This window comes from Calyptranema fuscum S582, assembly GCF_055793305.1.
In genome coordinates this window covers 57,672-105,612 of the sequence record NZ_JBSLYH010000026.1, presented here as the reverse complement: position 1 = coordinate 105,612, position 47,941 = coordinate 57,672, and the positions used below count along the sequence as shown (strand labels likewise).

The 47,941-nt window shown below is 48.9% G+C and carries 31 protein-coding genes, 2 tRNA genes and 1 pseudogene (1 of these 34 running past the window's edge); 20 read left to right on the top strand and 14 right to left on the bottom strand.

All coding sequences use genetic code 11. The annotated features are described in order from the left end of the window. The first annotated feature begins 448 nt into the window (after positions 1-448). Positions 449-1,324: a carboxylating nicotinate-nucleotide diphosphorylase gene (gene nadC / locus ACR6Z4_RS18040; protein WP_479718687.1), complete on the top strand. Its 876-nt coding sequence runs from the start codon at positions 449-451 to the stop codon at positions 1,322-1,324. Between the two features lie 101 nt (positions 1,325-1,425). Here the strand turns inward: nadC and ACR6Z4_RS18035 are convergent, their stop codons facing one another. Next, on the bottom strand, positions 1,426-1,692 hold the full coding sequence (locus tag ACR6Z4_RS18035; RefSeq protein WP_479718686.1) for a YkgJ family cysteine cluster protein: 267 nt from the start codon (positions 1,690-1,692) through the stop codon (positions 1,426-1,428). Positions 1,693-1,696: 4 nt separating this feature from the next. Continuing rightward, positions 1,697-2,041 (bottom strand): DUF952 domain-containing protein, encoded by a 345-nt coding sequence (locus ACR6Z4_RS18030; protein WP_479718685.1) that lies wholly within the window; start codon positions 2,039-2,041, stop codon positions 1,697-1,699. Between the two features lie 151 nt (positions 2,042-2,192). Here ACR6Z4_RS18030 and argS point away from each other — a divergent pair, with 151 nt between their 5' ends. From argS to ACR6Z4_RS18015, 3 genes are all read left to right on the top strand, one after another. Beyond that, positions 2,193-3,953 carry an arginine--tRNA ligase gene (gene argS / locus ACR6Z4_RS18025; protein WP_479718684.1) on the top strand — a complete coding sequence of 587 codons (1,761 nt, stop codon included), beginning with the start codon at positions 2,193-2,195 and terminating at the stop codon, positions 3,951-3,953. Between the two features lie 740 nt (positions 3,954-4,693). Continuing rightward, positions 4,694-5,596: a heterocyst differentiation master regulator HetR gene (hetR, locus tag ACR6Z4_RS18020; protein WP_479718683.1), complete on the top strand. Its 903-nt coding sequence runs from the start codon at positions 4,694-4,696 to the stop codon at positions 5,594-5,596. Between the two features lie 66 nt (positions 5,597-5,662). Next, the gene (locus ACR6Z4_RS18015; RefSeq protein ID WP_479718682.1) at positions 5,663-6,862 is read left to right on the top strand and encodes a hypothetical protein; all 1,200 of its coding nucleotides are present in this window, start codon (positions 5,663-5,665) and stop codon (positions 6,860-6,862) included. Positions 6,863-6,899: 37 nt separating this feature from the next. Here ACR6Z4_RS18015 and ACR6Z4_RS18010 read toward each other — a convergent pair whose 3' ends face one another. Then, entirely contained in the window at positions 6,900-7,283 is a 384-nt protein-coding gene (locus ACR6Z4_RS18010) for a hypothetical protein (protein ID WP_479718681.1), read from the bottom strand. A 196-nt stretch (positions 7,284-7,479) separates the two neighbouring features. Between ACR6Z4_RS18010 and ACR6Z4_RS18005 the strand changes: the two genes are divergently transcribed. From ACR6Z4_RS18005 to ACR6Z4_RS17995, 3 genes are all read left to right on the top strand, one after another. Continuing rightward, on the top strand, positions 7,480-7,830 hold the full coding sequence (locus ACR6Z4_RS18005) for a DUF4870 domain-containing protein (RefSeq protein WP_479718680.1): 351 nt from the start codon (positions 7,480-7,482) through the stop codon (positions 7,828-7,830). A gap of 1,397 nt (positions 7,831-9,227) precedes the next feature. Further along, complete coding sequence (locus tag ACR6Z4_RS18000; protein ID WP_479718679.1) at positions 9,228-12,380, top strand: GAF domain-containing hybrid sensor histidine kinase/response regulator; 3,153 nt, start codon at positions 9,228-9,230, stop codon at positions 12,378-12,380. A 26-nt stretch (positions 12,381-12,406) separates the two neighbouring features. Then, the gene (locus ACR6Z4_RS17995; RefSeq protein WP_479718678.1) at positions 12,407-13,705 is read left to right on the top strand and encodes a sensor histidine kinase; all 1,299 of its coding nucleotides are present in this window, start codon (positions 12,407-12,409) and stop codon (positions 13,703-13,705) included. On the opposite strand, the gene ACR6Z4_RS17990 is transcribed toward ACR6Z4_RS17995, so the two are convergent. From ACR6Z4_RS17990 to ACR6Z4_RS17980, 3 genes are all read right to left on the bottom strand, one after another. Then, positions 13,705-13,776 (bottom strand) — tRNA-Thr (locus tag ACR6Z4_RS17990). The two genes, ACR6Z4_RS17995 and ACR6Z4_RS17990, sit on opposite strands and share 1 nt — an antisense overlap. 102 nt (positions 13,777-13,878) lie before the next feature. Next, positions 13,879-13,960 (bottom strand) — tRNA-Tyr (locus ACR6Z4_RS17985). 189 nt (positions 13,961-14,149) lie between these two features. Beyond that, complete coding sequence (locus ACR6Z4_RS17980; RefSeq protein ID WP_479718677.1) at positions 14,150-15,277, bottom strand: hemolysin family protein; 1,128 nt, start codon at positions 15,275-15,277, stop codon at positions 14,150-14,152. 405 nt (positions 15,278-15,682) lie between these two features. Between ACR6Z4_RS17980 and ACR6Z4_RS17975 the strand changes: the two genes are divergently transcribed. The 3 genes from ACR6Z4_RS17975 (at position 15,683) to ACR6Z4_RS17965 (ending at position 22,426) form a co-directional block, all read left to right on the top strand. Beyond that, entirely contained in the window at positions 15,683-17,335 is a 1,653-nt protein-coding gene (locus tag ACR6Z4_RS17975; RefSeq protein ID WP_479718676.1) for an ABC1 kinase family protein, read from the top strand. 218 nt (positions 17,336-17,553) lie between these two features. Continuing rightward, positions 17,554-21,783: a DEAD/DEAH box helicase gene (locus tag ACR6Z4_RS17970; protein ID WP_479718675.1), complete on the top strand. Its 4,230-nt coding sequence runs from the start codon at positions 17,554-17,556 to the stop codon at positions 21,781-21,783. A gap of 16 nt (positions 21,784-21,799) precedes the next feature. Continuing rightward, positions 21,800-22,426: a hypothetical protein gene (locus ACR6Z4_RS17965; protein WP_479718674.1), complete on the top strand. Its 627-nt coding sequence runs from the start codon at positions 21,800-21,802 to the stop codon at positions 22,424-22,426. A gap of 167 nt (positions 22,427-22,593) precedes the next feature. Here ACR6Z4_RS17965 and ACR6Z4_RS17960 read toward each other — a convergent pair whose 3' ends face one another. The 5 genes from ACR6Z4_RS17960 to ACR6Z4_RS17940 form a co-directional block, all read right to left on the bottom strand. Then, positions 22,594-24,915 carry a caspase, EACC1-associated type gene (locus ACR6Z4_RS17960; protein ID WP_479718673.1) on the bottom strand — a complete coding sequence of 774 codons (2,322 nt, stop codon included), beginning with the start codon at positions 24,913-24,915 and terminating at the stop codon, positions 22,594-22,596. Between the two features lie 398 nt (positions 24,916-25,313). Beyond that, positions 25,314-26,444 carry a septal ring lytic transglycosylase RlpA family protein gene (locus ACR6Z4_RS17955; RefSeq protein ID WP_479718672.1) on the bottom strand — a complete coding sequence of 377 codons (1,131 nt, stop codon included), beginning with the start codon at positions 26,442-26,444 and terminating at the stop codon, positions 25,314-25,316. A gap of 806 nt (positions 26,445-27,250) precedes the next feature. Continuing rightward, the gene (locus tag ACR6Z4_RS17950; RefSeq protein WP_479718671.1) at positions 27,251-28,384 is read right to left on the bottom strand and encodes an aldo/keto reductase; all 1,134 of its coding nucleotides are present in this window, start codon (positions 28,382-28,384) and stop codon (positions 27,251-27,253) included. 477 nt (positions 28,385-28,861) lie between these two features. After that, positions 28,862-29,434: an adenylyl-sulfate kinase gene (gene cysC / locus ACR6Z4_RS17945; protein WP_479718670.1), complete on the bottom strand. Its 573-nt coding sequence runs from the start codon at positions 29,432-29,434 to the stop codon at positions 28,862-28,864. Between the two features lie 219 nt (positions 29,435-29,653). Then, entirely contained in the window at positions 29,654-31,888 is a 2,235-nt protein-coding gene (locus tag ACR6Z4_RS17940) for an AAA family ATPase (protein ID WP_479718669.1), read from the bottom strand. Positions 31,889-32,158: 270 nt separating this feature from the next. On the opposite strand from ACR6Z4_RS17940, the gene ACR6Z4_RS17935 reads away from it, so the two are divergent. Beyond that, positions 32,159-32,872 (top strand): hypothetical protein, encoded by a 714-nt coding sequence (locus ACR6Z4_RS17935; protein WP_479718668.1) that lies wholly within the window; start codon positions 32,159-32,161, stop codon positions 32,870-32,872. A 315-nt stretch (positions 32,873-33,187) separates the two neighbouring features. Here ACR6Z4_RS17935 and ACR6Z4_RS17930 read toward each other — a convergent pair whose 3' ends face one another. Both ACR6Z4_RS17930 and ACR6Z4_RS17925 read right to left on the bottom strand, forming a co-directional pair. After that, the gene (locus ACR6Z4_RS17930) at positions 33,188-33,481 is read right to left on the bottom strand and encodes a (2Fe-2S) ferredoxin domain-containing protein (protein WP_479718667.1); all 294 of its coding nucleotides are present in this window, start codon (positions 33,479-33,481) and stop codon (positions 33,188-33,190) included. A 28-nt stretch (positions 33,482-33,509) separates the two neighbouring features. Continuing rightward, the gene (locus tag ACR6Z4_RS17925) at positions 33,510-35,207 is read right to left on the bottom strand and encodes a DUF1565 domain-containing protein (protein WP_479718666.1); all 1,698 of its coding nucleotides are present in this window, start codon (positions 35,205-35,207) and stop codon (positions 33,510-33,512) included. Positions 35,208-36,750: 1,543 nt separating this feature from the next. Here ACR6Z4_RS17925 and ACR6Z4_RS17920 point away from each other — a divergent pair. From ACR6Z4_RS17920 to ACR6Z4_RS17905, 4 genes and pseudogenes are all read left to right on the top strand, one after another. Beyond that, positions 36,751-37,920: an RpoD/SigA family RNA polymerase sigma factor gene (locus tag ACR6Z4_RS17920; protein ID WP_479718696.1), complete on the top strand. Its 1,170-nt coding sequence runs from the start codon at positions 36,751-36,753 to the stop codon at positions 37,918-37,920. Positions 37,921-37,960: 40 nt separating this feature from the next. After that, positions 37,961-38,458, top strand: a pseudogene (locus tag ACR6Z4_RS17915) (N-acetyltransferase family protein); the annotation flags it as partial. After that, positions 38,453-38,959 carry an N-acetyltransferase family protein gene (locus ACR6Z4_RS17910; RefSeq protein WP_479718695.1) on the top strand — a complete coding sequence of 169 codons (507 nt, stop codon included), beginning with the start codon at positions 38,453-38,455 and terminating at the stop codon, positions 38,957-38,959. The pseudogene ACR6Z4_RS17915 and the gene ACR6Z4_RS17910, both read left to right, overlap by 6 nt. Positions 38,960-39,007: 48 nt before the next feature. Next, positions 39,008-39,394, top strand: coding sequence for an ArsR/SmtB family transcription factor (locus ACR6Z4_RS17905; RefSeq protein WP_479718694.1), 387 nt, complete (start codon positions 39,008-39,010; stop codon positions 39,392-39,394). 207 nt (positions 39,395-39,601) lie between these two features. Here ACR6Z4_RS17905 and petM read toward each other — a convergent pair whose 3' ends face one another. Further along, the gene (petM, locus tag ACR6Z4_RS17900) at positions 39,602-39,706 is read right to left on the bottom strand and encodes a cytochrome b6-f complex subunit PetM (RefSeq protein WP_479718665.1); all 105 of its coding nucleotides are present in this window, start codon (positions 39,704-39,706) and stop codon (positions 39,602-39,604) included. 130 nt (positions 39,707-39,836) lie between these two features. On the opposite strand from petM, the gene pdxA reads away from it, so the two are divergent. The 5 genes from pdxA to argZ all read left to right on the top strand — a co-directional run. After that, positions 39,837-40,985 carry a 4-hydroxythreonine-4-phosphate dehydrogenase PdxA gene (gene pdxA / locus ACR6Z4_RS17895; protein ID WP_479718693.1) on the top strand — a complete coding sequence of 383 codons (1,149 nt, stop codon included), beginning with the start codon at positions 39,837-39,839 and terminating at the stop codon, positions 40,983-40,985. 487 nt (positions 40,986-41,472) lie between these two features. After that, positions 41,473-41,694, top strand: a complete 222-nt coding sequence (locus ACR6Z4_RS17890) for a DUF4327 family protein (protein ID WP_479718664.1) — start codon at positions 41,473-41,475, stop codon at positions 41,692-41,694. Positions 41,695-41,886: 192 nt separating this feature from the next. Beyond that, entirely contained in the window at positions 41,887-43,842 is a 1,956-nt protein-coding gene (locus ACR6Z4_RS17885) for a hypothetical protein (protein ID WP_479718663.1), read from the top strand. Between the two features lie 391 nt (positions 43,843-44,233). Continuing rightward, the gene (locus ACR6Z4_RS17880; protein WP_479718692.1) at positions 44,234-46,021 is read left to right on the top strand and encodes an ABC transporter ATP-binding protein; all 1,788 of its coding nucleotides are present in this window, start codon (positions 44,234-44,236) and stop codon (positions 46,019-46,021) included. Between the two features lie 312 nt (positions 46,022-46,333). Further along, positions 46,334-47,941, top strand: the 5' portion of a protein-coding gene (gene argZ / locus ACR6Z4_RS17875) for a bifunctional arginine dihydrolase/ornithine cyclodeaminase (RefSeq protein WP_479718662.1). 525 nt of this gene lie beyond the right edge of the window; only the first 1,608 of its 2,133 coding nucleotides appear in the window; it begins with the start codon at positions 46,334-46,336; its stop codon lies off the right edge, out of view.

Here is a 47,941-nt window from a genome sequence, read left to right as displayed (position 1 = left end):
CCTGAAAAATTCTTTGGGAATACCAGAACCAAGGATTTATAAGGCTTTTCGGGCGATCGATAGCGGTCTGGAGACAGGTTTTCTTCCTCGATATGGGAATTTTGGCAAAAATATTTTCTCGATTTTCTCTGCCGACGCATTTCATCGTCGCTGTATTAGTCTTCACCAATAAACTTTAGGCGCTGACCCGTGCTTATTCCTTAGGGCTGCGCTTGAACCAATAGGATGCGGGTCAACTATTGATTGAGCGACTGTCTACGTTGCTATTGCGCATTGGCAATTCTAAGATTAACTACGCATATAGCCGTTCTTAATGAGCTGTAAGATAAGCGGGTTGTGGGAGGTGGACTCCTTGGGGTACGCCTCCCACAGTCCATTTGGGATTGCTATATAAAGCGATCGCGTTGAGTGATCCTGGTTTCCGTAGGTCAAGTCTTTAAAAAATGCTATGCGCGTTTCAACTGCCGTACTGCCCCCCTTGCTGGTACTCGACCAACTCTTGCAGAGGTGGTTATTGGAAGATATCGGGCGGGGCGATCGCACAACTCAGTCTCTCTTTCCGTCGGGTTCACCTGTTGGGCAGGCTGCCTGGATTGTTAAAGAGTCTGGAATCATTGCTGGACTGCCGATTGCCGCCCGAGTATTTAGGCTGCTAAATGAGCAGATGACCTTTACAGCGATGGTGGCGGAGGGTCAGTGGTGTGAACGGGGAGAAGCGATCGCTCAAATTCAAGGACCGTTGGATGCGCTCTTGACCGGAGAAAGAGTTGCATTAAATTTGGCGATGCGCCTGAGTGGGATAGCAACAGCAACCAACCACTATGTGGAGAAGATTGCCGATTTGCCTGCTCAACTGGTGGACACACGCAAGACAACACCCGGTTTACGGATCTTGGAAAAGTATGCAACCCAGGTGGGCGGGGCAGTCAACCATCGCATGGGTCTGGATGATGGTGTGATGATCAAAGATAACCATATTGCTGCCGCCGGGGGGATTGGTAAAGCGATCGCCCAAATTCGAGCGCGGATTCCGTACCCTCTGACCATTGAGGTGGAAACGGAACGTCTGGATCAGGTAATGGAAGCGCTAGAACACCATGCCGACATCATCATGCTGGACAATATGCCCACTGAGCTGATGCAACAGGCGGTTAACGTGATCCGAGATCAGAATGATCGGATCAAAATTGAAGCGTCGGGCAATATTACGTTGGAAACAATTCGAACTGTTGCAGAAACGGGAGTGGACTATATCTCTAGTAGTGCGCCGATTACGCGATCGCATTGGCTTGACCTGAGTATGCGAATGCAGAGTCAACTTTAGCGATCGCCTCAGGAGCGGGAGTGCTGATTTGGGCTATGAAATTTGATGGGAGTGCCGCGCTCTGCGCGGCACTCCCATCAAATTTCATTAATTTTGTGATCCTAAGACTTAGGATGTGGCGCTGTCAGTTGTTCGAGCATCGTCAGATAGGTCAGAGCAGCAGTAGCCGTTGCACCACACATTTCGTCAGATGCTAACAATTCTGTGCAGACGGCGGGTCGTTCAGGTTTACCAAACAGCTGACAGAGGTTGTCATCTGTTAATTGCACACAGCGAACTCCTGCGGGTTTGCCATTGGGCATCCCAGGAATCGGAGAAGAAATTGATGGGGCGATGCAACATGCTCCACACCCGAGTCTGCATTGCATAACGTCAGTCTGTTCGCAAATCGGCAGGAATGATAAATGTGCCATCACTGAGCGGCGGGAACTTGACAACTTGGATGACGGCGTCGAGGTTGAGCAATCCATAAATGTGAGGAAACTTTTCTCCGGTTTCGTAACAGTCCTCATAGATCACGGGCGATCGCACTTTTTGGGAATCGATCGCTAAAAGCAGCAAATTTTGCTGCCCCCGGTACAAGGAATTAGCCGGCCCCAAAATCTGAGCCAGGGTTGAGCAATGAATAAACCCTTCTATTTCTAGACTGGGGCACTGGTAATGACCTGCCGATAAAGCCGTCTGCCAGGTTGTCAGATCTGTGATGTGGAGAAGCATTTTGGGTCAATCGCTACCGTTGGAGCAAGCGTTTATAATCACAAAGTATTTCTTTCATGTCATACCATTCTTTTGAGACAGGCAGCCATCGAAAAAGGCATGCTATCCATCGTCATCCATTTCAAGTTCACTATTCAGCGCTCACGACTTTATGAACTCTACGATCGCTCAACTCAAATCTCGTTTTAACCAGGCATTGGTTGCCGCGTTTGGAGAGGACTTAGCAGGAACCGATCCGATACTCGTTCCTGCCAGCAATCCTAAATTTGGCGATTATCAATCTAACGCCGCTCTATCACTGGCAAAACGATTGGGACAAGCACCCAGGGCGATCGCTGAGCAAATTGTGCAGCAGTTGCAAGTCAGCGATTTTTGCGAAACACCCACGGTTGCAGGCCCAGGATTTATTAACTTTGCCCTGAAAACTAGCTATTTGGAAGCCCAACTCAAAGCCATACAGACCGATCCGCGACTGGGTGTAGAACCGATTCGTCAGGGTAAACGGGCGATCGTGGATTATCCCAGCCCCAACATTGCCAAAGAAATGCACGTTGGACATCTGCGCCCCTCGGTAATTGGGGACTGTCTTGCCCGCATCTTAGAATTTCTAGGGTATGACTTACTCCGCATTAGCCATTTAGGAGACTGGGGCACCCCTTTTGGCATGTTGATTGCTTACTTACGCGAGGCATATCCAGACGCATTAAAATCTCAAGCTGATCTGGACTTGGGGGATCTGGCAAGTTTTTATCGAGCAGCTAAAAAACGGTTTGATGAAGATGAAACCTTTCAAGATAACGCTCGCCTCGCCGTCGTAGCATTGCAGGCAGGCGATGCAGAAACCCTACAAGCCTGGAAAATTGTTTGTGAACTGTCGAACCGTACCAACCAGAAAATTTTTGATGTCATGGGACTTTCGCCGCTGATTTTACGGGGCGAGTCGTTTTATAACCCATTTTTAGCCGATGTGATTCAAGAACTCGATCGGTTAGGCTTACTAGTCGAAGACCAGGGAGCAAAATGCGTCTTTCTGGAAGGGTTTATGAATAAAGAGGGTCAGCCGCTGCCCCTGATTGTGCAGAAATCGGGAGGTGGATATAACTATGCCACCACCGATCTGGCTGCGATTCGCTATCGCGTTAATGTAGACAAAGTGCAGCGGGTCGTCTATCCAGTCGGGGCAGAACAGTCGAACCATTTCGCCCAAATTTTTCAGGTGGGCAAACGGGCAGGCTGGATCACGGATGAGTTGGAATTTGTCCATGCGCCCTTGGGAAGCGTCTTAGGCGAAGATGGCAAGAAACTCAAAAGTCGATCAGGAGATGCGGCACGGTTGCAAGATCTTTTAGAAGAGGCGATCGCGTATGCTCGTCGAGACCTAGAAACTCGATTAGCAGCGGAAGGACGACAGGAAAGCGAAGACTTTATTGCTCATAGCGCTCAGGTTGTCGGCATCAGTGCCATCAAATATGCCGATCTCAGCCAAAATCGCACCAGTAACTATATTTTTAGCTACAACAAAATGCTGGCACTCCAGGGGAACACCGCACCCTATATGCTCTATGCCTATGTGCGAATTCAGGGGATCAGCCGTAAAGGAACTATTGACTTCGACGCCTTAGGAGCAAACAGCCCAATTTTATTGAAAGAAGAAACCGAATTAGCCCTGGCAAAGCATATTTTGCAACTGGATGAAGCGTTATTGGCGATCGATACGGACTTACTGCCCAATCGTCTCTGCCAATATTTATTTGAACTGAGTCAGAAATTCAACCAGTTTTACGATCGCTGTCCTGTGCTGCAAGCAGAAGAACCGATGAGAACATCCAGGTTGATCCTCTGCGATGTGACTGCCCGAACCATCAAACTGGGACTATCTCTCTTAGGAATTCCAGTGTTGGAGCGCATGTAAGCAAAAATCTTCCGGATCACGGACACTATAAAACCCAATTTTTTTGAGAGGACGGTGGCTGCGCTACCGTCCTCTCAAAAAAAATTGGGTTCAAATCCACAATTCCAATTAAACAATATGTGGCGCTGAGTGCCTTACACTGTTTGATGTTGGAAATTTTATATTGACAGAATAATGGGTATTGCTAACGCATTCTCAGCTCTAGCAACGCCGAGTTTTTCCTGATTGAGGTCTGAGAGTTCGTAATCAGTGAATAGCAGTCTGATTTATGGAACTCTCCCATGTCAATTTCAATCTCGGTTCTTTCGACCAGTCTACTTTTAGCTTTAATTGCCATTACCAGCCAAAGAAGTAGTTGCTTTTCTTACAATCCTCTCTCATCTTATCTTCTTCAAGACCGTTCTAGTGGCAGAACCACACAAAATAGCCCAGATTCTTCGTTTTTTCATAGAGGTAGCGGACGCAGCGAACCGTCGAACTGCTCTTCGTCAGCTTCCAGCTAGACATCTGTAACAAGAGCCCAAACCCTTGCTGTATTTTATACTTGGCGTGGGTAAGTTAAAGGTAGAAAGCAGAATTATGACCGAGAGAATGCATTACTGAGAGAAAGTTGCCCCCCAGTGCATCAAGATGCACTAAGCTAGTGAGTACATTACTATGGTTGAGACTACCAGACTGGCTGATAGGGCTGCATCTCATAACATCGAACATTATTTCCATCCCGCGCTATTGTTTTCAAAATGACCAAAGACGTCGATCTGATCAAAAGCCTTAGTCCCAGTTCAATGGATCAGATCATGCTCTATCTGGCTTTCAGTGCTATGCGCACGAGTGGCCATCGTCATGGCGCTTTCTTAGATGCGGCAGCCACGGCGGCGAAGTGTGCGATTTACATGACCTATTTAGAGCAGGATCAAAATCTGCGGATGACGGGTCACCTCCACCATATTGAACCGAAGCGGGTGAAGGTGATTGTCGAAGAAGTCCGGCAGGCATTGACTGAGGGAAAGCTGCTGAAAATGCTAGGCTCACAGGAGCCTCGCTATCTCATCCAACTGCCTTATGTTTGGATGGAGCAATACCCTTGGATGCCCGGGCGATCGCGGATTTCTGGCACAAGCCTGACCCTAGATGAAAAGCGCCAAATTGAAGAGAAGCTGCCCAGCAACTTGCCAGATGCCCAGCTGATTAATGCATTTCAGTTCATGGACATCATTGAATTTCTTCATAGCCGATCGCAAGAAGATTTGCCCGAAAATCGGCGTACTCCGCTGAGCGAAGCCCTAGCCGAACATATCAAACGCCGCCTGATTTATTCGGGCACTGTCACCCGCATCGAATCTCCGTGGGGAATGCCGTTTTATGCGCTGACCCGTGCTTCTTATTCGCCTGCTGATGACGAAGAACGGGGCTACATCATGATCGAAGATACGGCTCGGTACTTCGGATTGATGAAAGATTGGGCAGATCGCCATCCTAAAGTCGTTCGCATTTTAGAAGAACTTGACATTCCACCGGAACGCATTGATCGAGCGCTAGAAGAATTGGATGAAGTCATTCGAGCCTGGGCAGATCGATATCACGCGACCGGCGGGGTTGCCTTTATTTTGCAAATGGCGGTAGGACCGAAAGAAGAATTGTAGATACGTCAGGTGAGCAGCGCAATTCAGCTAGGGCTTTTGTTATCGTCCACGATCCTATGGGAGCCGATGCCTGTTCCTGCGGATCAGAATTTATCCATGGGGCGATCGCCTTTTCATGTCCAGGACGTTGCGATCGCCAGTATTTCGGCGTCTGATTTTCCGCATCCTGATCCCACTGCTTTCTTCCCTGACTACCCCAGCTTCAATAGCCAACGGCTCGATCAACAACTAGTCCTATATAGCCGATATTTAGCAACGGTGGGTCGCCCTGATGTGTTGATTGTCGGGAGTTCGCGATCGCTTCAGGGCATTGATCCCACTGCGTTACAAGCAGCACTCGCGGCTCAGGGTTATCCAGCTCTAACTATCTATAATTTTGGCGTGAATGGTGCGACCGCTCAGGTCGTCGATTTGATCCTGCGCCGCATTCTCACCGCCGATCAATTACCACGATTGATCATCTGGGCAGATGGTTCGCGTGCTTTTAATAGTGGTCGGCAGGATCTTACCTACAACGGCATTGTGGCATCCGAGGGCTATCGCAGCCTCAATCGTGGCGATCGCCCGATCCCCACCCTCAGCCAACCAACTATTCCAACAGACGAGCTTTGCCTCGACTTGCCCAGGCACCGTATCCTCAACGCCAGTGGAACACATTCCCTACAATCCAACCCTGAACTGGCAAGCATTAATATCGAATTTGCCGATCCCGCCTTGGCGCTACGACCGCCTCATCGCGATTGCGATCTAGCAGAACCAATGCCCAGCGAATCGTTTGCAAACCAGTATCGCTCCACACCCCACGTCTACATCAACCAACCATCGGGTAGTAGCGAGTTAGACGCCACTGGATTTCAGCCCGTCTCTACAGAATTTAATCCAGCAACCTATTACCGCCAATATCCCAGAGTTGCGGGACAGTACGATTCTAGCTATGTCCCTTTTCGCTTAAACGGAGAACAAAATACAGCCGCGATCGCCTTGAGTCGTTACATCAAACATCACCAGATTCCGCTTGTATTCGTCAACCTGCCGTTATCGCACGATTATTTAGACCCTGTACGTCAACAGTATGAACGGCAATTTCAAGACTATATGCAGCAGTTGGCAGCACAAGAAGGGTTTATGTTTCGCAACTTAATGGGCGAGATGGCAAGCCAAAATCATTATTTTGCCGACCCCAGCCATCTCAACCGCTATGGTGCCGAGGCGATCGCCCGAGAGATTGCCATCGATCCAGAAATTCCCTGGGAAATGTTTAGGTGATCGAGAGCTTGGATCTGTGGCGCTACGCCTGAGCATCCTAAGGCTCTTGACCATCGCGACGCCCTAATTCATAAACCCCAGCCCCAATACACGCCAAAAGTCCTGTGCTAATTGCCCAACTCTGACCCAACCCATATTCGACGCCGTAGTTACACAAACCGCCCACTAAGAAAAACGGGACGGTACTCATCAGCGACGCATAGAAAGCATTCATCGACTCTCGGGCTTGACGAGTCCGTTCAAATTCTTCAGCCGAGGTGTAGAGGCTACGTTCTGCAAAATTGAGCCAACGGTTGATTTGGAGCATCACCCAATCGCTCACGGGTGAGAACCCCAAATAGAGCGCTAATGACCAGAGGGCAACTCCTGCCAGAGTTGCCGCATTAAAGCTAATTTGAAAAGGAAAAATATCAGTCAGCATGAGTCAGCCGATGTCTCAAAAATCGAGCAGTTTAAGGGAACGGTCAATTAGTTAAATTAAGCTTAATTGATTTTAATAGTTCTCAAAATTTTCTTTACGGATATCTTTACCCACGAGGACGGACACTTCGTTTATCGTAGGGCGATATGATCAAAGGAATGTTCAGGCTTTCCAGAGTGTTGAGAAGGATATAGCGATGCAGACTCCTGAAACCTATGACTTCGACAAGCGCAAACTTCTCTCGGCGCTATGTCACGGTTCGATCTTTTTTAGTACGACGATTTTGGCGATCGGGATTCCCATTGCGATTTCAGCTATTTCCGATGATCCGGTCGTCAAGGACAACGCCAAGGAAGCTGTCAATTTTCACTTTAATGTTTGGGTTTGGGGGATCGTTATTGCGATTCTCTGCTTCTTGTTGGTGGGCTGGCTATTGGTGCCGATTGGCTATGCCCTGCACTGGGGGCTGACAATCTGGGCGATCGTCCATTGCCTGGGTAATGCCGCCCAACCCTTCCGCTATCCTTTTATCTTTCGTCTGCTATAGCTATAGCAATCCCATTAGATTCGTGAAAATGAGTCGTTGCGAAAGCGCCCGCCCTTCGGGCGGGCGCTTTCACAACGGCTTTGGGATCGCTATATACGTCATCGAGTTAGCAGAGAAATTGGTTAAAAGCCGTACTTCGTGTAGCCTTCAACCAATTTCCTACCCGGTGTCAAAGGCATAGCCCTGTATGGGGAAAAGGATTGAGTAGTGATATTGAGGTAATGATGTTTTGTGGCGCGAGCGTCGCCCGCGCCACAAAACATCATCACTTTTTTAGGACTACCTAAGGCGTGTTTTAAAACTCGCTAAATCGATGATGGATCAGATGCAAGTACTCAGGTATCGATCTTTACACCCTACGGACGTTTGTAATAAAACAGGTATAGCAACTTCCAATTATGTGACGCACACAACGTTGTGTGAGGGTCGCGCGGAGGGTAGTTCTTACACAGCAACCAGAATAATATCCAGGCGCAACGCACTATATTATGTGATCCCCAAAACAGCGGAATTGTTCAGTTGTGTTATTTTTAAGAAATATTATCTGGATGAATCTGTCGCAATTATTCGGAGCATCACAGAGGGTGCATAAATTCTGATCAAAATAAAAAATCAGACGCACAACTTCAAAGGATATTTTTTGATTTCAAACGCAGACTTGCCCCGCCAATGTCTCATTCTCCTGAGAAATGAGCTTAAGAATCACGAATTAATTAACCTGTAAGTCTTTTCAAGCGATCGCTCGAAAAGACTCAGGTTTTATTGAAACCCTATGCCTAAGAAAGACGTAGGGGGCTTCACCCCACTAAAGGCTGCACTCCCTTGCCTCCTTTTAGGTTACTCATTAGGTTACTCAACCTTAAAACGCAGCGATTTAGAAATGGGTGAGGTTCTGGATCTGTGAGTCATGGTTTGGCAAGGCTTGCGGAGCGAGCCTTGCCAAACCATGACTACCTAATTTGCAGCACTACCTGGAAATGAACCTGACGGGATGAACCTTCTGTGTGAAATAACAACCACAGCGGTTGTCTTAGTTACTTGCTATTTCCTTCGCAGGATTCCATCTCCTTATCTTCCCTAGCGTTGCAAACACGAAATTTTGCAACATGGGGGTTTGGGGGCTGCGCCCCCAAGAGGGGGTAAAACCCCCTCCACCCCCTCTAAAACTTTTCAGTTGGTGTACTGGGGTGCTTGAGTAATTTTTGTCTAAGTATTTACCAAACAGTTACAGATCATGAAGTGATAAAAATCTCTCAATAAAATTTCATTCCATCTACCATCCAGATGCTTACATTAGGTGCATCAATTAATTTGTAAGATCAAGCGCTGACGCGATCGCCATTGACCTAATTCTGACGTGCAGCCATACTCGCTATTTGAAATTTATTTAAACTCCTATGCTGGAACTAATTCATCAATTGGTTTCGCCTAAGTCTTACATTCCCCACGGACATTGCTATTTGTGGCAGACTCCCCTGGTCCTACTGCATGTAGTCAGTGATGCATTAGTGGCGATCGCTTACTTTTCGATTCCTGTGATGCTGATCTATTTCGTTCGCAAGCGCGACGACCTGCCCTTTTCCAATATCTTTATGATGTTTGGTGCCTTTATTATCCTCTGTGGTACAGGTCACCTGCTGGATATTTGGACTCTCTGGCATCCTGCGTATTGGCTATCGGGCATCGAACGAGCTATTACTGCTCTCGTTTCTTGTTACACAGCCCTGCGATTGGTGGAACTATTACCCCAGTTTTTATCATTACAAAGTCCAAAACAACTGGAAACCATCAATCAAGAACTGGAAACTCAAATTGCCGAACGCAACCGCGCAGAAGCAACCCTGCGGCATATTGTAGCGGGCACCGCCTCAGCGATCGGTGGAGAATTTTTCTCGGCGCTTGTCAGAGATCTGGCAACCGCCTTGAATATGCCCTATGTCATGGTGTCTGAAGCGTTAGATCAGCCTCCCCACACCTTTAAATCCCTCGGGTTTTGGTGTATCGATCATCTGGCAGACAGCAGCATGTTTGATGCAGAGGGCTTACCTTGCGGGGTCGTCGCAGACCGCAAACAACTTTGTCATTTTGCCGATCGCCTGCAACACCTGTTTCCCAACAATGATCTTCTCGCTCAATTGCAAGCAACGAGTTATGTTGGTGTACCGCTATTTGGGCAAGATCAAACTGTCATTGGCACCCTCTGCATTCTAGATACCAAGCCTCTGCCCGAGGATGAAAATATTACAGCCATCATGACGGTGTTTGCAGCCCGAGCCTCCGCAGAACTACAACGAAAATGGGCAGAGGAAGCAAAAAGTCGTGCCTACGATGACCTCGAATTTCGGGTACAAGAACGCACTACTGAATTAGTACAAACCAACACCACCCTGGCAACCGAAATTCAAGAACGGATCACGACGCAAGCCAAGTTACAACAAGTCGTTGAGCGCGAGCGGGCGATTACTCGCATCATTCAGCGGATACGCCAGAGCCTGAACTTAGATGTCATTTTTAGTACTGCCACCGATGAGTTAAGGCAAGCCATCCAATGCGATCGCGCTTTGATCTACCGTTTTAATGACGACTGGAGCGGCAAAGTTGTTGCAGAATCTAGTGGTGCAGACTGGAATGCCATCATCCCCATGCAAGCCAACCAACCAACGCTCTCTCAAATCACTGTTGACCAGGCCGACTGCATCGTCAAGCGCATGGATGGCTCGGAAGTCATTATTCGCGATACCTATTTACAAGAGCAAGGGGGTGGCATCTATCAAAACACAAACAGCTATTGCTGTGTTACAGATATTTATGCCGCTGGGTTCACACCCTGTTATATCGAGTTGCTTGAGTCGCTTCAAGCCCGTGCTTACGTCATCGTTCCCATTTTTTGTGGGCGGCAACTCTGGGGGTTACTGGCTACCTATCAAAACTCTGACACCCGCCAATGGCAAGATGCCGAGATTCAAATGGTCTCCCAAATTGGTAGTCAGCTAGGGGTTGCCGTCCAACAAGCCGAACTGTTTGCCCAGACTCAAAAACAAGCAGACGAACTCAAACAAGCCAAAGAATCGGCAGATGCAGCAAATCGATCGAAGAGCGAGTTTCTGGCAAACATGAGCCACGAACTGCGAACCCCGCTCAACATTATTTTGGGACTCACCCAACTACTCAACACCGATCCTAGCCTCAACCAGACCCATCAACGCGATCTAGAAACGATTGAAAACAGTGGCGAACACTTATTGATGCTCATCAACGATGTCTTGGAGATGTCCAAAATTGAAGCGGGACGACTCGCTTTTCACGAAGACACCTTTAATCTCCATGATTTTTTGAAGCGCCTGGGCGAGATGTTTCGCTTCAAAGCGAATTCTAAAGATCTGCAATTTGCGATCGAATATAGTTCTGATCTGCCCAAATTTATCCAAACTGACGAAAGCAAACTTAGCCAAATTTTGGTGAATTTGATTGGTAACGCCATCAAATTCACCCAGCACGGTAGCGTCACCTTACGCGTTTGGCATCAGGCGATGGATCGACCCGATACCACGGTGTCGATGCCAACAACCAGCTTATATTTTGAGGTCGAAGACACAGGTCCCGGCATTGTGGCGGACGAGTTAACGTATTTGTTTAAGCCATTTCAACAAACCCAAACGGGGTTGAAGTCATTTGAGGGCACGGGCTTAGGCTTAGCCATTAGCCAAAAATATGCACACCTGTTGGATGGAGAGATTACAGTAACCAGCCAACCCAATCAGGGAAGTGTGTTCACCCTTCATATCCAAGTCCAGCAAGTGTTCGATTGGAAAACTCAACCGCATCATTCGATTTACCAGCCAGGAGAGGTGTTGGGACTGGTTCCTGGACAACCCACGTATCGCATTCTGATTGTTGAAGATAACCCGATTAATCGAATGCTGCTGGTTAAGCTGCTGGATCTAGACGGCATCGAACTGGCAGAAGCAGAAAATGGGCAAGACGCGATCGCCCTTTGGCAAACCTGGCATCCCCATCTGATTTTTATGGATATGCGGATGCCTGTAATGAATGGGTATGATGCGACTCGGCAAATTCGCTTAAAAGAACAACAGGCGATCGCACAGTGCGAAGCATACCAGCCAACAAAAATTATTGCCCTGACAGCCAGTGCCTTTGCCGAACAACGTCAAGAAATTTTATCGACGGGATGTGATGACTTTATCAGCAAACCTTTTAGAAGGGATGAGCTATTCGAAAAAATTGCTAAGCATATCGATGTGCAATACACCTATAAAGACCTGCTGGAGCAACCACCCCAATCTCCATCCTCACTGACCGAAAAAAAATCATTGCAAGAACTCCACAATGCTGCCTTAAAAACGATGCCCCAACACTGGATACAGCATCTTCACCAAGCTGCCTCGCAATGCAATGACATCTGGATTCAACAATTAATTACCGAAATTCCACACGAACACACAACGTTTTCTAAACGCCTCGCCACATGGGCTGAAGAATTTCAATTCGACAAAATTACAGCCCTGACCACCAGCCTACAAAATCATTAACAAGCACTGCATTAACGCAGCTAAACATGGGAACACCACTCGTAAAAAACTCAAAATCAGACATTCTCATCGTTGATGATGTCCCTGACAATATCCGATTTCTATCCAACTTTTTAATTGACCAAGGATACTATATTCGCAAAGCCATCAGCGGCAAAATGGCGTTAGGCGCGATTCAAGCACTCATACCTGACTTGATTCTGTTAGATATCAACATGACTGATATGAGTGGGTATGAAGTTTGCAGTCAGATCAAAGCTAATCCGGCAACTCATTCTATTCCTATTATTTTTCTCAGTGCTGGCAACGAAATTATTGATAAGGTGAAAGCCTTTGAAGTCGGGGGAGTAGACTACATTACAAAACCATTTCAACTCGAAGAAGTTCTCATTAGAATTCAAACTCAACTCACCATTCGAAACTTACAAAACGAAGTAGAAGAACGCAATCTACAACTAGAAGATGCCTTAAGCAGCTTGAAAACTGCACAAGCCCATCTAGTGCAACAAGAAAAAATGGCAACCCTGAAAAAAGTGGTGGCAGGTGTTGCCCATGAAATCAACAATCCCCTGAGTTTTATCTTAGGCAACACAGAACCTGCCCGCCAATATATTACTTATCTATTCAAGCTGATCGACCATTATCAACAAGCTCTACCTCAGACACCTCCGCCTGAAATTCAAGCACTATTAAACGAAGCGGATTTAGAGTTTGTCGTTGCAGATTTAGATAACCTGATGCAATCGATGAAAAAGGGTGCTGCCCGGATTCATTCTGTTATTTCAGCTCTCAAAAATTTTACTCATCTAGACGAAGCGGGCATTAAACAAACTCATATTCAAAATAATATTGAACATACCTTAACCCTGCTGCAATATCGACTGGAATCTAAGCAGAACCCTGTCATCATTCACGTTCAAAAAGAATATGCTGATTTACCCTGTATCAATTGCTATGCCGATCAATTTAACCAGGCTATTTTTAACTTGATTTCTAATGCCATCGATGCGGTAGAAACCAAACTGCATCACAGTGATGCTCAATACACCAACCCGCAAATTTTCGTTAGCACTCAGCTAACCGCAGAGCAGACCATTTTAATTCAGATTAAAGATAACGGCATTGGCATTTCTGAAGCCAACCAAGATCGTCTGTTTGAACCCTTTTTTACGACCAAACCCGCCGGACAGGGCGTTGGCTTAGGGTTAGTCACCTGCCGCAGAATTATCGAAGAAATGCATCAGGGTAAACTTTCTTACCATTCCGTGTGGAGCGAAGGTACGGAATTTTCAATCGAGCTTCCGATGACGCTTGCAGTAGCCTAAGCCCGTGACGAGGATTGAACTCGTGACCTCACCCTTACCAAGGGTGTGCTCTACCACTGAGCTACACGGGCAATTTTTTAGATAGTTCGTAATTCACAATTCGTAGCTCGTAATTAAAACCTGCAACAGATAACTACGAACTACGAACTATAGATTACGAACTACGTCGTGGATGGGCCGGGCTAGATTCGAACTAGCGTAGGCGTAGCCAGCGGATTTACAGTCCGCCCCCATTAACCACTCGGGCACCGACCCGCTTCACCCACGGATAATGATAGTAGCATACTCTGTTGCTCACTAACGCAATTTTTAAAGAGTGAATTTTTTTGTAGTCCTAAAAAAGTAATGATTGTTCGTGGCGCGGGCGTCGCTCGTGCCGCGAACAATCATTACATGAATACCACTACCAATTTTTTTGACGTGGTTGAGCGAGAAAACCAGGGGTTAATTTCGACCGCTAGTGAAGTTCCCCCCTCGCCCCAGGGGTCGCAAACCGCTGCGGTTGCCCTGCCAGTTCGCGCCGATGCGAGACGGAAAGTCGCTCTCGTCATAGATTTCGCCGACCAGTTCTTCCAAAATGTCTTCTAGGGTAATCAGCCCTACGGTACCGCCATATTCATCAACCACGATCGCGATGTGCAACCGTTGTTGCAGCATTTCCTTCAGTAAATCTGCAACTCGCTTAAATTCGGGGACGTAGACGGGCGGATCCATCGCCTGGGTCACGCAGGGAGCGTCTGTCTGCTCATCAGGGTTAGGATTTCTGAGGACTTGCAAGGCTCGTTTGAGATGAATAATGCCGACAATCTGATCTTTGGATTCTTCTTGCACCGGAATGCGAGAATACCCCGTTTCCAGGCAGAGATTGACAAAATCTTGCAGGTTGGCGGTATGGGAAATGGTGCGCATGTCAATGCGGGGTTTGACCACATCACGGGCAGTCAGTCGGTCCAGGGTCAGTGCTTTGTTAAGTAATTGCCGTTTGTCTAAGTCAAGTTGTCCTTTGCCGCTAAGGATTTCGATCATCAATTGCAAGTCGCGGACGGATTCCCCTTGTTGCACGACATTGCCCTGAAACAGTCGAATGGCAGACTGGGCGATCGCCTCTAAGGCATAGGTAATACCTGTAAACGACAACAGTCGCGACAACCAGTAAATGGGACGAACCACCAGCTTAAAAATGGGCAATACATTGTTGATTGCCAACGATTTGGGTGTGATTTCACCAAAGATTAAAACCAGCAGCGTTACAACGGCAGTGGCAATTCCCACAGAGGCAGTACCAAACCAAACGGCAAACAGGTTACTGGTTAAAATTGCCGAAAAGTTATTGACGAGATTATTGCCAATCAGCAGCGTTGTAATAAACCGGGCACGTTTTTCTAAAACTAGTGTAAAAATTCCACTGGGATCTCCTTGGTCTTTGATCAGAGATCGGAGTTTGAGGTTGTCGAGGGCTGTAATGGCAGTTTCTGAGCCAGAGAACACAGCCGAAAGCGCCAGCATTGAGATCAACACCAAAATATCGAGCCGGATGTCTCCCAGCAAAGGGGTCAGTTGGGCGATCGCCATTGGATATAAGGAAATTAAGGATAAAAATTATGGGTTATTGCCATGAGTATGACCAACGCTAAATTGTGCAACCTGGGAATTTAACGGTTTGATCACAAGTTTAGATTTAACAACTCATTTGAGATAATACTCCCCTCTTGGGAGTGAGACCGTCATCAGAGAATCGGTACTCTGTTTTATACCGCTTTATTTTTGGAACGGAGGAGGTCTTTCAGACCTCCTCCGTTCCAAAAATAAAGCAGCATTCATGCCATGATTTTTTGTGACGCGGGCGACGCCCATGCCACAAAAAATCATGACGTTTCTGGAACTATCCCAAAATAGATAGGGTTCATACACTTCGTTAGATTAACTGCTAGCGTTGAGTAATTAGGCTGTTGCGCAACTACCCAACATACGCTGCCCATGCTTTCAAATCTCGTTCAGACCAGTTCCCGGCAAGGCGAAATCGCAGAAGTCGTACTACGTAATGGCTGGGATTATATGCGGGGGTTATTGACCGGAGGCAAAGCCAGTGAGCCTAAACTGCCGACCCCCGACGTGTTACGCAAGATTTTGGTGGAATTGGGTCCGGTTTATGTCAAATTAGGACAGCTTTTAAGCACTCGCCCTGACCTGCTGCCACCCCGATACATTGAAGCACTCAGCACCTTACAAGCCAACGTGCCGCCAGTTGATTGGGTCGAAATTGAGCGGGCAATGCAGCAGCAACTGCACCGTCCCCTGGATGAACTATTTGCCACAATCAATCCTCAACCTGTGGCAGCGGGATCGATCGCCCAAATTCACCGCGCCACATTGCAAGATGGGCAGGAAGTAGCGCTTAAGATTCAGCGTCCGGGGCTAGAGATCGTCGTCGAGCAAGATATTAAGCTGATTCAGCTCGTGGCAGGTCTGGTCGCCCAGACAGACTTCGGGCAATACTATGACACGGTAGCTCTGGCAGATGAGTTTGCCTCCTCTCTGCGGGCTGAACTCGACTTTACCAAAGAGGCAGAATATACCGAGCAACTGCGCACCAACTTAAAGACCAGTCGGTGGTTTGATCCGCATGCTCTGGTAATTCCAGAAATCAACTGGGAGTTGACCAGCAATAAGCTATTGGTGATGCAGTGGCTGGAAGGTGAACCGTTGTTGACAGCGCGGTTCAAAACCACGGATAGCAGTGGATCGGCGATCGCAGAACGAAAAGCGATCGCCCAACTGTTGCTCCAGGCTTTCTTTCAACAAATTTGCTTGGATGGCTTTTTTCATGCCGATCCCCATCCCGGCAATCTGTTTTATTTAGAGGATGGGCGGGTTGCCTTGCTGGATTGCGGCATGGTGGGACGGCTCGATCCCCGAACCCAAGAAATTTTATTAGAATTAATTTTGGGAATCGTCAGTTTAGATGCCCAACGCTGTGCCCAACTCACCCTACAACTGGCTCCTCCGCCGCACCCCATCAATCTGATTCAACTGCAAAATGACTTTGACCGATTGCTGCGGCAGTATTACAGCGTACGGCTATCGGAGTTGAACTTTAGCCAATTGTTTTATCAAGTCCTGCAAGCCGCCCGAGATAACAAAATTCGCATCCCCGGAACGTTGGGCTTGTGTGCTAAAGCGATCGCCAATTTAGAAGGCGTTGCCCGATCTTTAGATCCGGACTTTAATTTTCCCGATCAAGTGCGACCGCTAATGAGCGATCTGTTTCAGCGACAACTGACCGGAAATGCTCCATTACCAACCATTTTGAGAACATTACTGGATCTAAAAAGCCTGACGCTGCAATCGCCTCGCCATGTCGAGTTGCTCTTGGATCGGGTGACATCCGAAACGTTGCAATGGAACCTGAACCTACGCGGATTGGATGCCGTCCGCCGCACCATCGACTCGGCAGCAAATCGACTATCGTTTAGTATTGTCGTCGGGTCATTGATTATGGGAGCAGCGATCGTGTCATCCAATGCCCCGATTAATCGGGTGTTTTGGTTAAGTGAAGCACTCTTTGCCGTCGCCAGCTTTCTTGGACTTTGGTTAATTGTCAGCATCCTCCGTTCAGGACGGCTGAAGTAACTCTAAAATGGTGCGTTATATCCTTTCTCCTAAGGATTGCAACGCGTTGCTCATGACAACGCTCTATTGCCAAATCTAATCAGGTTGATATCCACCTGCGATCGCCGGAGTGAGAGTCAACATGACACAAACCCTGGAAGGTCTGTTGGAACGTGCCGCAACGCCGTACTTCTCAACAGCAATCTTCGAGGCAATCGCCCTACCCTAACAGTCTAGCCATGCCTGTCGATCTCAAAATTCTCACATCTCCCCGCAGCGCTGCGCTCCGCAAGCAGTTGATAGAGCTGTATGACGACCTGTCGCCGAGCGAGCAAGAGATTGTGCAACTGTTTGCGGTAGCGTATACACCCGTCAATCGCACTACCGCCCTCAGTTGTTTAAACCAGATTAAAGCCACGGATGCAAAAGGCAATCTATTGACGGCACAAACCTTAAAGCCCCAGATCGATCGCTTACTGGAGTTGGGGCTGTTAACCCAAGATCAGGGACAAGGACCCCAGTGTCATTTTCTCTTGGTAGAAATTGCGACTCGACATGCCGTCCAGGTCAACCGCTTTGAAGCAATAGTCGCAGCCATTGAAAAGCAACTTCCTATTCCCCGCCGTTGGAAAGATGGACCGCGATCGTTTGCGCATGTCGGTCAGCTGATTCGCGAAGTCCGGATTGGCATTTACCGGAATGACACGAAATTCGTTCATCAACAGATGAGTGATTACCACAAATACAGACAGGTAGACGAGATCTTTGTCATTGAGATCTATCAACAGGTTTGCAATAACCCATTTGATGCCGATTGGATCCGTACCCTGCCTCCAGATCTTCAGGAAACGATCTTACTTAACCTGTTGCATACATCCATGCTGGACGCCATACCGGCTGACGAGGCACTGGCAATGATCCGGGAAACCTATGCAGCATCCCAGGCAGATGCCAACGCCAAAGGGTCGATCGCGCTGTACGTTACCTTGTTTGAGCAAGAACTGTTACGCGGCAATCTACAAACCGCGCATCACGTCTTAGAACATCTGGGCCAGTTATATCCCACCAACTTCGACTCGTTGTGGGGCTGGTTGTGTTTCTTGCACGGTGAAGACGAAAAAGCGATCGCCCATTACCAAACTGCGTTGCAGTTCCTGAAAAAAAATACAGGCAAACGCAAGGTCTATTTCCAGGGCATGACTGGACTCTTTTTCATCCTGGCATTATTGAAACAGGGTTCGCCTGCTCATTTGGCAGACGCCACAGAATATAGCACTCTGGCGTATCAAGGTCAGTATTGGCTGAGCGAGAGTTATGGCGTCCTCAACACCTTCATTAAGCTTCAGCAAGGCGATCTGTCGCGTCGTGATCTGGCGATCGCCGCTCACCCCTACGCCGGACACAACAGTTTAGAAAAATTGATCCGGTCACTCTGCCTCTATTGGGTTGATGCCAAAAAAGCTGCCACCGTGCTACCCAAAGTGTTAGAACCGTTTTACGAACAAGCCGGAACTGCTGGCTATCATTGGCTGGCACTGGAAGCAGCGGAGCTATTGTCGCACTGCAAACCGCGCAGTGCCTATGGCAAACTTGCCGCAGGTTTACGCCAGAGCACTCACAGTCGTTCTCTTGCCGATTTACTTCACCCCAAAGAAACCTGGGAACTGTGTTTGAATGCTTTAATTGGCTTGCAACAAGCACCCCAGGTCGATACCCCCAGCAAACCCGAAACCAAGCAACGGCTTGCCTGGACGATTACCTTCATGGCTGATACTTGCTTGCTACAACCGCGTGAGCAAATTATTAACGCGAAGGGAGAATGGAGCAAAGGTCGCCCGATTGCCCTGAAACGCTTGAAAAGCGATACGACCGACTTTAGTTATCTCACCCCACAAGATCTGAAGGTGTGCGCCCAGATCAAATCCTATTCCTATGGCTGGAATAAAACTGAATATACCTTTGGAGAAAAGGCGATCGCCTTATTAGCAGGTCATCCTCTTGTCTTTTGGGAAAGTACGCCGACCGTTCGCGTAGAAATTGTCAAAGGCGAACCCGAACTGCTGGTCAAAAAAGCCAAAGGTGGGCAACTGACGCTACAGTTTTCGCCTGAACTCAAGCCCGATAAAAATGTTCTGGTAGTTAAGGAAAGCCCTACCCGGTTGAAGGTGATCGAAGTTACCCCAGAGCATCGCCGCATTGCGGCTGTTTTGGGTCAAAAAAATCGGTTAGAGGTACCCGAAAAAGCCAAAGAGCAAGTTCTGGCAGCCATCAATGCCGTGTCCAGGGTTGTCACGGTTCATTCGGACATTGGGGGCGATGTGGCGAGCGCCGAAGATGTCCCTGCCGACAGCAAACCCCACGTTCACCTGCTGCCTGCCGGAGACGGCTTAAAGGTAGCCATCTTGGTGCGTCCGTTTACGCAGGGCGGTCCCTACTATCGTCCCGGAAGCGGCGGCGCAACTGTGATTGCCGAAATCGAGGGCAAACGCTTTCAAACCAACCGCAACCTGTTAGACGAAAAACGTCAAGCCAATGCCGCGATCGCTGCCTGTTCGATTCTGGTGCAAAACGATGCTGTCAACCATGAATGGCTGATTGAAGACCCGGAAGACTGCCTGGAACTGTTGCTGCAACTACAAGAACTGGGCGACAGCATTGTGATCGAATGGCCCGAAGGCGAAAAACTGCGGGTCAATCACCAGGCAACCCTAAAAAATTTCTCGCTCACAATCAAACGGCAAAACGATTGGTTTGCCACCAGTGGCGAGTTGAAAGTTAACAACCAACTCGTGCTGGATATGCAGCAGTTGATGGAGTTGATGGCGAAAACCCCCAGTCGCTTCATTCCTCTCGGCGATGGTCAATTTTTGGCACTCACCCAGGAGTTTCGTAAACGGTTGGATGAGTTACGCGCCTTTTCAGAAAAGTCGGGCAAAGGCATGCGCCTGCATCCGCTTGCGGCTCTAGCGGTTGAAGATTGGATGGACGAAGTCGGTTCGCTGAAAGCCGATAAGTATTGGAAAGGACACATCGAAAAACTGCGAGAAGTCCAAAATCTCGATCCTGTTTTACCCTCAACCTTGCAAGCCGACCTGCGCGACTATCAAATCGACGGGTTTCGCTGGTTGGCGCGGTTAGCCCATTGGGGGGTAGGTGCGTGTCTAGCAGATGACATGGGCTTAGGAAAAACCTTACAAGCCCTGGCAGTCATTCTTACCCGTGCCGCCGCAGGTCCCACGTTGATTGTGGCACCGACTTCGGTAGGGATGAACTGGATGAGTGAAGCCCAACGGTTTGCCCCCACCCTCAACCCAATCCAGTTTGGCAGTAGCGAGCGGCAAAAGTTGTTAGACAATCTGCAACCGTTTGATATGTTGGTCTGCACTTACGGTCTCTTACAGCAGGAAGAAGTGGCTGAGATGCTGGCAAAGGTGCAATGGCAAACGATTGTGTTGGATGAAGCCCAGTCGATCAAAAACTTTGCTACCAAGCGATCGCAAGCTGCCATGAATTTGCAAGGTGGCTTCAAACTTCTCACCACGGGCACGCCCATCGAAAATCATTTGGGCGAACTGTGGAACCTGTTCCGATTCATCAATCCCGGTTTACTCGGTTCGTTGGAACATTTTAACCAACGTTTTGCCAACCCCATCGAACGCAATGGCGACAAGCAAGCCCGCAACCAACTCAAAAAACTGATTCAACCGTTCATTTTGCGACGCACCAAGAACCAGGTATTGCAAGAGCTACCGTCTCGTACAGAGATTTTGTTGCATGTTGATCTGAGTAAAGAAGAACTGGCATTTTATGAAGCCCTACGACGCGAGGCGATCGCCAAACTTTCTGAAAGTGATGCTGCCGCAGGTGCAAAACATCTGCAAGTGTTAGCAGAAATCATGAAACTGCGGCGGGCATGTTGCAATACCCGTCTGGTAAAACCCGACATTCCTCTGCCCAGTTCCAAACTTCAGTTATTTAGTGAAGTCCTGGCAGAACTGTTAGAAAACCGCCACAAAGCTCTCGTCTTTAGCCAGTTTGTCGATCACCTGCACATCCTGCGAGAGCATCTCGATTCACAAAATATTCGCTACCAATATCTCGATGGCAGCACCCCTGCCCCAGAACGAAAAAAACGGGTGAATGCATTTCAGGCAGGGGAAGGCGATGTCTTTTTGATCAGCCTTAAAGCTGGAGGCACAGGGCTAAATCTTACCGCTGCCGATTATGTCATTCACATGGACCCGTGGTGGAACCCTGCGGTCGAAGACCAGGCAAGCGATCGCGCCCATCGCATCGGTCAACAACGCCCTGTCACCATCTATCGGCTGGTGGCAAAAAATACGATCGAAGACAAGATTGTAGAATTGCACCAACACAAACGCGACCTGGCAGACAGTTTGCTAGAAGGCACAGACATGAGTGGCAAGATTTCTACCGACGAGCTAATACGATTGATCCAGGAAGGCTAAGCCAGGGGTTTGAGTCATGGCATACACTGACTTCACACTAGAGCAACTCAATCAAACCTTTGGCATTTCCATTCAGAGCAATCAAGATCTGTTTTCTCACCAAAAACAAACGGTTGAGCTAAACCCAACCTTCACACATTATCTCGACTACAGTACGACTCTAGCCCTCTCAATTAGCACCGAAAAAGCCCGATCTGAAATGATCATTGCGCCGATTTTAATTGAGTTAAAACGGATGATGGGCGATCGCATTAGCCTATTTTCTGGAACCCAATTTGATGTCGATGCCAGCCAAGGACTCAACGGATTTTGTGATTACATCATCAGCCTGTCTGAGCAGCAATTTTATATTCAAGCCCCCGTTGCCATTATCTTTGAAGCCAAGAATGAAAATATTAAAGGTGGCTTAGCTCAATGTATTGCAGCAATGATGGCTGCTCATCTGTTTAATCATAAAAAAGCAAATCCTATTGACATCATTTATGGCGCAGTCACCACAGGAAATCAATGGAAATTTCTTAAATTACACCAAAATATGGCATTCATTGATGTCAAAGATTACTACATCGATCGGCTAGAAGACATCATCAGCATCTTGCTAATCATGGTCGATAATCAACGGCAATTCATCGTTAGCCATTAAACCCGATCGCCCCTCTCACCCCCCAAGACTTCGGAGGTTTTTGAAAACCTCCGAAGTCTAAAACCTCTAGATTTGAGATGAGACAAAGATCCCCGGCATCTCGGAGATGCCGGGGATCTGAGAGGGTCTGCAATAAAACGTGTAGATCGAACCGGAGTGCCTATCTGCTACAGTTTACAAGTCTCGATGCGAGAGAAAAGACTAAATAACACCCACCACCCAACCCAAAAAGGGATAGTGAGAAACATCAACGCCGGGAAATTTCCTTGGGGACAGGAAAGAGAAGGATTGAGATCTGTATTAGACACCCATTTGCCATCTTTTAGCCAGCCTACGCGATCTCCAAACTTCTCCCAAATTTTGCTACCGGGATATTTGCCGTCCAGTTTAGCACCACATTCGCCATAGATCTGCTTTTGTACGCTAAAACCAAAGCGACCGTTGCTATGGGTTGCCCAGAGGCAATCGACCGTTTGCAAATCTTTGCATGGGAAATTTAGCAATTCTTTCTCACGAATCCAGTCGCCCTTTTCCCGTCCCACGGCTTCTAGCATTCGCAAGTAGGTTTCCTGATCGGCATCTTTCCATTTGCCTGCTTTCAGCAAATCGCGCAGTTTATCCTTTTTTCCAATATAGAGATTATCCTCCACTTCGACGGATGATGAAGATATTCTGAGGCTCTGTATGAGGGAGAAGAGAACAACCAACCACTGAACACCACCACCAACCACCCCCACAAAAAAACCTTCGTGACCTCCAGCAGGGAAAAATCCTTGAGGGTAAAAAATCGAAGAATTGAGGTCGGGGTCGTAACACCAATTGCCATCCTTCTTTCGCCAACCTACGCGATCGCAAAACTTTCCCCAGATTTCGTTACCGGGATATTTTCCGTCCAGTTTAGCACCACACTCGACATAGATCTGCTTTTGTACACTAAAGCCAAAGCGACCGTTGCTATGAGTCACCCAGAGGCGATCGATCGTCTGCAAATCTTTGCAGGGGAAGTTTAATAGGTCTTCGCGTTCAACCTTCCACCAAGCTTCTTTACCCATGATTTTGAGCATCTGGGTTGCAGTTTCTTGATCAGCTTCTTTCCAGTTACCTGCTTTCAGCAAATCGTGCAGTTTGCGATAATCGATCCCTTTTGCCGATACTAATGGGATGTCAGCGATCAGCGGTAGAGACGCGGCATTCGGTTTAGATTCTTGGGAATCGGGCGATAGGCTTTCTGCCGAATCCTGCGCCCGTACAGGCGATCGCGTTTGATCCGAATCCTGCCCTGATCCTAGATCATCTACCAATTCCGGGAACGGTAGGGGCGCGGCATTCGGTTTAGAGTCTTGGGTGGTAGATAAAGGACTTTCTGCCGAATGCTGCGCCCGTACAGATGCAGGATCAGTTGCCGAAGATTGCGCCCGTACAGCGTTTAGCCGTTCCATGATTGGCGCAATATCTTCGTCCCGCAATTTCAAGATCCGTTGAAAATAGTACAGATCATCCAGGCTGCTATCGCTGAGTTGGGGGTCATATTCCAAGGTTTCGTTAACGGTTTGCTCAAATTCGGCTAACTTTGCCCAAAACGCCTGATAGGGCTGCAAAATCTCCTGGGTAATCTGCTCTGCCTCTGGAGCCGACAACCCTAACTCGTGTCCACGAAACTTAAAGGCTCGCTGATCAATCGGCGAAAATTTGCCCCGTTTCAACTTGGCGCGGGCATCCAATTCTTTACGAAACACCAACTTCGGATCGCCCTGGGGCGCACGGGCAAGCAAAATTTTGTAGCCTTCCCGTACCGCATAAATTTCGGGCTTCATACTGGGGGAGGCTTCCTGCACTTTTTCTTTGGCGTATTCGTGCAACTCATCAACGCTGATGTGCCCGTCTTCGTTGCGATCTGCCGCACCTGTTTCCAACCCCTGCACCAAATAGCGAGTGTAGATGCCGCTACCTTCAGCTTCATAAGATACCTGGGTGGCGGTAGACGAGGTCAAGACAGCTCTGCCTTCGCTGCCCAGCTGGGCTTTAACATCGATCGCTTCGTCTACCGATTTTGCCGTCATATCATTGGCAAACGCGCCACTAAAGCAACAATCTAAAATCAACACTTGCCGTTTCGAGCGACTCTGGCTCATGTAGCGGTGCAGGGTGCTGGCAGAGACGGCGGTGCTGGTGCGAATACCTCCTTGCGAATTCTTGGTAGTAATGCAAGTGGCAAAGTAAAGGGTGCTATCGTCCTCCTTGACGCCATGCCCGGAGAAATACAGCAAAATTAAGTCGTCGCGACTACGGTTGTCGCTAAACAACGTTTCGATCGCCATTTGCATTTGCGTCGGGTCAGGATTAGGCAATAGGTTAACGGCATCAAACCCGCCAATCTGCGGATGGGTTAACACCCGTTGCATCGCCTGGATGTCGGTTTGCGTTCCCGGCAGTCGCGGCAATCCGTCACCATAGTCACTCACACCAATCAGCAGCGCAACTTTCGCCATTCACCGTCGCTAATCTCGCTTTTTACCACTCTAACCGTCAGACGCGAAATTTTCTGGACAGGCGCGAAACATCAACGTTCCAGATCCGCTTTTTTCAGCAGATCTTTTCTGTAGGTTGGGTTGAACAACGTGAAACCCAACAATAGTAAGCTTTTGTTGGGTTACGCTGACGCTAACCCAACCTACGCCAGAATAATAGTTTTAGGTGTTTTGTCAGTCAATCAACAGCAACACCCCAGATCCACCTTTAAATAAGAATTGAGAGCCGCGCCAAGCACAGCTCTCAATAAAATGTCCTAACCAATTGTGATCAGAGCTAAATTAGCTCTCTGCACGATGAATCAGCAAATTCTTACAAAAAAATTCACCGATTTATCGTGTGCCAACTTGCCACAATGCTAGTTGGAAGCCGTTTGGGTTGCGCCCAAAATTTCTAAACTGACGGGTGCAACACCAGCACTAACCAGCCCGATGGTTCGAGCTGCCCCAGCCGAAAGGTCGATTAACCGACCTCTAACATGGGGACCCCGGTCATTAATCCGGACGACAACCGATTGACCTGTATTCAAATTAGTCACCCGTACTTGGGTGCCAAACGGGAGGGTGCGATGGGCAGCCGTCAGCGCATTTTGGTTGAACACTTCACCACTGGCACTACGTCGTCCATCAAACCCAGGACCATACCAGGATGCTACCCCGGTGAACTGGAGTTGTACGGGCCCTAGAGAGAGTTGAGTTGGCTCAGGCTGCGGTCTACCCTGAATATCGTTAAGCGGTGATGCACCCCCTAACAAGCGCCGCAGACGATTGGTTGCTTGTAAGGCATCTTCTGCCTCGTCGCCCGTTGAGTCGGGCAAAATAGTTTGCGGATCAAATTCGACTAGTTCTTCGTCGTTAACTGCAATTTGGTATCGTCCGCGTTCTGCATTCCATCGTGCGATGACAGCGTCTGCATCGACACGGTTTTGATAAAGCTGGTTGATTCTAGCGGCGATCGCCGATGCACGCCAGACAGGGTTCGAAGCATCTTCATCAGGTGTCACATTAGCTGCTTCGGGAGAAGACCCTGGAGGAGGAGTTTGAGCTGAGGTGTTCTGAAGGCTACCGACTTTCACTTCAGAAGGTTCTGGAGAGGCACTGGCAGTTTCGGTTGTGGTTAGAGATTCAGCGGTCGTTTCAGTGGAACCGAGAAACGTCAGTACGGGAATGTCATTGACATAGAGAGTGGCAGCCTGTCTGCCATTCATTGGGTGAGGCAGGATAACCGCGATCGCGGCGGCATCCGGGGTAATTTCCTCGTCTTGAGATTGATATTCACCAACCTTTGAAACCTCATCGAGCTGAAGCTCTAACGGGTCAGGGGTGGGCAATGCAGACGCGATTTGATCTTGCTTTTCCTGAGCAGGAACAGCAGGGATTGAGTTTTCGTCTTCTACACCAGGTTGGCTAGCATAACCTGCGGTTGCCGCACCTAATGTCGAAGTCACTAAAGCAGCGATTGTTAAACTGCTCCAAAATCGTTGATTCATATAACCTAACGTGAAGGACAGTGGGAGACGACGTTAGACCTCTTGCAAAGCGAACGGTGCTTTGTAGAAGGTCAACTCGACTGAGCGAACCCCGCAAGAGCTTCAAAGAATTTTGCGCAGTGTTACGCAAAATTTACATTTCCGCCCGTTTTTCTAACTCGTACTCGTTACGTATTCACTTTTGGTTTTGGACTGCAACAGATTAGCACGATTTTTTCGTCCGGGGGATCAGGAATACAGAGATTAGGTGTATAACTTCATACAACCTTCACAATCGGTTTTTAGGCAAAAATCTTTCCTGGCAAAGATTTAACCTGTTTTTGCGCCTCAAAACAACTTCATGGAAACTTCATGGAAATCATAGATTTCCTTAAGATTTGATCTACCTGGATTCATGTACTTTTGTTGCGAATTCCTAAAAACCCTTAACAAAATGAATCTGTATTCTGCGTAGTTTGTCTACTCCCAAAAGATGGTTTCAGGGTCAGCCCTGAGGGTGATATTTCAAAAAAGTGCTAAGGATCGTGGATTAAATAAGATCGAATATTGAATCGTTTGGAGGGGCGAACGGCCGTTCGCCCGTACAACAAATCATCGGAGTTATTTAATTCCCATTCCTAAGGAGATTTCTGCTTAAGAAAATATCTGAATTCCCGCGTTTCGACGTCGCTCAACGCTCGGAGTTGGTGGCTGAGCGAAGCCGAAGCCCAGATCAAAGGGTAGATTTATTCTTAGAAATCACCTAAAGACCAGGATTTTATATCGCACTTCGTGTGTGGATAGATTCCCACAACGAGTTACCCTGCCTAACTGTCCCAGAGTCGGCGTCGGGGTGGCGCACTCAGGCGGGTATGGGCATCGCGCAATAAAGTTGGAATATCCAACTGCTCTGGACAGCGGGGCAGACAGTCACCACAATCGGTACAGCGATCGCCTCGACGACCGGGAAACCAATGACCGGCATTTTCGAACATGGCATAGCGATATTTGCCATAGGCGGTCATGTCATGGGCGATCGCTAAATTGCGCAATCGTAACACTTCGGGGATGTTAATGGTTTCCGGGCAGGGCAGACAGGCATAGCATTGGCGACAGCGATCGCTGCCTAACGCAGTTGCCTGATCGTGATCTAATCGTTGGATGGCGTCTAATTCTGAAGCGGTCAGTGGCTCATCGCCATCGGCAAGGGTCAGTAACGGGTCGAGTTCACTGGGTTGAGCGGGGCCCATACTCAGCGTCGTGATGCGGCGATCGCTCAATAGAAACCGATAGTTTAATGCCAACGGCGAAACAGGATAACACTGATCTACCAGCGTTTGTGATGGAGTGTAGAGCAATCCGGCTTTGTCGGCAGGGGAAATGATGAAAATTCCCATGTCTTTTTGGGCTGCCAGTTCCAGTGCTGCCGCATGGCGTTGAAAAAATAGATTGTAGTGGAGGTTCACGAAGGCAAACTGATCGGTGGCGATCGCTCGCAAAATAACCTCTAACGGAGCATGGGTCGAAAACCCAACCTGACGCACCCGCCCATCGGCAACCGCTTGCCACACTGCTTTCATACAACCCCTGGGTGATTCGATCCAGTCCAGATGCTCCCAGGTATTCAGCCCATGAATCGCCAAGCAATCGAGATAATCAATTCCCAATGTGGTCAGGGACGCCTCAATCCCTCGTTCCATACTTTCTGGATCCGCAGTCGGCGTTAGCTTGCTGGTGATATAGAGCTGCTCACGGGGCAACGCTAACCCACCTTGTAATGCCATACCCAGATAGTGTTCGCTACTGCCGTACCCTCTAGCTGTTTCCAGATGGTTGATGCCTAACGCGATCGCTCGTTCGATGGTTTGGTAAGCCACCTCTGGGGATGCTAAGCACCGCATGGTTCCCAGTGAAAAGACGGAAAGCGGGAGATGCGTCTTGCCAAACCGACGATATCTCATGGAGGGGTTCAGGGTTAGGAATTAGGGATTAACGAATCAATAATGCAATGATGGTTCCTGTTCATAAGACAAAAACCATTACCGAGTCAGTACGCCAAACTAAAAGTTTTGGAGGGGGTTGGGGGTGTTACCCCCAACCCCCATGTTGCAAAATTTAGGATCGTGGATTATAGCGCTGTGCAGGTTGATTCAGTACGGTGTTGTGGGGCGCGGAGCGCCCCACAACACCGTTTCTGTACTTAACGAACTTGCATACTGCTATAAATAAAATCGACTATGGAATCGTTTGGAGGGGCGAACGACCGTTTGCCCGTACAACCCATCACCGAAGTTATTTAATTCCCACTCTTTAGGATCGTGAATTTAATAAAACCCGATTTTTTTTTGAGAGAGCGACGGCAGAGCCGTCGCTCTCTCAAAAAGAATTACAGGTTAATTAATCTGTGATCCTTAGTGTTTGCATGATTAGATAGAGCCTTAGATAAAAAATTCAACGTGGGGTTTGGGCGGAATGAACTGGCGTCGTTCTAATTCTGCCAGCACTTTTTCAATACTTTGTTCCGGGGTCTCCTCATGGGTATGACAAACCAGATCGGGGTTCTGAGGCGCTTCATAGGGATCATCAATTCCCGTAAAGGCAATAATTTCACCCGCTCTTGCCATGGCATATAAGCCTTTCGGATCTCTGCTTTCGCACACGTCTAAAGGAGCATTGACATACACTTCCACAAAATCATCTGACATTTTGCGAATCTCGTCGCGGGCAGATTGATAAGGACTCACAGCTGCCACGATCGCAATCACATCATTTCGGCACAGTAAGTTGGCGACAAAACCCAGCCGACGAATATTTGTTTCTCGATCGTCTCGACTGTACCCCAAGCCTCTCGACAGACTGTTGCGAATCACATCGCCATCCAATACTTCAACTAAACAGCTACGCTCGTGGACGGCTTTCTCGACTCCTTTCGCGATCGTGGTTTTTCCAGACCCGCAGAGTCCTGTGAGCCACACGATTGCACCTTTCCGTTGTATCGGTTTTGCTTCCATAAGTTTAAGTTGGGGATGGGAATATAGCGCTGCGCGCCGGGGTAGATTACGGGTTTTGAGTGAGAGCCGCACTCCGCATGGCTCTCACTCAAAAACTTATACTTCACGCAATTGAACATTGCTATAAGGAAGAAGAGACTTGAGAGATAAGAGAAGCAGGATACAAACTCTAGAGCCGCTGCACGAGTATCTGATACAGAACGACTTGACCCTTGTCCTTTATTGTCTCTCTTCTACTCCTTCTTCCGTAAGCGTACCTTGACTTTGCTGCCAGGATTGTATCTGGAGTTGAGCTGCCGCATAGGCTTCGGTGCGGGGTGGAATACTAGCGGCGATCGCGATCGCACTTTGGAGATCTTGAGAGGCTTGCCGCTGGGCAATCTCTAACATTTGCTGACTCCAGAGATTGATCATCCGGTCAGCTTCAGCCCGAGCAGGGCTGCTACGCGGAATTTGGCTTGCCGTCTGAATGGCACTGAGTAAGTTAGACGGCGTTGCCACGGTCGCCAGATCATAGGCAGATTGGAGGCGACTTTGCCCTTCTGTACGGGCACGCCAGGTACGAATTTCTGACTGCGCATCCTCATACAACGCCCGCCCCGATTGAATTTGTTCAGCCGTAGCGATCGCCGCCGGTAAGTTGCCTGCATTTGCCAACCGTCTCGCTTCATCCAGATACGGTTGATCTTGAATGTGCTGAATCCGACTCGTCCACTCTCGAATCTGTTGTTGGGCTTCGCTGTAGAGGGCACGCCCTTCGCGGATGCGGCTGGCTTGGTTGATCGCCGCTTGCAGTGCAGAGACGTTCCCTCCCTGAGCCAGAGCTTTGGCTTCATCGAGATAGGGCTGATCTTCAGACGTTTGCAGTTGCCGACTCCACTGATTGATCAAGTCTTGGGCTTCATCATAACGAGGGTTACCGGCAGACACCGACTGAGCTTCTGCGATCGCGGCTGATAAATTTTCGATGCCGCCATTGGCAGCAATCTGTTGCGCTAGCTCAATATGATTCACCCCCTGAATTTCGAGTTGCCAGCGACGAATCAACTCTTGGGCACGGTCATACAGTGGGCGATCGCTGCTGACCCGTTGTGCCTGAACGATAGCAGCTTCTAAATCAGCAACAGTACCATCCCATGCCTGGGCTTCTGCGATCGCCAGATTGATGAAGTCTTGCACATCCTTTTCCAGCTGAGCCTGTTCGGGAATCTGACGGGCAATGGCGATCGCTCGTTCCGAGTCGCCTGCCTCCAGCGTTGCTTCCGCCAGATCAAACATTTGCTTGCCAAACTCACCAATCAACCGTTGGGCAGCGGCATAGGCAGGACTTTTGGGACTGATTTCTCCAGCCATCTTGATGGCTTCTAATAAATTACTTAATCCGCCCCGACGCGCCAAACGGTTGGCATTTGCCAACTTATTGCCGTCTTCACGGGAAGCCGTAATCAGGTCGGTCAGCTCTTGATATTTTATGGTTGCCCAGTAGGTGTTGCCCACCGACAATAAGCGAGTTGAAATTGAAAAAGCAGATTGCAAATCCTCATCGAGCATGGCTTGCTCGGCGTCTTGATAGATTTTTTCAGCATCTGCCCAGATCGATCGCCAGCGTTTGATGCGGTCGGCAATTTGTTGATGCGCCGTGGTATCAGCCGGAATTTTTTGAGCAACCGCGATCGCGTCGTCTAAATCTCCTGCCTGAAATTTTTCTTCTGCGAGTTCTAAAATTGCCAACGCCCACTTCTCAATATTGCTGTTGATTTCGGGGCGCAGGGGATGATCGGCTGGCAAACTATCCACCAGAGCGATCGCCGTTAGCAAATCATTCACTGTTTGTTTATTGGCAGCCAGCTCGGCACAATAGAGCCGCAAAGACGCAGACGCAGTTGGCCAAAAGATTTTTGGGCAATTTGGCAGGGCTGGAAGTTTGAGCAACAACGCCAGCGCAAAAACCCCAGTGCCACTAAAAACAAGAACGGCTAAAATCGACCAAAACTGCCAACTGGACGGCAATCGGAACTTGGGTAATCGACGAGATTTAGGTGGTTTAGGTGGTTTGGGAGATTTAAGCGGAGTCGGTTGAACCGGAGCATCCACTTTCGTCCTGCGGACAGAGGGGTTTGCCGGAGGAATGTGTCGGGTTCGGGGCGGGGGTGGAGACGGAACCGTGCGAGCGGTCTTAGAAGCTTGAGCGGACTGAGTGGCTTGAGCGGCTTGAGGGTGATACGTAGCAGGAGCGGGCTGAGGTATCGGCTCGCCGATCGGCGGTAAAGAGGGAGAAACGGTTTGTGGAGCAGGATTACGAGCGATCGCCGGACGATAGGGTGCCACAGGCGGATTGCTCCCCATCTGACGTTGACGAGGCACTATTACTTTGGGATTGCCCGGACGTTTCTCGTAATGCCCAGATTGAGCGGATTTGGGCTGATGGTTTTTAGATTCTCCATCGTTCGTCATACTTCACTCTCCCACCGACGCTCCGAATAACTTGAAACCATTGCCAGGTCTACAAGAGAGCGGAATTCCCGGAAATGTCTAGTTGTCATCCTACTCTCGAATCTATCAAAACGCTATATTCATTTAGCAAGAGAGTAAAGAAGCAATTCTTAACTTCATCCCCTACCAGGGCTACAACGCAGGATGCACCGCAATTCCATCCCCTTCCTTTGCGGAAACAGCAAGCAGGGTCGAGAAGTTATACGCTTAGGATTGTCATTCAACAGAATCATGTCTATTCAACAGAAACGCCAATTTGCCGACGAATATTCTCGACCAACTCAAACTCGTCATCTTATACGGGCTGGTTTGTATACCTTGTGTTTAGGACTATTGGCAGCCGGTGCGATCGCCTGTGAACCGCAGTCTTCAGACACGGCGACGCCTGACCCCAACCAGGCAACAAGCAGCCCCACCCCTGGAGAGTCCATCCCCGGCGATCGCCCCACAACGGCAGAGTCACCAGCGGGAGCCAACCAGCAAGTCTACGAAAATCAACCGTTTGGCTTCCAGTTCAACTATCCCCAAGATTTCGTCGTCGTCGATCAAGCCGAGGCTTCAGATGGGTCTGACGGACGACCCCTGGCGGCTATCCAGATATGGAGTGAGGCAGATCATCAGGCTATTCAAGCAGGGGATTATGAAGGTGGCACAGAATATCCGCCCAATGCCAGCATTACGATCAACCCCAATCCCGAAGGCAAATCAGTCAGCGATTGGATTGCCGGGAATGAATGGTTTGTCCAGCCCGACAACTATGAACCGATGGATGTTGCAGGGCAACGGGCGATCGCCTTTCACTCGACGGGGTTGTATGAAATGGATCATGTGGCGTTCCCCAGTCCAGAGGGTGACCGTATCATTTTAATTACCGTAGGGCGTGAAGCCGGGGATATGTACGCTGCTGCCTATGATCAGGTAATCAACAGCTTCCAATTTAAGTAACGAGGGTTGCAAACCCTAAATTTTGCATTCAGTTCTGTAGGGTCACAGATTACCTTAGGATCGTGGATCAAATAAGATCGAATATTGGATCGTTTGTAGGGGCGAACGGCCGTTCGCCCCTACAACGAATCATCGGAGTTATTTAATTCCCATTCCTTAGGATCACAATATTGAATAAGACCCGGAAGTTTATTTTTGTCAGCGCGGCTCCGCCGCGCTGACAAAAATAAATCTTCGGTTTTATTAAATCCACGATCCTTAGCTGTCAGTTTATTTTGAGCGGGCGACGGCTCTGCCGTCGCCCACTCATGATCTTTAATGCTGAGGATGAAATTTGGGATAGAGCATGGCGCGAACTGGGATTCCTTGCTGTAAATGCTGTCGGATCAGAGTTGGAACTTCGTCAGGGTGAACAGTTCCATACCAAACCTGATCCGGCAACACCAGCACCATGGGTCCGTTGCCGCATTCGCCTAAACAACTGCTGCCAATCACAGTCACATCAGGCAGAGCATTGGCTTGAAATGCCGCTAAGACAGCATCAGAGTGTTGCTTTCGACAAGTTTTATTCTGACAAACGAGGACGGTTCGGGCAGACCTTGCTATCACACCGTACTTGCTCCTTGACCGATAGACGCTACGGACTCACGAGATAGGGCGATGAGATCGGTTCTGCGGCACCTGCATTGACCAACGCTTGATAGACCAACGCAGCTACTTCAGCGCGGGTAGCATTTTGAGCAGGATTGAGCTGTCTAACATTGGGGTAATTCACCACAATATTATTTTGGGTCGCAGCAGCAATGCCACTGACTGCCCAACTGGGAATTTGATTGGCATCTTGATACCGATTGAGAATCGACGGATTGTCAGCGGCTAACTTAAGCCCACTCGCCAACGACACCAGCACCTGAAGGCGCGGAATATTGTCATTCGGACGAAAACTGCCGCCCGGATAGCCGCTCATGAACCCGCCCTGGTATGCTGCCGCGATCGCCTGAAATCCCCAAAAATTATTGGCAACATCGGTGAAATAGATCGGCGATCGCTCGGCTGAAGGGGCAAATGCTTTTTCGATAATGGCAGCAAATTGAACACGGGTGACGGGATCATTCGGGCGATACGACCCATCGGGAAAGCCACCAATGACATCCATCTCTGCCAGAGCTTCAATATAGCCCTGCGCCCAGTTGCCCTGCACATCCGAAAATCGAGAAGGATTTTGATCCGCCGCAACAAACTCAATTAACCCAGAGGTGCGATCGGGGTTTAGCTCATTGCCCACGGCTACCAACGTATTGCTGCGAGTAGCATTGTAAAGGTCATAGCGATAGTTATCGCGAATCACATTGCCACCCGGATCGCCCGTGGTTCCCAAGTCGGGACGGGCATCGGCGATCGCCACCAAACCATCCCGTGTATTATTTTGAATCTGATTATTACGCAACACCGGACGCGCCGAATTAGACACAACGATGCCATCAACATTGGCAATCACCTGGTTATTCAGCAAAATGGGGGCAGACGTATCGCCGATCGCAATCCCAAAGCCCGTATCTTGCAAAATATTGCCCCGAATCGTTCCGCGTGCGGCGCGAGCAACAGAAATACCGTTGCCGTCATTATTGACAAACACATTATCGGCAATGGTCGGGTCAGCCGTACCTGTTACAAACACCCCATCGCGCAAGCTATTTGAAAAAGTATTATTTGCAATGCGAGGGTTTGTCGATTCCACCCAAATCCCCGTCCCACGAGTATTGGGGTTCGTCACCGTTACCCCACTAACCTCACTATTGTCGAGCGGACGAATCGTCACACTTTGACGAGCAAACGTCGGACTGATAAAGGTACCACCGCCAATGATGGCAACCGTTTGACCTTGATTAGAGCGATCGCCCCGCAATAGCACGCCCGATGGGATCACCAGCGGAAACTGCTCTCCCGATGCCTGAGTATAACTACCGGGTGCAAGCTGAATAACCGTATTCGCCGGAGCTTGCTGAAGGGCATAGGTAATCGTTCTCAAAGGTGCGGCATCAGAACTACCACGCCCCAGCACGTCTTGACCCAAAGCCGGATTTACATACAGCACCCTGGCACTGACTGGCGTTTGGGCAAGGTTTTGGGCAATTTCTTGGGCAGTATGCGACCGTTCGTGACTGGCAACAGAACGGTGAATGACCTGTGCCCATGCCGGATCGGTTGCTAAACCTGCTCCCATTGTCAGAGTTGTAGCCAACAGCCAGCGCCAGATAAAGGATGGTTTTGAACCCTGAACGGCTTGAGCGATCGCCGATAGATCTTGTCGATCTTGTAATTGTTGTTTACGCATGAATACCAGCCAACTGTATACCGAAGCTGCCATTGAGATACGGGTGATGAAGCAAAACGTATTCACTCGCCTAGCTGTCATACCCAACCCCTACCGGGTAGCCATCGAAAAATGAATTGTAGAGACGGAGCCACCCTAAAAATTCTACTTCCCTCCGTACAATTTTGACCGAAAAGGGTTTTCTCAGATACATATCTACTGAGCTGAATCGATACAACATTGTCGTATTTCGATACGATTTATCTAGCAAAAAGTAGAGTTACCCAACGTACTAAATAGAGGTCGGATCAATCATTTCACCGCTTATTCACCCTGCAATAGTTCAATTGCCAAATTAATAATGATCAGCTAGGGTTGTGGTGTGATTTGAAACACAATCTAGTGTAATTATTTCTTTAGAATTCTAGATATCGAGACATACGTCTGTTTTCCCTGTTTTACAAAAAAGATCGGTGCTCTGAATCAGATTGGTACAGGTCTATCTGACCGCCATCGTCTATTCGATGGTTCCACCTCAGGTCTACGGATTGGGCACGCTCGATTTTTTCGATGAGCAAAACTCCTGAGCTACAAAGTAGCTCCAATTGCAGGCTATTCCTTAGACAGAGGTTTAGAGATTTCGGAATGGTTTGATCGGCATTCAATCAGATCATTTTGAACTAAAACCTTTCAGCTGGATTTTTTACGCCTGTCGGTAGATTGATATGCACTTGATTCTGTAAGAAGCTTGATGAGACTTGAACCTTCCATCTTTGGGCAACGTCACTGAACTACGGCTGCTGACGGCATTCTGTCTTGACTTTCCGCAATAAGGGCGGAGTCTGAAACAGAGAGTTCATCCCGTTCACGCTTTTATAAGGGTCGCAATCTAAAGGTCACAGAGGGGTCAGGAAGGGGTCAGGAAACTGAACCGTTACGTTCAGCAATATCGTGTTGTTACACTGACCAAAAATAGTCTGGAGTTGACGAATTAGCCATCCTCACAATCATTCCGTATAGCTCTGAGTCGCATTCATGGGGATTGGATCGAAATAACGGATGAGGCAACGCATTTCTTGTAAAAACTGAGCGATCGAAGATTAATTTTTCTTAGGAAGTTCCCCTAGAAGTACGACAGTTGTGTTGAATTCACGGGGATATCAGGCAAACAGGAAAAGCCCTTTTTTAACCGTTTTGCAAAAAATACTCTATGATTTGTATCTCTATGGATTAATTAGTTGCCGATTTTGTCTTTATCAAGTAGACTTTTGGGCTAAAGACGATGTTTAAGCTAACTGAATATATCTCCTGTAACCAGATGTGCTTGAAAGAGTATCGGGAAGAAGCACGCTGAAATTTCAATTGATCAGGCGATATCAGAACTTTGGAGAGCTGGCACTCAAGTTTTTTCCATTTTGTAACTATTTCTTTGAAGTTGGTCATTTTAATTAATTGATGAACCCAAGCTCAAAATCAGGACAAACCACCTTTTATGGCACCGCTATTTGAAACATCTAACCCATCATTGATAGCTACTTCGTCTGATTTGGTTACTGACGCGGAGATGGAACCCAATCCGACGGACGACTTTCTCGACACTGATGTTCAAGCTCCTGAGCTAGAAGAGTTTGAGGACTTGGTTGGTGAAGAAGAGGTGTTTGGTAGCGATCAGAGCGATGAACTGATTGAGTCAGAAGTCGTCGGTGTGATTATGGGGCTGGCAACAGGTGAGGAAGACGATGAAGAGTCACCAACGGGCTACTCACCGGGTTATCGCAAGACGATTTCAGACGATGCTGTTGGGGCTTTCTTTAAAGAAATGGCACGGTATCCCCTGCTCAAACCCGACGAAGAAATCGAGCTGTCTCGTCGCGTTAAGTTTTTGGTTGAAATTGAACAATTGCGCGATCGCCTGAAAGAAGAGTTAGGACGCAGCCCTTCCAAAGCAGAAATCGCCGCATCGTTAGATCTGAACGAGCGACAATTAGAACATCGGCTGCACAAAAGCCGTACGGCTAAACGAAAGATGATCCGTTCCAATCTTCGGTTAGTCGTCTCGATCGCCAAACGCTATCTCAATCGGGGTGTGCCGTTCCTGGATTTAATTCAAGAAGGTGCATTAGGGCTAAACCGAGCGACTGAAAAGTTTGACCCCGATAAAGGCTACAAATTTTCTACCTATGCGTATTGGTGGATTCGTCAAGGCATTACCCGCACCATTGCCAATGATGCTCGCACCATTCGTCTACCCATCCACATTGTTGAAAAGCTGAATAAGCTGAAAAAAGCCCATCGGGAATTGCGCAAGGAATTAAATCGCAATCCCACCGAAGAAGAACTGGCTGGCATTTTAGACCTGACGCCCGATCAACTGCGCAACCTGCAACAGGTGCGGCGGCGTTCTCTGTCGCTCAACCACCGAGTCGGCAAAGGTGAAGATACTGAGTTGATGGAGTTGTTAGAAGATAACAGCACGCGATCGCCCGAAGCGCAAATGAGCGAAACTATGATGCGCCAGGAAATTTATGCCGTGTTGGGGGATGTGCTAACTGAGCGAGAAAAAGATATTATTTCTCTGCGGTATGGACTAACCACCGGAGAACCCCATACCCTAGAAGAAGTGGGTGGGTTATTTAACCTTTCTCGCGAACGAGTCCGTCAAATTCAGACGAAGGCAATGCGGAAATTGCGGCGTCCGCAGGTGGCGGCAAGACTCAAAGGTTGGTTACGATAAGTTTCCAAGTGACTTGGAAAAGGAATCATTTAGCCTGAGCATGACCCAAACTAGCCGTCGCGCCTCTGCTCAATTCAGCATTCGTGCTGCTACACCGGACGATATTCCAACGGTGTTTTCTTTAATCAAAGCCTTAGCCGACTACGAAAAGCTATCGCACTCTGTGAGCGGCACTGAGGCATTGCTGACCCAGCATTTATTCGGCGATCATCCCTTTGCCCAGGTTGTGTTAGCAGAATGTGACGGAGAAGCCGCCGGGTTTGCTCTATTTTTTCCCAACTATTCGACGCTGTCGATGCGTCCGGGGTTGTATTTAGAAGATTTATTTGTCTTGCCCGCCTATCGCGGCTGGGGCATTGGCAAAGCGTTGCTGATTTATCTGGCTGGGTTGGTTAATCAACAGCAGGGCGGTCAAGTGACCTGGTCGGTTTTAGATTGGAATGAACCTGCGATCGCCTTTTATCGCCGCATGGGTGCAGAAATCGCAGAAGACTTTCGCATCTGTCGGGTTGCCGGTAAAGCCCTGACCCAGATGGCAGATCCAACGGTTGCCACCGTTCGTGCTGCCACAATGGACGATCTGGCAACTCTCTATGACCTGGCAAAAGCTAATGCTGATGTTCACCATTACTTGCATCGGTTTACAGGTGAACCAGAGCAACTGGCAAGCGCGTTATTCGGCAAGCATCCCTGCGCCGAAGCCATTGTCGCTGAAGACGACGGCGATATTACAGGCTGTGCCGTCCTCTTCCACAACTATTCGACGTTTTTGACCAAACCGGGCTTATACATTGAGGATTTGTATGTAGTGCCGTCCTATCGCCGTAACGGCATTGGTAAAGCCTTACTCACCTACGCCGCTCACCTTGCCGTCGAAAGAGACTGTGGCAGATTGGAGTGGTTGCTGATGTTAGGCAACGAATCGGCGATCGCCTTTTATGAGCGCCTGGGAGCCGATATTTTACCGGACTGGCGGATGTGTATGGTCATGGGAGATGCGATCGCCCAACTGGCTCAGCAAACCGCTACGCTTGAATAAGATGTTAGAGCCATACCTATGCCCTTAGACCCTGTAGACCATCTGCCCATGGCTTCCTCATCTGCCAAACGCGATGTGATCAACTGTGAAACCCAGCACCCCGTTGATCTCAATAACGTGCGGCTGCTTCACAAAGAAATCCTCAATCTCGAAAAAGCCCAACGCATGGCAGAACTGTTTTCGCTGTTGGGCGATCCCAACCGCCTGCGGATTCTGTCGGCGTTAGCCCTACAAGAACTGTGTGTCTGCGACCTCGCCGCTCTGGTAAAAATGAGTGAATCGGCGGTGTCTCACCAACTGCGGACGATGCGAGCCATGCGTTTGGTGAGCTATCGCAAACAAGGCCGCAATGTTTTTTACTATCTCAACGATCAACATGTGCTGAATTTGTATCGAGAAGTTGCCGAGCACCTGGATGAACCCGACGATAGTTAAGCCGATCCCCGTGTTGCGAACCCTAAATGTTGCAACATGGGGGTGGGGCTGCGCCCCCACGCAGGGGTTCCACCCCTGCACCCCGCCGTAAAACTTTAATTACTTTTAATTTAGATATCCGGCTCTAAAGACGTCGTTGGGGATGGTGTATCGCTCGCGTTGCGAGCGATACACCATCCCCAACAATAAAATACCAACACAATTGGATTATTCTTCGCCGCCTTGGAGCTTCAGCAGTAAAAAACCCAGGCTTAAGCCGACCAGGATTAGGGTAAACGAGAGGATCGCTGCATTGAACATTTCGCCGCCCATTGTGCTGAATTCTCCTTACTACTCAAACGTTTAAGATCCACGAGGGTAAGCCCGCATAAAGTATTTTAAGGCAGTTTGGTGACATATCCCTATGGCAATCGCGATCGCAAACTCAGCAACCACCCAGCCCATGAATGCCCGTCCGATCGAAGAGGCGATCGCTCGTCCTCGTCTGGCGGTCGCCCTTGGTGATCCCTGCGGCATCGGCATGGAAGTCGTTCTCAAAGCTCTGGCAGATCCCACCCTGGCAGAGAACAGTGACATTACCCTGGTCGGGAATCGGGGATTACTCGAACAGACCTATCAGCACTTGCGTCAGCACGCCTCTCAAGCCAATCCACTGGCACTGGCTGATCCCGATAGTCTGTCGGTGTTGGATCTGGATCTGGATGCCCACACGGCGGCGCAATTAACGTTGGGACAGGGTACGGCTGCCAGTGGTGCCGTGAGTTATGAATGGCTAGACACTGCGATCGCACAAACTCTGTCAGGCACGTTTCAAGCTATCGTCACCGCACCCATTGCCAAATCTGCCTGGAAAGCTGCCGGACACCTCTATCCCGGACAAACCGAACTGTTAGCCGAACGGGCAGGCGTAGAGCGGTTTGGCATGTTATTTGTGGCACGATCGCCCCATACTCAGTGGACGTTGCGATCGCTGTTGGCAACCACCCACATTCCCTTGCGTCAGGTGCCCGATGCCCTCAACCCGGCATTGATGACCCTGAAGTTAGAACTGCTGGCAGACTGCTTGCAGCAAGATTTTGGCATTACCCATCCACGGATTGCGATCGCCGGACTCAATCCCCACAGCGGCGAACAAGGACAACTGGGACGAGAAGAACTGGATTGGCTGATCCCCTGGATAGAGCAGATGGGCGATCGCTTACCTCACGTTCATCTGGAGGGTCCCATTCCCCCCGATACGATGTGGGTGAGACCCGGACAAGCCTGGTATGGCACCCCAGCAAATACCCAGAAAGATCCACACGCACACGATGCCTATTTAGCCCTGTATCACGACCAGGGCTTGATCCCCGTCAAACTGATGGCATTTGATCGAGCCGTCAATACCACTATTGGCTTACCCTTCATTCGCACCTCGCCCGATCACGGTACAGCGTTTGATATTGCCGGACAGGCGATCGCCGATGCCACTAGCCTAAAAACCTCAATCCAACTGGCAGCCGAACTCGTCCATCAGCGCCATCGCTATCAACATCACCTCACGTCAGATCAACAAAATGTGAGTATTGCATCCGTACAAACACGGGCTTGAAAGCTCTGAACTCCATCGAATCCCAGAAAATTCAGAGAATAGTCCTGTTTTGCCTATTTGCTAAATTGGATACAGTTCGCAATGAAATCTCATGAAACTTACGGAGAACAACTGGCGATTTAATTAGCTCTGCTCGACGGGATGTAGCGCTCTGTACTTGAGATGACGGTGAAATAGCAGTAAACTCATCCAGCTAATGCGAAAAAAACTGACTAAATCACCAGGTCTAAAATCAGTCAAACCGTTGCTCAAATCTGCTTGAATGAGAGGTAGAGCTATCGAAAATGTCAGGATTTTGTGACTTTTGCAATCTTAATTAATGTCACAAGTCATGAGTTAGCGTGAAAATAGGAAAGATTCAGTATAGAGAACTACAAACGCGCACGCCACAGGATTAAAAGTTAATATATCTTTATACTTAGTTGCAAATTGCAGCATTCAGGCCTTTACATTTTTAGCGAATCGTAATCACAGAGGGTGAGTCATCATGCTTCAGTCTGTTCAGTATTCTATGGACGTTATCCAAGATGAGGCACGTCAGCTAGTTAGCAAAGGCACCATTAGCCGTCATCAACCCATCTATGCTCTGTGCAAATACATTCCGGCGCGGGAATGGGCATATGTCGAATGTGAATTAGAGAAGTGTGACTTCTTATTGAGAGATCGGATTGGCGATCTGATTGGTCACGAAGAGTGGGATAACGATTAACCCTTGGAGAAATGAATCTCTATCCACTCATCGTTAGGGATGGATCGGGTTTGATAGTTCATCCATAGCCGTACCCTACGGAAACTACGTAGCGCCTAAGCATAAAAAAGACCTGTTATTGAAACTGTCCGGAAGCCAGGTTTGCCATCTGAAGAATTGAGCGATCAGTTGCTTCGATGAAAACAGACCGATATGCAAACGACGATACCCGGCAAAGATTTGCACTCTTTAGATACAACGCTGCAATATTTGCTGGAAGATAGTCCTCTTGGAATTCAGTGCGTTTTTAGAGAGGGGCGACTGATTGTTTTGGGTCAGCACAGTGCGGATATCGCGGTTGATTCAAAACAAATGTTGCGGACGCTAGAACGCAAGATCCAGTCATTGCAACTTCAGTTTGCCCAACAGGTACTTCTCTATCTCCGGATATTTGGCGAGAAACACCCATACGCCCACCGTAGATTTGTTATCCAACCACCACCACCGCCACCGAACCCGGTATTATGCCAAGTGCGAGGGCAATCGGGAAATGCCGCCCACTCCATTCCTCAAGATGAGTGGTTGGTGGGAGATGAAGAACTGGATACGCTATTGAGTCAGCTGATACCGTCAGCCAACTTGATTGCGTTAAATCCCTATGTAGACGCTGACACGCCGCTGGATTCAGTTCCCACGGTAGAGACGGCGTCTGGGTCTGATCTTGCCATCCCTCGCGATCCTCATCTCGATCCCTACATCGATCCCCAACGGGATCCCGATATCGATCCCCAGCATGATCCCCACATCGATCCCCAACATTCGTCTGAGGCTGGCGTTGGTCTGGTGCCTTATGGAGCCATTCAAACTCTAGCCCTCTCGGGGCGATCGACTCAAGTCCACTGGATAACAAAACTGCATCGCAAAGCCGTTTGGACGACAGGAACAGCCGTCCTGGGTTTGGCAGGAGGCGCTTACGTGCTGACTCGTCCTTGTAGTTTGGCAACGTGTCCCGAGATCCAAAATGCCCAAACCCTTAGCCAAGAATCGATTGAGACGGTTCAAGCAGCAACAACCAAAGGGGATTTAGAACTGGCCCAGCAGCATCTGACGCAAGCCGTGACGTTGTTGGAAACAATACCCATCTGGTCGAGCCAGGGGCACAACGCCAAGGTCTTGATGCAGACGTATCAGGAGCAGGCGATCGCCCTAGAACACATTATTCATGCAGAAAATCAAGCCGCTGTTGCGGTTGAAAGAATTCAAAGTGCGCCCCATTCTGTAGAAGAATGGCAAGAGATCCAGACACTGTTACAAGAAGCGATCGCCCAACTCGAAGAGATTCAGCCTGAGAGTCAGGTGTATGAGTTTGTCCAAGAGCGATCGCAAACCTATCAAGCCTCTTTAACCGAAGTTGAGTATCAACGGCAGCTAGAACAAAACGCCCAACAAGCATTAGACAACGTCAAACAAACCGTAGAACTGGCGGAAGCACGGCAGAAGATCGCCCAATCGCTAGCCAATTGGCAACTGGTGCGAGCAACCTGGCAGGTGGTGATGATGCGACTGGATGAAATTTCAGACCACACCCTGGCGGCAGAAGCGGCGCAAACTCTCAAAGCCGCGTACCAACCGCAATTAGATGCCGCCAATCAACGGGTTGAGCAAGAACAAACCACCGCAAGAATTTTGCAACAGGCAGACCAGCAAGCCGTGCGGGCAAAAGCTGCCGAACAACGATATGACTGGCAGCAAGCAGTTTCAGGCTGGTCAGCGGCGATCGCCTATGTGCAAACAGTTCCACAAGGCACCTCCCAACGCGTAGCTGTGGAATCGCGCATCACGACTTACAAAACCGCACGCGATGCGGCACAACAACGCCTCGATGCCACCAACCGAGTTGAAGCGGAGTTAGCCAAAGTTTGTACGGGCGAGTTACAAATTTGTACCTTGCTATCGGTGAACAGCAGTATTCGAGTGCAATTAGCAGGGTCGTATGTTGATGCGATCGCCGCTGCCCGAGAGACGGGTAATCGCAATTTGCAAGCCATTGTCGCCGAACATCAACTCAACCTCAGAAAGACGTTAGAAAAGATTGCCGCTGATTTTCAATTACCCGTTGAAGTCTACAACCCAGACAATGTCATGCTCGATCGCCATCTTCCCCGGTAAACCAATGCAACTTGCAATAGCGCATTACGTGCGGTTAGATCCAGATTATTTTTTGAACGCCATGCTCTGCATGGCGTTCAAAAAATAATCTAGACTCCACGCGATCGCAGATCACAATATCCTCGTCAGCAAGGTTTCTGCCAAAACAGCGAGAATGGTAACACACTAAACATTGCTAATTTGGTTCATGAGATTGAGTGTGAGTGCCGCGCAGAGCGCGGCACTCACACTCAATTCCATCGCTGGATTAAGCAACGCCAAACACTAGACGCGGCTGGGGGAATTTGATCCATTGGCAAACCAACACTTGCAAAACGGTTGGCGCAAGCCCAACCCCGCATCAACCACTCGCTCAACCACACCGCACTCTGAGCAACCCTTGCAGCGACTGATGCAATATGGGCGATCGCATCGCAGCCAAATACAACAGGCGATCGCCTGTTCGATTCTGAATAAAATTTTTGATCTGGCTCCACCGGCTTTGATTGGTGCTGCCGTGGATGTGGTGGTGCAACAACAAAATTCATTAATTGCTCAGTTTGGCATCCAGGATGTGCGATCGCAATTGATTGTCCTCACCGTCCTCAGCTTCATCATCTGGGGTTTAGAGTCGTTGTTTCAATATGCGTACGATCGCCTCTGGCGCAACCTGGCACAGACCATTCAACATGAGCTGCGATTGGATGCTTACGCACATCTGCAAGAACTAGAGCTAGAGTACTTTGAATCACGCAGCACAGGCGGCTTGATGTCGATTTTGAACGATGACATTAACCAACTTGAGCGCTTTCTAGACTATGGTGCCAATGAAGTCATCCAGGTAGGTGTGACGGTGATTGTCATTGGGGGTGCGTTCTTTATCCTGGCACCCGGTGTAGCGTGGATGGCAATGCTGCCCATGCCTTTTATTCTCTGGGGTTCAATTGCGTTTCAAAAACTGCTTGCCCCCCGGTATGCCGATGTGCGAGAACGGGTCAGCCTGCTCAACAGTCGTCTTTCCAACAATCTCAGCGGCATTATGACGATCAAAAGCTTCACCACAGAAGCCTATGAAGTCCAACGCCTGACAAACGAAAGTGAAGCCTACCGCCAGAGCAACCGACGCGCGATCGCCTTAAGTGCCGCCTTTGTTCCGTTAATTCGCATTATTATCCTGATTGGCTTCTCTGCCACTCTGTTGTTTGGTGGGTTAGAAGTGGTGGATGGTGCGCTTTCGGTGGGCACCTATAGCGTCTTGGTTTTTCTGACCCAACGCTTGCTCTGGCCGCTGACACGCCTGGGTGAAACGTTGGATCAATATCAACGGGCAATGGCGTCAACCACCCGTGTGATGAATCTACTGGATACCCCGATCGCCATTCATTCCGGGCATCTGGCATTGAATAGACGTCAGGGAACAGCGCTTGAAAGCAAAGAGGAGATGGCTCACGCCTCTCACCATGCCATTCCCGGTGAAATAGTGATCACTGATATTACCTTTGCCTATCGCGATCGCCCCCCTGTGATCCACAATTTATCTCTCCACATTCCAGCCGGAAAGACAACGGCGATCGTCGGTTCGACAGGGTCGGGCAAAAGTACGTTGGTGAAGCTATTACTGCGGCTGTATGAAATTGAATCGGGCAGCATTACACTTGATGGCATTGAACTGCGCGATTTGAAATTACCCGAGCTGCGACGTGCCATCGGTTTGGTCAGCCAGGACGTGTTTTTATTTCATGGCACCGTTTGGGACAACATCACCTATGGCAGCCCTGATGTGACACAGGCGGACGTCATAGAAGCGGCGAAAGTCGCAGAAGCTCAAGAGTTTATTGATCAATTACCCTGGGGATATGACACGATCGTGGGCGAACGGGGACAAAAATTATCGGGCGGACAACGGCAACGGCTGGCGATCGCCCGTGCCGTCTTGAAAAACCCACCCATCCTGATTTTGGATGAAGCCACGTCAGCAGTCGATAATGAAACCGAAGCTGCCATTCAGCGATCGCTGGAGCGCATTACCCAAAATCGAACCACCATTGCGATCGCCCATCGCCTTTCAACCATTCGTAATGCGGACTGCATTTACGTCATGGAAAACGGCACGTTGATCGAACAAGGACGACACGAAGACTTGTTAGACCGTCAGGGTATCTATACCAATCTATGGCGCGTGCAAATGGGATTGAGATAGTCATTGCTGGGCGCATAGAACCCGCACAGCATATAGTGTGGCGCGGCGAAGCTGCACCATACCCATACCTGATCTAGGATCAGGCTAAATCTAGTTGATTTGTCTACATGACCTGACTTTGTAAAGCGGATGTATAGAAAAATTAAATACCTGCCGACTTAAAATGTAAGACTGTCTTTGACAACTAGTGGTGCAAACACTAAATTTTGCAGCATGGAGGTTGGGGGTTTCACCCCTTCATATCAAAGCCGCGTCAGTCCTATCTATTATTCTTTGTCGTTCTACCGCATCTAAATCTGCCAAAAGGTTCTTATGAGTGCTCCGATCCGTTTTCTAATGTGCTCTCCTCAACACTATGATGTCGATTATGTGATTAACCCCTGGATGGAGGGAAATGTTCACAAATCCTCTCGCGATCGCGCTGTAGACCAATGGCAGAAACTATTTCACGTTCTCAAAGATAGAGCGGTTGTTGACCTGGTGGAGCCTCAAATTGGTGTGCCAGATATGGTTTTCACTGCCAATGCAGGCTTGGTTTTAGGCGATCAAGTCGTTCTCAGCCGCTTCTACCACAAAGAGCGTCAGGGAGAAGAACCCTTCTTTAAAGAATGGTTTTTGTCGCAGGGCTATACAGTGCATGAGCTACCCAAAGACTTACCATTTGAAGGGGCGGGCGATGCGCTGCTCGATCGGGAAGGACGCTGGTTATGGGCAGGCTACGGCTTCCGCTCTGAACTCGACTCCCATCCCTTGTTAGCCAAGTGGCTAGATATTGAGGTGCTGTCTTTGCGCCTGATGGATGAACGGTTCTACCATCTCGATACCTGCTTCTGTCCGCTAGGCGGCGGCTATTTACTCTACTATCCACCTGCCTTTGATGCCTACTCTAACCGTCTGATCGAAATGCGCGTTCCTGCAAATAAGCGGATTGCCATTGATGAATCGGATGCCGTTAATTTTGCCTGCAATGCTGTCAATATTGATCGAATTGTGGTGGTCAATCAGGTCAGCAGTAGCCTCAGGGCACGTTTAGAAGACGTTGGCTTTGAGGTGATTGAAACCCCCTTGACCGAATTTATGAAGGCAGGGGGTGCTGCTAAATGTCTGACGCTGCGTGTCACAGAGCCATTAGAACCGACTCACCATGCGGTTGCTGCCGTAGAAAGCCGCACCATTCAACTTCAGGGGCATTTGCTCGACTCCGGGCTGATCAACCGGGCACTCGATTTGATTGTGGAAGGGGGCGGTAGCTTCCAGGTGCTCAATTTCAGCCTGGGAGAACAACGGCAAAGTACGTCTTCAGCAGAAGTGAAGGTACTGGCTCCTTCCCATGACGTGATGGAAACCATCATGATGCAACTGATTGATATGGGAGCTGTGCCCAGACCTCAAGAAGTGTGCGACAACCCTCTAGAAGTGGTGTTGCAAGATGGCGTGGCACCGGATGACTTCTACGTGACAACGATTTATCCGACAGAGGTGCGGGTTAACTGTCAGTGGATCAAGGTCAACAATCAGCGCATGGATGGCGCGATCGTCGTCTCTGATTCACCCGAGGGTGCGGTTGCAGAATGTAAACTATTGCGCGATCTCAAACAGGGCGATCGCGTCATTGTTGGGGTAGAAGGGATTCGCACCATTCGCAAGACCGAATCGCGTGAGCAACGCAATGCCCAAGAATTTAGCTTCATGGGTTCTGGCGTTTCCAGTGAACGGCGTGTGGAATTAGTAGTCGAGCAAATTGCCTGGGAACTTCGTAAAATCCGCGATCAGGGTGGCAAAGTGGTCGTAGTAGCAGGCCCCGTTGTCATTCACACGGGAGGGGTCGAGCATCTGTCTGGGTTGATCCGAGATGGTTATGTTCAAGCCCTTTTGGGTGGCAATGCGATCGCCGTTCACGATATCGAACAATCGTTAATG

Excerpts from the sequence above, each read along its gene's own strand:
- ACR6Z4_RS17920 (WP_479718696.1), top strand. The coding sequence starts at position 36,751 with ATGGAACCCAATCCGACGGACGACTTTCTCGACACTGATGTTCAAGCT.
- ACR6Z4_RS17940 (WP_479718669.1), bottom strand. The coding sequence starts at position 31,888 with ATGACGAACGATGGAGAATCTAAAAACCATCAGCCCAAATCCGCTCAA.
- ACR6Z4_RS17885 (WP_479718663.1), top strand. The coding sequence starts at position 41,887 with ATGCAAACGACGATACCCGGCAAAGATTTGCACTCTTTAGATACAACG.
- ACR6Z4_RS17995 (WP_479718678.1), top strand. The coding sequence starts at position 12,407 with ATGGGAACACCACTCGTAAAAAACTCAAAATCAGACATTCTCATCGTT.
- ACR6Z4_RS17880 (WP_479718692.1), top strand. The coding sequence starts at position 44,234 with ATGCAATATGGGCGATCGCATCGCAGCCAAATACAACAGGCGATCGCC.
- ACR6Z4_RS17980 (WP_479718677.1), bottom strand. The coding sequence starts at position 15,277 with ATGGCGATCGCCCAACTGACCCCTTTGCTGGGAGACATCCGGCTCGAT.
- petM (WP_479718665.1), bottom strand. The coding sequence starts at position 39,706 with ATGGGCGGCGAAATGTTCAATGCAGCGATCCTCTCGTTTACCCTAATC.
- ACR6Z4_RS18015 (WP_479718682.1), top strand. The coding sequence starts at position 5,663 with ATGCCTGTTCCTGCGGATCAGAATTTATCCATGGGGCGATCGCCTTTT.
- ACR6Z4_RS17925 (WP_479718666.1), bottom strand. The coding sequence starts at position 35,207 with ATGCGTAAACAACAATTACAAGATCGACAAGATCTATCGGCGATCGCT.
- nadC (WP_479718687.1), top strand. The coding sequence starts at position 449 with ATGCGCGTTTCAACTGCCGTACTGCCCCCCTTGCTGGTACTCGACCAA.
- ACR6Z4_RS18030 (WP_479718685.1), bottom strand. The coding sequence starts at position 2,041 with ATGCTTCTCCACATCACAGATCTGACAACCTGGCAGACGGCTTTATCG.
- ACR6Z4_RS17965 (WP_479718674.1), top strand. The coding sequence starts at position 21,800 with ATGGCATACACTGACTTCACACTAGAGCAACTCAATCAAACCTTTGGC.
- ACR6Z4_RS18000 (WP_479718679.1), top strand. The coding sequence starts at position 9,228 with ATGCTGGAACTAATTCATCAATTGGTTTCGCCTAAGTCTTACATTCCC.
- ACR6Z4_RS17955 (WP_479718672.1), bottom strand. The coding sequence starts at position 26,444 with ATGAATCAACGATTTTGGAGCAGTTTAACAATCGCTGCTTTAGTGACT.
- ACR6Z4_RS17935 (WP_479718668.1), top strand. The coding sequence starts at position 32,159 with ATGTCTATTCAACAGAAACGCCAATTTGCCGACGAATATTCTCGACCA.
- ACR6Z4_RS18035 (WP_479718686.1), bottom strand. The coding sequence starts at position 1,692 with ATGCAATGCAGACTCGGGTGTGGAGCATGTTGCATCGCCCCATCAATT.
- cysC (WP_479718670.1), bottom strand. The coding sequence starts at position 29,434 with ATGGAAGCAAAACCGATACAACGGAAAGGTGCAATCGTGTGGCTCACA.
- ACR6Z4_RS17905 (WP_479718694.1), top strand. The coding sequence starts at position 39,008 with ATGGCTTCCTCATCTGCCAAACGCGATGTGATCAACTGTGAAACCCAG.
- ACR6Z4_RS17960 (WP_479718673.1), bottom strand. The coding sequence starts at position 24,915 with ATGGCGAAAGTTGCGCTGCTGATTGGTGTGAGTGACTATGGTGACGGA.
- ACR6Z4_RS17890 (WP_479718664.1), top strand. The coding sequence starts at position 41,473 with ATGCTTCAGTCTGTTCAGTATTCTATGGACGTTATCCAAGATGAGGCA.
- ACR6Z4_RS17970 (WP_479718675.1), top strand. The coding sequence starts at position 17,554 with ATGCCTGTCGATCTCAAAATTCTCACATCTCCCCGCAGCGCTGCGCTC.
- argS (WP_479718684.1), top strand. The coding sequence starts at position 2,193 with ATGAACTCTACGATCGCTCAACTCAAATCTCGTTTTAACCAGGCATTG.
- hetR (WP_479718683.1), top strand. The coding sequence starts at position 4,694 with ATGACCAAAGACGTCGATCTGATCAAAAGCCTTAGTCCCAGTTCAATG.
- ACR6Z4_RS17950 (WP_479718671.1), bottom strand. The coding sequence starts at position 28,384 with ATGAGATATCGTCGGTTTGGCAAGACGCATCTCCCGCTTTCCGTCTTT.
- ACR6Z4_RS17910 (WP_479718695.1), top strand. The coding sequence starts at position 38,453 with ATGGCAGATCCAACGGTTGCCACCGTTCGTGCTGCCACAATGGACGAT.
- ACR6Z4_RS18005 (WP_479718680.1), top strand. The coding sequence starts at position 7,480 with ATGCAGACTCCTGAAACCTATGACTTCGACAAGCGCAAACTTCTCTCG.
- pdxA (WP_479718693.1), top strand. The coding sequence starts at position 39,837 with ATGAATGCCCGTCCGATCGAAGAGGCGATCGCTCGTCCTCGTCTGGCG.
- ACR6Z4_RS18010 (WP_479718681.1), bottom strand. The coding sequence starts at position 7,283 with ATGCTGACTGATATTTTTCCTTTTCAAATTAGCTTTAATGCGGCAACT.
- ACR6Z4_RS17975 (WP_479718676.1), top strand. The coding sequence starts at position 15,683 with ATGCTTTCAAATCTCGTTCAGACCAGTTCCCGGCAAGGCGAAATCGCA.